53 protein-coding genes and 2 pseudogenes (1 of these 55 running past the window's edge) are annotated in these 57,671 nt (G+C 38.4%); 35 read left to right on the top strand and 20 right to left on the bottom strand.

Annotated elements, in window-relative coordinates; all coding sequences use genetic code 11:
* From QME58_02940 to ychF, 6 genes are all read left to right on the top strand, one after another.
* Positions 1–1,289, top strand: partial view of a response regulator gene (locus QME58_02940; protein ID MDI6802788.1) — the 3' portion only. 121 nt of this gene lie to the left of the window's left edge; the window shows 1,289 of its 1,410 coding nt (coding positions 122–1,410); its start codon lies beyond the left edge, outside the window; its stop codon occupies positions 1,287–1,289.
* Positions 1,290–1,399: 110 nt separating this feature from the next.
* On the top strand, positions 1,400–2,395 hold the full coding sequence (gene gap / locus QME58_02935) for a type I glyceraldehyde-3-phosphate dehydrogenase (protein ID MDI6802787.1): 996 nt from the start codon (positions 1,400–1,402) through the stop codon (positions 2,393–2,395).
* 94 nt (positions 2,396–2,489) lie between these two features.
* Positions 2,490–3,683, top strand: a complete 1,194-nt coding sequence (locus QME58_02930) for a phosphoglycerate kinase (protein MDI6802786.1) — start codon at positions 2,490–2,492, stop codon at positions 3,681–3,683.
* A gap of 393 nt (positions 3,684–4,076) precedes the next feature.
* Positions 4,077–4,775: a rhomboid family intramembrane serine protease gene (locus QME58_02925; protein MDI6802785.1), complete on the top strand. Its 699-nt coding sequence runs from the start codon at positions 4,077–4,079 to the stop codon at positions 4,773–4,775.
* A 48-nt stretch (positions 4,776–4,823) separates the two neighbouring features.
* Positions 4,824–5,927 carry a flavodoxin-dependent (E)-4-hydroxy-3-methylbut-2-enyl-diphosphate synthase gene (gene ispG, locus QME58_02920; protein MDI6802784.1) on the top strand — a complete coding sequence of 368 codons (1,104 nt, stop codon included), beginning with the start codon at positions 4,824–4,826 and terminating at the stop codon, positions 5,925–5,927.
* A 96-nt stretch (positions 5,928–6,023) separates the two neighbouring features.
* Entirely contained in the window at positions 6,024–7,118 is a 1,095-nt protein-coding gene (gene ychF, locus QME58_02915; GenBank protein ID MDI6802783.1) for a redox-regulated ATPase YchF, read from the top strand.
* 93 nt (positions 7,119–7,211) lie between these two features.
* Here ychF and QME58_02910 read toward each other — a convergent pair whose 3' ends face one another.
* Positions 7,212–7,532, bottom strand: a complete 321-nt coding sequence (locus tag QME58_02910; GenBank protein ID MDI6802782.1) for a metal-sulfur cluster assembly factor — start codon at positions 7,530–7,532, stop codon at positions 7,212–7,214.
* A gap of 169 nt (positions 7,533–7,701) precedes the next feature.
* On the opposite strand from QME58_02910, the gene QME58_02905 reads away from it, so the two are divergent.
* Positions 7,702–8,928 (top strand): IS1634 family transposase, encoded by a 1,227-nt coding sequence (locus QME58_02905; GenBank protein MDI6802781.1) that lies wholly within the window; start codon positions 7,702–7,704, stop codon positions 8,926–8,928.
* A 278-nt stretch (positions 8,929–9,206) separates the two neighbouring features.
* On the opposite strand, the gene QME58_02900 is transcribed toward QME58_02905, so the two are convergent.
* The 9 genes from QME58_02900 to QME58_02860 all read right to left on the bottom strand — a co-directional run bounded on the left by QME58_02900 (position 9,207) and on the right by QME58_02860 (position 17,173).
* On the bottom strand, positions 9,207–9,527 hold the full coding sequence (locus tag QME58_02900; protein MDI6802780.1) for a metal-sulfur cluster assembly factor: 321 nt from the start codon (positions 9,525–9,527) through the stop codon (positions 9,207–9,209).
* A gap of 82 nt (positions 9,528–9,609) precedes the next feature.
* Positions 9,610–10,638, bottom strand: coding sequence for an FAD:protein FMN transferase (locus QME58_02895; protein ID MDI6802779.1), 1,029 nt, complete (start codon positions 10,636–10,638; stop codon positions 9,610–9,612).
* The gene (locus QME58_02890) at positions 10,617–11,114 is read right to left on the bottom strand and encodes a hypothetical protein (GenBank protein ID MDI6802778.1); all 498 of its coding nucleotides are present in this window, start codon (positions 11,112–11,114) and stop codon (positions 10,617–10,619) included. The genes QME58_02895 and QME58_02890 overlap by 22 nt, the downstream gene beginning before the upstream one ends.
* A 3-nt stretch (positions 11,115–11,117) precedes the next feature.
* Entirely contained in the window at positions 11,118–11,663 is a 546-nt protein-coding gene (locus QME58_02885; GenBank protein MDI6802777.1) for an FMN-binding protein, read from the bottom strand.
* Complete coding sequence (locus tag QME58_02880) at positions 11,664–12,854, bottom strand: hypothetical protein (GenBank protein ID MDI6802776.1); 1,191 nt, start codon at positions 12,852–12,854, stop codon at positions 11,664–11,666.
* Between the two features lie 257 nt (positions 12,855–13,111).
* Positions 13,112–14,986 carry a ferrous iron transport protein B gene (feoB, locus tag QME58_02875; protein ID MDI6802775.1) on the bottom strand — a complete coding sequence of 625 codons (1,875 nt, stop codon included), beginning with the start codon at positions 14,984–14,986 and terminating at the stop codon, positions 13,112–13,114.
* Between the two features lies 1 nt (position 14,987).
* A complete protein-coding gene (locus QME58_02870; protein MDI6802774.1) occupies positions 14,988–15,224 on the bottom strand; it encodes a FeoA family protein in 237 nt (78 codons plus the stop codon).
* Positions 15,225–15,235: 11 nt separating this feature from the next.
* Positions 15,236–15,667, bottom strand: coding sequence for a transcriptional repressor (locus QME58_02865; GenBank protein ID MDI6802773.1), 432 nt, complete (start codon positions 15,665–15,667; stop codon positions 15,236–15,238).
* Positions 15,668–15,862: 195 nt separating this feature from the next.
* The gene (locus QME58_02860; protein ID MDI6802772.1) at positions 15,863–17,173 is read right to left on the bottom strand and encodes an MFS transporter; all 1,311 of its coding nucleotides are present in this window, start codon (positions 17,171–17,173) and stop codon (positions 15,863–15,865) included.
* 318 nt (positions 17,174–17,491) lie between these two features.
* Between QME58_02860 and lpdA the strand changes: the two genes are divergently transcribed.
* The 10 genes and pseudogenes from lpdA (at position 17,492) to QME58_02810 (ending at position 27,703) form a co-directional block, all read left to right on the top strand.
* The gene (lpdA, locus tag QME58_02855) at positions 17,492–18,886 is read left to right on the top strand and encodes a dihydrolipoyl dehydrogenase (protein ID MDI6802771.1); all 1,395 of its coding nucleotides are present in this window, start codon (positions 17,492–17,494) and stop codon (positions 18,884–18,886) included.
* A gap of 126 nt (positions 18,887–19,012) precedes the next feature.
* Positions 19,013–19,738, top strand: coding sequence for a lipoyl(octanoyl) transferase LipB (gene lipB, locus QME58_02850; protein ID MDI6802770.1), 726 nt, complete (start codon positions 19,013–19,015; stop codon positions 19,736–19,738).
* A pseudogene (locus QME58_02845) lies at positions 19,739–21,812 on the top strand (dehydrogenase E1 component subunit alpha/beta).
* Between the two features lie 134 nt (positions 21,813–21,946).
* A complete protein-coding gene (locus tag QME58_02840) occupies positions 21,947–23,278 on the top strand; it encodes a dihydrolipoamide acetyltransferase family protein (protein ID MDI6802769.1) in 1,332 nt (443 codons plus the stop codon).
* A gap of 40 nt (positions 23,279–23,318) precedes the next feature.
* Positions 23,319–23,669, top strand: coding sequence for a four helix bundle protein (locus QME58_02835; protein ID MDI6802768.1), 351 nt, complete (start codon positions 23,319–23,321; stop codon positions 23,667–23,669).
* Positions 23,670–23,744: 75 nt separating this feature from the next.
* Positions 23,745–24,614: a lipoyl synthase gene (gene lipA / locus QME58_02830; protein ID MDI6802767.1), complete on the top strand. Its 870-nt coding sequence runs from the start codon at positions 23,745–23,747 to the stop codon at positions 24,612–24,614.
* A gap of 376 nt (positions 24,615–24,990) precedes the next feature.
* Positions 24,991–25,155, top strand: coding sequence for a hypothetical protein (locus tag QME58_02825; GenBank protein MDI6802766.1), 165 nt, complete (start codon positions 24,991–24,993; stop codon positions 25,153–25,155).
* A gap of 209 nt (positions 25,156–25,364) precedes the next feature.
* The gene (locus tag QME58_02820) at positions 25,365–25,655 is read left to right on the top strand and encodes a hypothetical protein (protein ID MDI6802765.1); all 291 of its coding nucleotides are present in this window, start codon (positions 25,365–25,367) and stop codon (positions 25,653–25,655) included.
* The gene (locus QME58_02815; protein MDI6802764.1) at positions 25,621–27,279 is read left to right on the top strand and encodes a hypothetical protein; all 1,659 of its coding nucleotides are present in this window, start codon (positions 25,621–25,623) and stop codon (positions 27,277–27,279) included. The genes QME58_02820 and QME58_02815 overlap by 35 nt, the downstream gene beginning before the upstream one ends.
* Before the next feature lie 184 nt (positions 27,280–27,463).
* Positions 27,464–27,703: a hypothetical protein gene (locus QME58_02810; GenBank protein MDI6802763.1), complete on the top strand. Its 240-nt coding sequence runs from the start codon at positions 27,464–27,466 to the stop codon at positions 27,701–27,703.
* Between the two features lie 5 nt (positions 27,704–27,708).
* Here QME58_02810 and QME58_02805 read toward each other — a convergent pair whose 3' ends face one another.
* Positions 27,709–30,843 (bottom strand): N-6 DNA methylase, encoded by a 3,135-nt coding sequence (locus QME58_02805; protein ID MDI6802762.1) that lies wholly within the window; start codon positions 30,841–30,843, stop codon positions 27,709–27,711.
* 207 nt (positions 30,844–31,050) lie between these two features.
* Here QME58_02805 and rplM point away from each other — a divergent pair, with 207 nt between their 5' ends.
* From rplM to QME58_02760, 9 genes and pseudogenes are all read left to right on the top strand, one after another.
* The gene (gene rplM, locus QME58_02800) at positions 31,051–31,449 is read left to right on the top strand and encodes a 50S ribosomal protein L13 (GenBank protein ID MDI6802761.1); all 399 of its coding nucleotides are present in this window, start codon (positions 31,051–31,053) and stop codon (positions 31,447–31,449) included.
* Positions 31,450–31,459: 10 nt separating this feature from the next.
* Positions 31,460–31,846 (top strand): 30S ribosomal protein S9, encoded by a 387-nt coding sequence (gene rpsI, locus QME58_02795; GenBank protein MDI6802760.1) that lies wholly within the window; start codon positions 31,460–31,462, stop codon positions 31,844–31,846.
* A 120-nt stretch (positions 31,847–31,966) separates the two neighbouring features.
* Positions 31,967–32,701 (top strand): 30S ribosomal protein S2, encoded by a 735-nt coding sequence (gene rpsB, locus QME58_02790; GenBank protein ID MDI6802759.1) that lies wholly within the window; start codon positions 31,967–31,969, stop codon positions 32,699–32,701.
* A 6-nt stretch (positions 32,702–32,707) separates the two neighbouring features.
* On the top strand, positions 32,708–33,553 hold the full coding sequence (tsf, locus tag QME58_02785) for a translation elongation factor Ts (GenBank protein ID MDI6802758.1): 846 nt from the start codon (positions 32,708–32,710) through the stop codon (positions 33,551–33,553).
* Between the two features lie 72 nt (positions 33,554–33,625).
* The gene (gene pyrH, locus QME58_02780) at positions 33,626–34,351 is read left to right on the top strand and encodes a UMP kinase (GenBank protein MDI6802757.1); all 726 of its coding nucleotides are present in this window, start codon (positions 33,626–33,628) and stop codon (positions 34,349–34,351) included.
* Between the two features lie 29 nt (positions 34,352–34,380).
* On the top strand, positions 34,381–34,938 hold the full coding sequence (frr, locus tag QME58_02775; protein MDI6802756.1) for a ribosome recycling factor: 558 nt from the start codon (positions 34,381–34,383) through the stop codon (positions 34,936–34,938).
* Between the two features lie 118 nt (positions 34,939–35,056).
* Positions 35,057–35,239 (top strand): annotated as a pseudogene (locus QME58_02770) (PspC domain-containing protein).
* A gap of 306 nt (positions 35,240–35,545) precedes the next feature.
* Positions 35,546–35,731, top strand: coding sequence for a PspC domain-containing protein (locus QME58_02765; GenBank protein ID MDI6802755.1), 186 nt, complete (start codon positions 35,546–35,548; stop codon positions 35,729–35,731).
* Positions 35,732–35,742: 11 nt separating this feature from the next.
* Positions 35,743–36,258, top strand: coding sequence for a hypothetical protein (locus QME58_02760; GenBank protein MDI6802754.1), 516 nt, complete (start codon positions 35,743–35,745; stop codon positions 36,256–36,258).
* A 10-nt stretch (positions 36,259–36,268) separates the two neighbouring features.
* On the opposite strand, the gene polA is transcribed toward QME58_02760, so the two are convergent.
* The 8 genes from polA to QME58_02720 form a co-directional block, all read right to left on the bottom strand.
* Positions 36,269–39,151 (bottom strand): DNA polymerase I, encoded by a 2,883-nt coding sequence (polA, locus tag QME58_02755; GenBank protein ID MDI6802753.1) that lies wholly within the window; start codon positions 39,149–39,151, stop codon positions 36,269–36,271.
* Positions 39,152–39,328: 177 nt separating this feature from the next.
* Positions 39,329–42,646, bottom strand: a complete 3,318-nt coding sequence (locus QME58_02750) for a phospholipase D-like domain-containing protein (GenBank protein MDI6802752.1) — start codon at positions 42,644–42,646, stop codon at positions 39,329–39,331.
* Between the two features lie 32 nt (positions 42,647–42,678).
* Positions 42,679–43,506: a hypothetical protein gene (locus QME58_02745; protein ID MDI6802751.1), complete on the bottom strand. Its 828-nt coding sequence runs from the start codon at positions 43,504–43,506 to the stop codon at positions 42,679–42,681.
* Positions 43,503–44,552, bottom strand: a complete 1,050-nt coding sequence (locus QME58_02740; protein MDI6802750.1) for a type IV toxin-antitoxin system AbiEi family antitoxin — start codon at positions 44,550–44,552, stop codon at positions 43,503–43,505. The genes QME58_02745 and QME58_02740 overlap by 4 nt, the downstream gene beginning before the upstream one ends.
* 321 nt (positions 44,553–44,873) lie before the next feature.
* Positions 44,874–45,626, bottom strand: coding sequence for a TaqI-like C-terminal specificity domain-containing protein (locus tag QME58_02735; GenBank protein MDI6802749.1), 753 nt, complete (start codon positions 45,624–45,626; stop codon positions 44,874–44,876).
* Positions 45,627–45,741: 115 nt separating this feature from the next.
* Entirely contained in the window at positions 45,742–47,982 is a 2,241-nt protein-coding gene (locus QME58_02730) for a hypothetical protein (protein MDI6802748.1), read from the bottom strand.
* 480 nt (positions 47,983–48,462) lie between these two features.
* Complete coding sequence (locus QME58_02725) at positions 48,463–48,696, bottom strand: type II toxin-antitoxin system HicA family toxin (protein MDI6802747.1); 234 nt, start codon at positions 48,694–48,696, stop codon at positions 48,463–48,465.
* A complete protein-coding gene (locus QME58_02720; protein ID MDI6802746.1) occupies positions 48,693–48,932 on the bottom strand; it encodes a hypothetical protein in 240 nt (79 codons plus the stop codon). Before QME58_02720 ends, QME58_02725 begins: the two co-directional genes overlap by 4 nt.
* 335 nt (positions 48,933–49,267) lie before the next feature.
* On the opposite strand from QME58_02720, the gene QME58_02715 reads away from it, so the two are divergent.
* A complete protein-coding gene (locus tag QME58_02715) occupies positions 49,268–50,632 on the top strand; it encodes a TrpB-like pyridoxal phosphate-dependent enzyme (GenBank protein MDI6802745.1) in 1,365 nt (454 codons plus the stop codon).
* Positions 50,633–50,907: 275 nt separating this feature from the next.
* On the opposite strand, the gene QME58_02710 is transcribed toward QME58_02715, so the two are convergent.
* Positions 50,908–51,126, bottom strand: a complete 219-nt coding sequence (locus QME58_02710; GenBank protein MDI6802744.1) for a hypothetical protein — start codon at positions 51,124–51,126, stop codon at positions 50,908–50,910.
* 28 nt (positions 51,127–51,154) lie between these two features.
* Here QME58_02710 and QME58_02705 point away from each other — a divergent pair, with 28 nt between their 5' ends.
* From QME58_02705 to QME58_02670, 8 genes are all read left to right on the top strand, one after another.
* Positions 51,155–51,349, top strand: a complete 195-nt coding sequence (locus QME58_02705) for a hypothetical protein (GenBank protein MDI6802743.1) — start codon at positions 51,155–51,157, stop codon at positions 51,347–51,349.
* A gap of 298 nt (positions 51,350–51,647) precedes the next feature.
* The gene (locus QME58_02700) at positions 51,648–52,910 is read left to right on the top strand and encodes an alginate export family protein (GenBank protein ID MDI6802742.1); all 1,263 of its coding nucleotides are present in this window, start codon (positions 51,648–51,650) and stop codon (positions 52,908–52,910) included.
* A gap of 24 nt (positions 52,911–52,934) precedes the next feature.
* Entirely contained in the window at positions 52,935–54,248 is a 1,314-nt protein-coding gene (locus QME58_02695) for an ammonia-forming cytochrome c nitrite reductase subunit c552 (GenBank protein ID MDI6802741.1), read from the top strand.
* On the top strand, positions 54,245–54,691 hold the full coding sequence (nrfH, locus tag QME58_02690) for a cytochrome c nitrite reductase small subunit (GenBank protein MDI6802740.1): 447 nt from the start codon (positions 54,245–54,247) through the stop codon (positions 54,689–54,691). Before QME58_02695 ends, nrfH begins: the two co-directional genes overlap by 4 nt.
* A 6-nt stretch (positions 54,692–54,697) precedes the next feature.
* Complete coding sequence (locus tag QME58_02685) at positions 54,698–55,132, top strand: Rrf2 family transcriptional regulator (GenBank protein MDI6802739.1); 435 nt, start codon at positions 54,698–54,700, stop codon at positions 55,130–55,132.
* A gap of 64 nt (positions 55,133–55,196) precedes the next feature.
* A complete protein-coding gene (locus QME58_02680) occupies positions 55,197–56,372 on the top strand; it encodes a 4Fe-4S binding protein (GenBank protein MDI6802738.1) in 1,176 nt (391 codons plus the stop codon).
* A 34-nt stretch (positions 56,373–56,406) separates the two neighbouring features.
* On the top strand, positions 56,407–57,174 hold the full coding sequence (locus tag QME58_02675) for a 4Fe-4S binding protein (protein MDI6802737.1): 768 nt from the start codon (positions 56,407–56,409) through the stop codon (positions 57,172–57,174).
* 27 nt (positions 57,175–57,201) lie between these two features.
* The coding region (locus QME58_02670; GenBank protein MDI6802736.1) for a class I SAM-dependent methyltransferase at positions 57,202–57,671 on the top strand (470 nt) is incomplete at its 3' end.

Raw genomic sequence — 57,671 nt, 5'->3', positions numbered from 1 at the left:
GTTTAGCAGAAGCAAAAGAATGGGGACCCATGAATCCATACCTGAAAGCCTTTGAAGAAAGAATACAGTTTTTAGAAGATAACCCTCACCTTCTTAAAAAAAGTAGGGTTGAAGGAAGCCAAAGTGTAACAACCGAAAAACCTGCTCAAACGGTTGAACAGATAAACAATATCCTTATTCCATCTGAACAAACTATTCGAAATGAGATAGAAAACGAGTTTAAAGAAAAATATACACAGGAACTTCACAATGCTGAAAGAAATGCTGCGCAAACACTAAAACAATTCGAGAAAAACAGAAATGCTTTTCTACAATTACTCGAGCGGGAATTCGAAGCAATGTATCAAACCCAAATCACAGAGGAGAGAAAACGAATTCAAGCTGATGCTGAAGCGATGATAGCTGCAGAAAAGAAAAATTTCCAACAAAAATATGATGCTTTGGTAGCTGAAAATAACAGAGCAATAAAAGAAATAAGAGAAGAACTCCATAGTAAAATGGAAAAAACTTTTCTCCGTAGGTTGGAACAAATATCGAAGGAGTACGACGACAAGCTTGAGATATTGGGAATAAAAGTACCGGATACGAGAGAAGGAAGAATTGCACTGTATCGCGAAAAGATGCACGCGAATTACACTAACGGACAACCTTCGGTTGAAGGTGCTAAGATATTGATGCGGTTGAAAGAGCTTCTTGAACTTACTTTTGATGAACATTTCAGTCTTGAGTCCGATGTACAGCTCGAGTTGTACATCGCTCAGGTCCAAAAGGGAATTCTTGCAGGTGAAATCACTTTAAAAAATAAAAAAAAGTTAGACGACATTAGAAAACAATTTCATATAACCGACGAACAAAAATCACAAATCGAGTCTTTCATTAAATCAAGTTTTAAGAAAAAGAAAAGTAAAGGGAGTATTCTTGTGGTTGACGATGATGATATCTTGCTGCAAATACTTGAAGACACATTAAGGGGAAACGGATTCGATGTTACTACGGCTCTTGATATTGAGAGTGCATTTGAAAAGCTGAAGACTAGTGCATTTGACCTGATACTATGTGATATAATGTTTCCGCAGGGGGATTTGGATGGTTTCAAGTTCTTTTCCTCGGTACAGGAAATTCCATACCTGAGAAAGACTCCTTTTATTTTCATGAGTGCTTTGCAAGATGAATTAGTTATGCGTTCAGGTTTCCAACTTGGTGTAGATGATTATATAACGAAACCATTCGACCTTGATATTCTGGTTGCTATTATTAATGGGAAGATAAAACGCTATCACTCTTTTTAATATTTACCTATAATCCCTTATTTGCCTTTCTACCCATTTATTCATAAATTTGATGTGAATTTAACAAAAATTAAACTGAAATGATTTATAATTAAAACTATTTGGAGAATATAATGGCTATAAAAATTGGAATTAACGGCTTCGGAAGAATCGGCAGATTAGTTTTTCGCCGCGGTTTGGAAGTTGAAGGGATCGAATTCGTAGGCATCAACGACATAACAGATGCAAAAACTCTTGCACATCTTTTGAAATATGATTCTGTTCACGGAAAATTTAACGGAACAGTATCGCATACTGATAATTCGATAATCGTAAATGGGAAAAGTTATCCTGTGATGGCAGAGAAAGACCCCGCAGCATTACCGTGGGCAAAATTAGGAGCCGAGATAGTAATAGAAGGAACGGGTGTGTTCACAAAACGCGAAAAAATTGAATTGCATATAAAAGCAGGAGCAAAAAAAGTAGTTCTCACAGCCCCCGCTAAAGATGAAATTGACGCAACCATAGTAATGGGTGTGAACGAAAATGTTCTGACAGGAAAAGAAGTTATCCTCTCGAATGCTTCTTGCACAACAAACTGTCTTGCACCGATGGTAAAAGTTCTGCACGATAATTTCAAAGTCAAAAAAGGTATGATGACGACTATTCACGCATACACGAACGACCAGCGTGTATTAGATTTACCGCATAAAGATTTGCGACGTGCCCGGGCTGCAGCATTAAATATCATCCCAACAACTACAGGTGCTGCAAAAGCTGTAGGAAAAGTTATACCTGATTTGAAAGGAAAACTTGATGGCTTTGCTTTACGCGTTCCAGTCCCGGATGGTTCGGTAACTGACTTCGTTGCAGAATTAGAAACAGAAGCAACAAAAGAACAGATTAACGAAGCTATGAAGAAAGCATCTGAAACTTATCTCAAAGGGATTTTAGAATACTGCACCGACGAAATTGTTTCGAGCGACATTATTGGCAACGAATATTCCTGTATCTTCGATTCGTTATCAACTATGGTAATCGGAAATATGGTTAAAGTAGTCGGCTGGTACGATAATGAGTGGGGCTACTCCTGTCGTGTGCTTGATTTGATAAAGAAGATTGCTTAAATCATTATTTTAATAAAGTTTCCAACGGCTCGCGGTGAAAATATCTTGTGAGCCGTTTTATTTAAAAATTAAAATTCTTTATGAGGAAATGATCATGAATAAAATGACGATTGATGATATACAAGTAAAATCGAAACGAGTTTTGGTACGTGTTGATTTCAACGTCCCAATGGAAAACGGAGTGGTTACTGATGATACAAGAATTGTAGAATCTCTCCCGACTATCAAGAAAATTTTGGCCGACGGCGGTAGAGCAATTTTGATGAGTCACTTGGGACGACCAAAGGGGAAACCCAAACCGGAATTTTCACTTGCACCGGTTGCAAAACGTACATCTGAGCTTTTAGGTCTGGCTGTCAGGTTTGCTTCTGATTGTATTGGTGAACCGGCAAAAACCGCTGTTGTAAGTTTGAAGGACGGTGAATGCTTGTTGTTGGAGAACCTCCGCTACCATAATGAAGAAGAAGCGAACGACGAAAATTTTGCAAAAGAGTTAGCTTCAATAGGTGATGTTTATGTGAACGATGCGTTCGGTAGTGCACATCGTGCTCACGCTTCGACTGAAGGAGTAACTCGTTATATCAAACCTGCAGTTGCGGGTTACCTGATGAAAAAAGAGCTTGATTATTTAGGAAAATCTCTTGAAAATCCTGTCCGTCCTTTCACGGCTATTTTAGGAGGCGCAAAAGTTTCAGGAAAAATTGATGTGATTCACAATCTGTTGAATAAAGTTGATACATTGATTGTCGGCGGTGGAATGGCTTACACTTTTTACAAAGCAAAAGGTTTGGAGATTGGCGATTCGCTTCTTGAACAAGATAAAATTGATTTAGCCAAATCGTTGTTGGAAGAAGTTTCAAAACGCAATATTAAATTTTTACTTCCTGTCGATTGTGTGATTGCTGATAAATTTGATAACGCTGCTCAAAAGAAAGTTGTAAAAGTCGAGAACATCGAACCCAGATGGCAAGGACTTGATATAGGCCCTGAAACTGTAAAACTTTTTACAGATGTTATCGCTGCATCCAAAACAATTGTTTGGAACGGACCGATGGGTGTTTTTGAGATGCAAAATTTTGCAGTAGGAACTAACGCTGTTGCACAGGCGCTGGCAAATGCAACAAAAACCGGTGCCATTACGATTATCGGTGGTGGCGACTCAGCGGCTGCGATTGCGAAAGCAGGACTTGAGAAAGCTGTTAGCCACGTTTCTACAGGCGGTGGCGCCTCTCTCGAATTTTTAGAAGGTAAAGTTTTACCAGGTGTTGTGGCACTTTCTAACTGTTAAAAGAGACTGCTGAAACATAGTAAATAGAACACAGATTCAACGGATCAACACGGATAATAATCCGTGAATATCCGTCAAATTCGCGTTTTTCCCTGTTCTATATATAATTATTCACTACTTGCAGATATAATTTTTCAAAAGTCTTTACTAACTATTAACCATCAACCGTTAACAATTAACTTGTCTTACAACCAAACATATAACTATCAACGACCCTCGCTTTTTGGCGGCTTCCGATTTTTCCCCCCAGTAATCAAAGCGTTATTGCTTATTAATATAAGCATATTTTTATTTTCTGGTTTCTTCGGGTTATTCAGGATTGGCGATTATTCTTTAGCTTACTTTATTGACTCAACCTTTGCTCTATATCCGATATTCTCAAACATCCCAGAAATGCCAACACTCCAATTTTGGCAATTATTCACATACATGTTTATGCATGCCAGTTTTATGCACTTATTATTTAATATGTTTGCACTCTGGATGTTTGGAATGGAATTGGAAAATAATTGGGGCTCAAAAAAATTCCTTCTCTTTTATCTTGCTTGTGGTATCGGTGCCGGCATCTCAAATCTGTTGTTGGGTCCTTTATTCGGGCAGGGCGGTCCTACTGTTGGTGCATCGGGTGCCGTTTATGGAATCTTGCTTGCTTTCGGAATAATTTTCCCTAATCGACCAATTTTTCTCTATTTCTTCCTCCCAATAAAAGCAAAATATTTTGTGACGATATTCATGGCAATTGAGTTATATGCCGGAATAACCGGAACACAAGACGGCATCGCACACTTCGCTCATTTAGGTGGCGCTGCTGTTGGTTTCATTCTCATTATAATAGATTCTAAAAGATATCAACTAATAAACTTCTGGGAAAAGTTCATCAGTATTTATCAAAAGCCGGGAAGATATACAACCGCTACAAAAAAAAGTCCAGATATAATCAGCGATGCGAAATATTTTGATATTGAAGAAAACCAGGATGCACTACAACAACGGGTTGATGAAATTCTCGATAAGATAAGTAAAGAAGGTTATCAAAATCTTTCTGAAAAAGAAAAACAAATCCTCTTTGAAGCGAGTAAGAAATTGAAGTAAATCAAAATTCATAATTCATAATTCATATTTCATAAATCATAAATATCCATGTCCTCTTCGGAACTAAATAGTCATCCTACATACAAAGTTGGTATTCGCAGACAAACCCGGCAAGTCAATGTTGGTGGTGTGCTTATTGGCGGTGATGCACCAATCTCTGTGCAAACAATGACTAAAACCAAAACCGGCGATGTTGATGCTACGGTAAAGCAGATAATTGAAGCAACAGAAGCTGGCTGCGATATCGTACGTGTTACAGTTAATGATAAAGAGGCAGCCGAAGCAATGCCGAAGATTGTGATGAAGTCGCCAATACCTGTTGTCGCGGATATTCATTTCAATCATGTATTTGCTTTGCAAGCAATTGAAGCGGGAGTTGCAAAAGTTAGAATCAATCCCGGAAATATTGGTTCGAAGAATAGGATTCGACAAGTTTTGGAAGCTGCAGCCGGAAAAGGAATTCCGATACGTATCGGAGTAAACTCAGGTTCGCTTGAAGAAGATATACTCGAAAAACACGGTTTCCCGACTGCCGAAGCTTTGTATGAGAGTGCCATGAGGCATGTGGGAATATGTGATGAGTTCAATTTCAAAGATGTAGTAATCTCTGTAAAATCGACTGATGTAAAATTAATGATAGAAGCTTACAGATTGATTGCGTCAAAGACCGACCTACCGCTTCATCTTGGTGTAACCGAAGCCGGAACCACCAAAATTGGCACAATTAAATCTGCCGTAGGAATCGGAACTTTGTTAGCTGAAGGGGTTGGCGATACCATTCGGGTATCACTCACTGATGATCCCGTCAAAGAGATTGAAGTTGGTAAGGAGATTCTCCGCTCGTTAAGTTTGGCATCTCGGAATGTTGAGCTGATTGCTTGTCCCACTTGTGGACGTTTGGAAGTTGATTTATTCAGTATAGTTAAACAGCTTGAAGAAAAGTTAGCGGGCGAAAAAAAACCCATCAAAATTGCTGTGTTAGGTTGCGTCGTTAACGGACCGGGAGAAGCAAGCGAAGCCGACATCGGGATTGCGGCAGGAAAAGGTGTTGCAATTTTGTATCGAAAAGGGGAGATGATTAAAAAGATTAAAGAAGACGAAATTGTCAGTACAATTTTAGAAGAAGTACAAAACTTCCAACCCGGGAAATAATTTTTCTGAAAATAACAGCGATGGATAGGTTTTGATTTTCAAATACAATAATTATCCATTAGAAGAAAATACTAAATTTAAAATTTAAAATTTATTATGGGCTTTAATTGTGGAATAGTAGGCTTACCCAATGTTGGTAAATCTACCATCTTTAATGCAATTACTTCAGCAAATTCGGCAGTTGGAAATTTTCCATTCACTACGAAGGAACCGCACTCAGGTGTTGTTACTGTCCCCGATGAACGATTAACGATCCTTGCGAAAATCTTTAAACCACCTAATATTATTCCAACCACGATTGAGTTTGTAGATATCGCGGGTTTAGTTAAAGGAGCAAATAAGGGTGAAGGTTTGGGGAACCAATTTCTGGCTCATATTCGCGAAGTCGATGCGATTGCACATGTTGTTCGGTGTTTCGAAGGTGAGAATGTTGTTCACACTTACGGAAGTGTCGATCCAAAAAGAGATATTGAAATTGTTGAAACAGAGCTGATACTTAAAGACATCGAAACAATCCAAAAAAACTTATCTGAACTGGAAAGACAATCAAAATCCGGTGATAAGAAGATAAGACACGGAATTGAGGTTTGTCAGAAGTTAAAAAATCATCTAGCTGGAGGCAAACTTGCCAGAATGCTAAATTTAGATGATGAAGAAAAAGAGCTTGCTTGTCATCTTCATCTGTTAACGGCAAAACCGGTTATGTTTATTGCAAATGTTGATGAAGATGGATTAACAAAAGGTAATGACTTTCTAAAAATTGTAGAACAGTTGGCAGTTCATCGCGGATCTAAAGTAATGGTCGTTGACGGAGAAATGGAGGCTGAAATCGCTGATATAAATTATGATGAACGGGAAAAATTTTTGAAAGATTTAGGTATCTCTGAATCAAGTTTGGATAAAGTAATCAAGGAAGGATATTGGTTGTTGGATCTAATTACTTTCTACACACACAACGAAAAAGAGCTGCGTGCGTGGACAGTCAAGAAGGGAACAAAAGCGCCAAAAGCAGCCGGTAAAATTCATACAGATTTTGAAAAAGGTTTTATTAAAGCTGAAGTAATAAAGTTGAAAGAATTAATTGCGGTTGGGTCTGATGCGGTATTAAGAGAGAAAGGGCTACTACACATTCACGGCAAGGATTATTCAATTGAGGACGGGGATGTTGTATTTTTCAGAGTCAATGTATAAAAAAGGGGAAGCCCGACGAATTGTTAAGGGATAGCCGGATAGCGATAGCGTATCCCCACCCAAAAAATGGGATCCATCGGGCTTGTTTTTAAATTAAGGCATTCCTAAAATTTTCTTAGCATCTTCCGACATTAAGCTGGGATTCCATAACGGTTCCCAAACAATCCTCACATTGGCGTCTTTGATGCCGGGCATTTGCAATATCCGGTTGCGGATGTTTTGAGATATCCATGTGTGTGCAGGACATCCAGGCGCTGTTAACGTCATCTTCACCCCAACCCAATCATCAATTATTTTCACATCGTAAATCAACCCTAAGTCAACTACGTTTACAGGAATTTCCGGATCGTAGCACTCTCTGAGTGCTTCGTAAACTTCTTCTTCTGTAACGATTGATGCTTTATCTTCGCCCATAATTTTTTTTAAAAAATGTTGATACAATTATAAAATAAATTTAGATAATAGTCAAGAGATTTTTCCTGACTTCCGCACATTTTTAACAGAAACGAAAAATCTTTAGAAATTTTACCAGAAACCGTATATTTTTCTTGAATTTGGGTGTCCCAGTGTGTAATATTGTAATATGTTTGTACGGAAAAAGAAAAATAAAAGCGGTAAAATCAGTATTCAAATCATTGACAAAAGTTCAGGTAAATACAAAGTTATCAAAACTATCGGCAACTCTGATGATAGCACTATAGTTGACGAGCTTTATCAACAAGCCAAGCAAGAGATAAAAACACTTCACGGACAACAGCAATTCAATTTTGAAATCAATAAAGAAAAAGAATTAGTAGATATATTTTTCAATTCGGTAGAAGAATTCAAATTAATAGGTCCCGAACTATTATTGGGTAAAATATTTGATCAAATTGGATTAAATAAATTACAAGATGAGTTGTTCCGACATTTGGTGATCACCCGTTTAGTATACCCTGTAAGCAAACTAAAAACAGTTGATTATCTTTATAAGTACAAAGGAATCAGTATTAATATTGATAAAGTGTATCGTTACTTAGATAAGCTACAACAGCAACAAATGAAGCTTGTGCAAGGTGGCGCAACTATTGTCTTCTATGATGTTACCACATTATATTTTGAAGCAGAAGAGGAAGACGAACTGCGTAAGATGGGATTTAGCAAAGATGGTAAACATCAACAACCTCAAATCGTACTTGGTTTGTTGGTAAATGTTACTGGGTTCCCTCTGGGGTATGAAATTTTTGAAGGGAATAAATTTGAGGGGCATACGATGCTTTCTGTTGTTGAAACATTCAAGAAAAAATATAAGATAGAACAATTAGTCGTAGTAGCTGATGCGGGATTGATGTTAAACCAAAACATAAAAGAACTAATTGAAAAGAAATATGAATTTATTGTTGGAGCGCGAATAAAGAGCGAATCTGAATCACTAAAAACACAATTACTATCGTTAAGATTAAACGATGGTCAAAGCGCTATTTTACAGAAGCAAGAGGGACAAAAAATGATCATCAGTTATTCTGCACAAAGAGCGAAAAAAGATGAGTATAACAGAAAACGTGGATTAAAGAAACTTGAAAAATCACTATCAGCAGAAAAACTCACAAAAAAACATATAACCCATAAAGGGTACAACAAATACTTAAAATTAGACGGAGAAGTAATAGCACAATACAAACAGCTATGGCAGGTTGAAAAAACATTCCGCATATCCAAAACAGATTTACGCATACGTCCGGTCTTCCATTACTTAAAACGCAGAATAGAAGCACACGTTTGTATCATTTGCAGCATGTGTTGTTTACAAAGAACTGGAACGACAACTTAAAAATAAAACCTCAGAGTTAAGTCCCGAAAAAGCAATCGACATTTTAAGGACTATTTATGCTCTTACCATCACCACGCCTTATTCAAAATCAAGCTACACAAGACTTTTGATAAAAAATGAAGAGCAAGTTCAACTGTTAAAATTATTCGAAATTAATTTTGGGTGGCCCAGTGCGTAAGATGGGAAAAAGGGGAAGCCCGACGAATTGTTAAGAGATAGCTGGGAGGCGGTAGCGTATCCCCACCCATAAAAATGGGATCCATCGGGCTTGATTTAATTTAAGGCATTCCTAAAATTTTCTTATCATCTTCCGACATTAAGCTGGGGTTCCATAAAGGTTCCCAAACAATCCTGACATCGGCGTCTTTAATTCCAGGCATTTGCAATATCCGGTTGCGGATGTTTTGAGAAATCCATGTGTGGGCAGGACATCCCGGTGCAGTCAACGTCATTTTAATACCAACCCAATCATCTATTATTTTCACATCGTAGATCAAGCCTAAGTCAACTACGTTCACTGGTATTTCCGGATCGTAGCACTCTCTGAGTGCTTCGTAAACTTCTTCTTCTGTAATGATTGATGCTTTATCTTCGCTCATAATTATTTTTAAAAAATGTTGATGCAATTATAAAATAAATTTAGATAATAGTCAAGAGATTTTTTTTTGGTATTGCGAAATGTTAATAATTCTTTACGATATTACAATCCCTCAAAACCGCAATGTATTTCAGATTTTCGTTCAACTTAAAAAAAGAATTGGCTTTTTCAATATCAAAAACAAAAAGTCCTGTAGTAAGAGCATCGGCTTCAATAGTTTTTGGGGCAGTTATAGAAAAATTTAAAAAATTTTCATCAAGCATACCTTTTTTAGGATTTAATATGTGACCAACCCTTCTACTATCTATTTTTACGAAGTTACTGTAGTTGCCCGATGTTGCAAGAGCTTCATCTTTTAGATTAATAGTAGTAACTATATCGTTTTGTTTAGTTGGGTCAATGACACCAATTTTCCAGGCTGCTTCTTCCGGAGGAGAACCGATTGCGAAAATATCGCCGCTGTGGTTGATGAATGCTGACTCGATACCGTAAGATTTTAAAATAGAAACCGCTCTATCCATTGCATAACCCACTGCTACGCCGCCGAAATCAATTTTAGTTTTGGAATTGTTTAGGAATACAGATGATTCATTTTCATTAATCACAATGTTTTCCATTCCAACAGCGGAAAGGACTTCATTCAACTTTTTATCTGAAGGTATCTCATTTATCTCATCATCGCTTCTAAAGCCGTAAAGTTGCATCAACGGTTCAACAGTTATATCAAAATTTCCATCTGTTCGTTGTGAAATATCTTGTGCATACTTTATTAACTCGATAATTCGTGAATCAACCTTAACAGCTTCACTGTTAGCGAAATTATTAATGAGCGAAACTTGACTTGAATCATCAAACACACTCATCAATTTATCGATGGTTTTCATTTCGTTGAAAGCTTCGTTGATTGCAAGGTTACACAAAACTTTATCGTCGCAGTGTGCTTCCACTGTTACAATGCTACCCATTGTGAATGTTGACCGTAAAACCTTCGATGGCTGTTTTATTGCGGAAAATATTTTAGAAGGAAGGATTAATTTTCCCGCTATAAGAATCCCGCTTAACTTCAGAAAATCCCGTCTGTTAAAAATATTTATTTTCTTTTTGGAATCCATAATTCAATGAGTATTAAAATAACCATTGCTGCGTATGATAAACCCATCAAAATTCCAGATATCAATACAAGCCAAGAGAACAATTGTGATGTTTCCCACAAAAGCCATATTCCGGAAAATGTAATTGCTATGCTCATAAAAGGTTCGAGTATTAAAAATGTTTTAAGCTGATTTGATGCAATCGAGCTGAAATAAAAAATAAATCCGATTACGAAAAATATTACCGAAAGCGAAGTTATATGGTTATGTAAAAATATGTACATCTCGTTTTTACTTCGAGAATATTTGATAACTTCCGCTTGCGAGTCTTCGTTCGTGCCTTTGTATTCTTCAGTAATGCCGCTTGGTGTGAGCGCTGTTTTATGTTCAACTAAAAGCAAACCGATACTGTAGCCAAAGGTTAGAAGAATCAGGAAGGCTGTGATCAGAATCTTCAGATTAAAATCTGATTGTCGTAAAGAAAAATTGTTAAGCATTGTTTATTGGTTCAGTGATGGTCTAATAATTTCAAAAATTCTTATAACGTTTTTCACACCCCCAGTAACGGAGCGCGAAGAAATTGTAGCTCCGCTTATACTTTTAATATCCCTTCCAATATCAATCTTGCTTTTTGCATTCATGCCGCGGAATTGCCGGCGGAAACTTTCGTTTTGAACTTCACCGCCGTGCGATTCTCGGTAAACGAGTATATTCACATCAACAACATCTCCTAAGGTATCAATCACAGTCAGATACGTTATCGGCTGCGATTTGCCTTTCACGTTATCCAATATTCCATATCCCAATCTCTGTCCTGAACTTGTGCATATAAACAAAGATATAGAATCAATATTAGTTTTGGAATTCTGAGCCAGTTGTATTTTTAATTTTTCTTCTTCAGAAAATCTAAATACGCGTGATACGACTTCAACTGAATCGCCGAAATAAGTTTTTAGGGATGCAGCGGCTTTATCGGTAAGATTGGCTTGGGGATAAACTACTTCCCAAACCAAGAACGCTAAAAAAATTTGGAATAAAAATTTCATTTAAAAGAAATAATAACCTATTCCAAAATTAAATTGTTTGATATTATTGCCGAAGCCATCCTTCTCGTTTCCGAACATTTGCAAATCGGCTTTTACTACGGCGTTATAAACGGGTTTATAGCTAAACCCAAAAGTAATTTCGGTGCGGTTGTATCTACTATCTGCAACGAAACCGGAAGGCATTTCTGCTTGTGTGTTGTATTTTTCCAAACGAGCGAATGCCCAGAGTTCTTCGGATGTTTCGATTAAACACGGTAAGAAATTGTATGCGCCCTCAATCAAAATTCCGTTCATCAGACTTGCTACATTATTTTGTGCAGATGTTTTTTGTATTGTAGGAATTGTTAAAGTATCGCCGCTGATATTTACAATTTTTTGATTGACTGTTTTTTCTGTTATTGTCGGGTATGCACGGTTTATTTTATCTGCATCTGCGAGGTTCACTAACGCATACTCGGCTTTAAACTCAAAATTATTTCGTTTGTATTGTAAATGTGTTACGCCTAAACTTACAAAACCGTTTGCATCTATTTTGCCGGAACGTTTGTCGTTTGCCGGAACCGAGTTGCCAAAGAAAACTCCGCCGCCGATTTTTAATTCTGGCATCGGAGTGTAATTTATGCTGCCGATGAAAGATGGATTTTCAGAAAAACTTTCGATTGCTTTTTGTCTTCCACCCCGTAACCCGTCTTTTGCTGTAAAGCCATCTGCTCGGAGACCCGATGTAATTTGTGCGGTGTAATCTATTTCGTCGGTAATGCGACCGAAAATTCCGATTCCGTTTTCCCACCAAGTCGTCGGGATTATGCTTTTCTCGAAATTTGGGCGTTCAGTACCAAAAAACATAGGCGGCTCGTGGTATTGATTGATGATGCCAAGCGGTTGCAGCAGCACACCCGCACGAAATCCCAATGCTTTCGAGTGGCGGTATTCTAAATATGCTTGCTCTAACTCTACTTCCTTACCGGCGTGTTCAATTTCAAGTTCCGACATAAACGACCACTTCTCGTTGAAATTATGTCCCACGTAAATAATAAAGCGATGAAAGTCGGCTTCCTTCTTCAAACTTCCTTCGGGAACATTTATGTGAAGTTCACCATAACCACCAATGTTCGTAGTTGGTTCTTGTGTGAATGCCGCAAAACTAAGTAACAGTACTAATGTAAAAACGGTTGATAAAAATTTAATCATTTGTTTATTCCTTTTATTTTTGAATTTATTGAAGTCCAACCTAAGGTGGTGGGGCTGACGGGTATACTTATTTCCTCACATACGATAATGAACATTGAGATTTATATTGGCAGGCTGAACAACCAACTTCAAGTTTCTGCAATTCAGTTGTACAGCGGGGGCATTTTTCTGCAAACGGGTTTTCGATAACGAACTTACAAGTTGGGCAACTGCGGGTTTCAGATTTTAATTTTTCGCTTAATGATTGTTTCATATCGTTATACAATTATTTGAGCAACGATACCGCCTATTGTGAACGAGCCAATCCAAGTTCCAATCCAGATTATCGTAGCTGTCTTCCAGCCGCGCTCTTTATACATTATTAAAATCGAAGTAATACATGGAACAAAGAGTGTAATTGTAACTAATGCGACAACTGTTTGCATTGGATTCATTGCAATATCATACAATCCTGCCGCTCCAAAGTCGCGGCGGACAAGTCCCATCACAAAAGCCGTTGTCGCTTCGGGTGGAAGTTTTAGCCAATGTTCTGTTAAAGGTGAGAGTGCTTTTTGCCAAACTTGCAACAAGCCGGTTGCTTCCATTGTACCAATAACCGCGGCGCCGAAAAAGAACCAAGGCGTGGCTTCCTTCATAAACGAAAAAGTTCTCACAGTTGTTTTTTGTAAAACATTGTTCATTCTTGGAATACGTATAGGCGGCAGGTCGATTAATAAAGGAGTTGATTCACCTTTCAATATTTTGTTCAATATCGTTCCAATAGCGATGAACACCAAAACAATTACAAAGACATAAATCAATAGAGCTTTGAATCCGGCTCCCATCAAAAGTGCTGTGATTACCGCAAGTTGAGCCGAGCAGGGAATTGCAAATTGCAGAATTGCTGTTGCGATAGTTTTCTCACGTTCGCTCGCGAGTAAACGAGTAGTGATTGTAGCGGCTGAAACGCACCCAAATCCTAATATCATCGGAATAATTGCCCGTCCATTCAATCCTAAAAAATTCATACTTCTGTCAACCATCGTGGCAAGTCGCGGCAAATATCCGGTGTCTTCCAAAAACGAAAGTGTTATATAAAATGCAAAGACCAATGGAAACAAGAGAAACAATAAGTAAGTAACAGTCATCGTAAGAACTCCGAACTCGCCAATCAAGACCGTTCCCAAGAAGGAGGTTGGGGTGATGAAATCAGAAACAGCAGAGCGAATCCATGTTTCCCAGAGTTCTTTTCCGAAGTATGATTCGGTAAAGCCGACTAAATCTTGCGCAACAAGTTTTCCGATGAAAAGATATGCTATATATAAAACACCGAGAAGAATTGGAATTCCGGTTAGAGTGTTGAGCGACCAGCGGCCGATTAACGAAGTGATATGTTTTCTGACCGATGCATCTTCGATTACCTGGTTTACAATGCTGTTCACACGATTGCGTCTATCGATGTATAATTGTTCGCGTTGGGCTAAAGGTTTTATTCCGTGTTTGTCAGCTGTGTATTCATCGCCTTCCATAACAAGCAGCGCTTCGGCTTGTGAGCCGACAGAGTTCAGCATATTATGCAGCTTCAAGTGCAGGTCTTTGTTTTGTTCTCCCTGCCGTGCTTTTTCGATGAGTTGTTCAAGTTCTTTTAAACCTTCTTTTTTAATCGCTGTAGCTGTAACGATAGGGACGCCTAACAATTTTCCGAGTTGTGCAGTGTCAATCTTTATGTGGTGCTTTTTGATTTCATCCATGAAATTGATTACTACCACGATTCGTTTGCCCATATCAATCAACTGTTGAGTCAGGAACAAATCACGCTCGATGTGCACGCCATCCACAATGTTGATTATTATATCGGCTTCTAATATTATTTCACGGGCAACCCGTTCTTCGTCATTGAACGAGGACACACCGTAAATGCCGGGGGTGTCGTAAACTTCATAGTTTAGATATTTACCTTTTGTGATTTCTACGGTAGTTCCGGGAAAATTCGACACATCAACATAAATTCCACTGAGATAGTTGAAGACCACCGACTTGCCAACATTTGGATTACCGACAAGAACTAATTTCGGATTTAGCCCATTCGATATAACCGGTGATTTTTCGATGTGAGTATGATGTTCGATATGGTTAATTTCGTTCGCTGGCATATTAATTTATGATTACAATTATTTTGTGGGAAAGTTTTGAACCGAGAGCAATTTCCTGACGTTTCTTTTGTATTACTATTGTACCACCGGGTAGGTGTTCCAAGCATTTTACTAAGTCGCCTTCAACAATTCCAAAACGTATTAATTGAGTTCTAGCTAAACCATCGGGGAGTGTGATAATCCTGACTATGTTACCTTTTTTTACTTTTGAGAGAGGGATATGGTTTTTTGGAGTCATTGTTAATTTTCCTATTGGCACTTATTACAAATTCCAAAAATTTGATGTGTTGAATTTTGGACGTGGAATTTATTTTGTTTTGCTATTTTCAATTCATAATCGGATAATGTATCGGCAACAAACTCGATTATATTTCCGCATTCTAAACAAATCAGGTGGTGGTGTCCGGGCTTATCTATCGCTCGTTCGTAGTATGAATGCCCGGCTCCTAAACGATATTTGGTAAGAATTCCTGCCGAAACGAATAGGTCGAGTGTATTGTAGATTGTTGCTAATACAAATCCCTCTTTCTTTTTCTTTAAAAGCCCATATAGCTCTTCAGCGGTAAAATGGCGGTCGAGTTTCATTACTTCGTTCAAAATACGCTCGCGTTCAGGTGTGGAACGGAGTTTCTTTTCCTTTATGTATTTCTTCAGTATGTCGAAAGTTGAATTATCACTCATTTTCTTATTTAGAATTATTCTAAATAAAGATAAGGGATTTTTAGGAAGAAGTCAAATGTGGAGATGGATTATTGGATTAATGCCTGTCCGCCTTTAGCGTTCAGGTGGGGAGTGATTGAGCAGTGAGTTATAAAAAAATCCCCCTCATTTTTCAACGAAGGGGATTTTAGAACTTAGTAATTCTAATTTCGAGTTTTAATGGCTATGTCCTAATTTGCCGGCAACGAATTTATTATAAAATAACAGTCCGATTATAGTTGCAACACCGATTAAACTAAATAGTATCCAAAGTGTTTGCGGGTCTTTTAAATTATCTACAAAATGAACATACATATTTGCACCTAAAATTCCACCGATAGATGATCCAATCACACCATATAGAAACGCATATCCTAAATAGGTCGCTTTTTTATCCGGCGGTGCAATCAATCCAACATAACTTATAAATTTAGGATGTGCAGTCATTTCACCTATTGAAAATATTGTAATACCGGCAATAAAAACCCATATATCAGCCGAGATTGCAAGTATAGCCATTCCGATAGTTCCCATCGTTATACCCACAATCATAGTGGGCAGCGCCCTTGTGTTTTTAACAATATTGGAAACCACCATCTGCAGGAAGATAATAGTGCCGGCATTTATCACAGTAACGTGTTCAACGTCGAAACGCCAGTTCAAATTAATTCCGATTGCCGCAAAAGTTGAATTAACAAAATTATTTAATGCTGTAGCATCAACATAATCTTTTACATACCACAAAACGGAATCGAACATTTGAAAATACAAAATCCAGAAACCGGAATAGATAACAATCAATCCTATGAACTTTACGTCGGTTAGGACCATTACCATACCTTTGAGCACTTCAGGAAGAGTTTTGGTGCTTGCAGGTTTAGGTGGTTCTTTGTACATGAAGATAGTGGGAATCAACATCGAAGCCGTGCCGATAGCTGAAGCGACCATAACGTATTCCCAACCGAAAGCGTTTTTAATGTATGGAACAAGGATGAGTGGGAATAAAAATGCCCCAAAGTTTATCGACCAATAGAAAATTCCGAATCCGAGTGTGCTGTTTTGTTCGGTAGTAGTGCGAGCAATCGTTCCGGATATCATCGGTTTAAAAGCGCCCGCTCCGATTCCCATAATCACTAAACTTGCAAAGACAAGTGCATAATCACTTGACTGACTAACAAGGAAGTATCCTAATCCTAAAAATGAAAATGCAAATATAAGTGTTCTGCGGTAACCAAACCTATCCCCAATCGCTCCGGCAAGGATCGGTAATATATAGAGCAGCGGTTGGATTGTGCTTTTTATAACACCGACACTCTCTTTGCTGAATAATAATTGATCGGTCATGTAAACAGAGAGGATGCTCATCATTCCGTAATAAGAGCCGCGTTCAAAAAATTCCATCACTATCACCACCCAATAGACTTTTGGAAAAGTTTTAAGTGTTTGTAAAAATGTTTGTTTTTGTTTATCAGTAGCAGCTTCTGCCATAATAAATTTCCTTATGATTGTTTTGGATTAATTAATAATTGCTACAATATAAAAGAAATATGGAGAGATGCAAAAAGAAGTAGTAGTTTTTTTTGAGTTAGTTCTCTATCTGTGAAAATCCGTTTAATCTGTGTCATCAGTGTTCTATATTTGTTATCCGACATTCGTAATTCTGATTTCGTCTTCCATCTCACTTCTCACTTCTTACTTCTTACTTCTCGCCATATTAAAACCACTCTTTGCTTTTAAAACCCCCGTTTCATATATTTTCTAAAGCTTGGAACCATTCCTTTCTAAAAAACATCATAATGAGAAAATATGGAAAATAAACAATACGATATTGCAATAATCGGCGGAGGACCTGGTGGTTACGTTGCCGCTATCCGGGCAGCACAATTAGGTTTTAAAACTGCTGTTATAGAAAAAGATAAATTAGGCGGCGTCTGCCTAAATTGGGGGTGTATCCCCACAAAAGCACTCTTGAAAAATGCCGAAATCTATAACCATTTCAAACACGCTGCTGAATTTGGGATAACTTATGAAAATCTTCAATTCGACTTCAAAAAAATAATTAAACGCAGCCGCGACGTGGCGCTACGCAACTCGAAAGGAGTCGAGTATCTTTTTAAGAAGCATAAAATTGATTTGATTTCAGGACATGGTAAAATTGTCGGCAAAGGAAATATTGAAGTCACCAAAGACGGCAAACCGGTAGAAACCATCGAATCAAAACACATCATAATTGCGACGGGTGCTCGACCGCGTTCAATTCCGGGCGTTGAGATTGACCGTATGAAAATTATATCCAGTTCCGAAGCGATGATTTTGCAAGAACCGCCTAAGTCGATGCTTATTATCGGCGCTGGGGCGATCGGAGTTGAGTTTGCATATTTTTATAATACTTTCGGGACTAAAGTAACTCTCGTTGAAATGATGCCGAGTATCCTTCCTATCGAAGATAAGGAAATTACAAAACTTTTAGAAAGCAACTTGAAGAAAGCAAGAATAGAAATTTTAACCGACACTAAAGTAGAAAAAGTTATTGTGGGCGATAACGTTAAACTCACCATTTCAACAAGAGATGCGTCGAAAGAAATCGCAGGCGATGTTGCCTTGATGGCTATCGGTGTGCGAGGCAATGTTGAGAATGTCGGCTTGGATGAAATCGGAGTTAAATACGAAAAGAGCTTTATCAAAGTAAATGAATACTACAAAACAAACGTCGATGGTATTTACGCAATCGGCGATATAATCGGTCCGCCGCTCCTTGCCCACGTTGCTTCGACAGAAGGAATAATATGCGTTGAAGCGATTGCCGGAAAAAATCCACCAGTTGTAGATTACGAAAATATACCCGGCTGCACATATTGCCAACCGCAAGTTGCAAGTATCGGTTTGACTGAAGAAAAAGCCATCGAGCAAGGTTTTGAATTAAAAATCGGTCGTTTCCCTTTTGCCGCGAGTGGTAAAGCACGTGCAATCGGAGAAACCGACGGATTGGTCAAGTTATTCTTCGATGCGAAGTACGGCGGACTTTTAGGTGCACATATTTTAGGAAACGATGCGACTGAGATGATTGCAGAACTTGGAGTTGCAAAAACTTTAGGAACTACTGCACACGAGTTAATAAAAACTGTACATGCCCATCCAACTTTATCGGAAGCTGTGATGGAAGCAGCCGCGAATGCTTATGACGAGGCGATACATATATAAGAAGTGAGATTTTAGAAGTAAAAAATAAAAAGTAGGAAGTAGAAAGTAGGTAGTAAAAAATCTTGGTGTTTCTTAGTGCCCTCAGTGACTGAGTGGTGAAAAAGATTTGATTTTATTTTAACATTGATGAAACAACTTATATCAACATATCTTGGTTGCACGGAATATAAAGAAATCTGGGATTTGCAGAAACAGCTTTTTGATCTTCGCACTGAAAATAGAATTCCCGATATTCTTTTGTTAAACGAACACAATCACGTATATACAATCGGTAAAAGCGGAAACGGCAACCACCTTTTAGCGACTGAAGAAGAATTACTGGCAACAGGCGCTGAAGTATTTTACACTGATCGCGGCGGCGATATTACTTATCACGGACCCGGTCAGTTAGTCGGTTATCCGATATTAGATTTGAACAATTATTATTTAGATACACACAAATACTTACGCGATATCGAAGAAACTTTAATTTTAACTCTAAAAGATTTTCAACTTCAGGGAACGCGCTCCGAGGGTATGACAGGCGTTTGGGTTGGCAATAATAAAATTGCTGCCATTGGAATAAAAATCAGCCGCTGGATTACGATGCACGGATTTGCTTTTAATGTGAATACAGATTTATCTTATTTTGACCGAATCATTCCATGCGGTATATTTCATAAAGGTGTTACTTCGCTTCAGCAAGTTTTAGGTCATAGTGTGGATATCGAAGAAGTTAATGAATCAATTATATCGAACCTTGAAAAAGTTTTTGGTGTTGAGACATCGACACTCGAGAAAGAAGATTTTATTAAACTAATAACAGAACAAATCCGTCATCCGTTAGCTAACGGGGACAGAAAAGGAATATAAATGTCACCAAAAAAAAATATCGACACTTTAAGAACAGAAGAAGCTCCCGCATATAAAACCGATGCTTTCCGTAATTTAACTAAAGATGAATTAGTCGAAATTTACAGATTAATGGTTTTATCTAGGAAATTAGATGAAAAGCAGCTAACATTTTTAAAACAAGGGAAGCAGTTTTTTCACATCGGCGCACCCGGGCACGAAGCTGCACAAATCGGAATTGCAAAAGCAATGAAGCCGGGTTACGATTGGGCTTATCCGTATTACCGGGATATCGCATTCAATTTGGGATTTGGAGAAACGCCGAAAGGGATTCTTCTTGAAGCGCTTCATCGCGCAGAAGCAGGCGGCTCGGGCGGTCGTGCGATGCCCTGCCATTGGGGAAATCAAAAATTGAGAATACCTTCGCAGTCGAGTTGCACAGGCACTCAATTTTTACAAGCCGTAGGTACTGCGATGGGCGCTGTGAAAGAAAAGACTGATGAAGTTGTTTATACTTCGTCGGGAGAAGGCACAACGAGCGAAGGCGAATTTTGGGAAGCGCTCAACTGGTCAACCCGCGAAAAATTTCCGGTGATTTTCCATATTCAAAATAACAAATACGCAATATCAGTCCCGCTCGCCGAGCAAATGGCAACGGGTTCTATATACACACTCACCGAAGGGTTTCAAAGGATTGAATAGATATTTTGTAGATGGAACCGATTTCTTCGAAGTTTACGCCGCAGCAATCGATGCTGTTGCGAAAGCAAGACGGGGCGAAGGACCAGCGCTTATCGAGTCGGATGTGGTTCGACTTTTCCCCCACTCATCATCAGATGACCAACGGAAATACCGTTCGGCTGAGGAACTCGAAAAAGATAAAGTTCGCGACCCGATTCCAAAATTTGAAGTTCATCTCATCGAAAAAGGAATTCTAACAATTGAACAAATTCAGGATATCAAGGATGCTGTTATAAAAGAAATAAACGACCTTGCCGATTGGACTGAAGCTCAAGAACAAGCCGATGGATCGACGGCTGGGCTTTATGTTTACTCATCAGACGAGGTTATAACTAAAGAGAAGTTTGTTGAAAAAGAATTTAGCGGAACGAACGTAGTGATGGTAGATGCAATCAACCACGCACTTGCCGAAGAGTTGGAGCGAAATCCAAAAATGGTAATTTACGGCGAAGATGTTGCCGGTGATAAAGGAGGGGTGTTTACGGTTACTAAAGGACTCACAGCGAAGTTTGGCAGAGACCGTGTGTTCAATTCGCCTTTAGCCGAAGCAAGCATCGTCGGAACTGCATTCGGTTTAGCGTTGCGAGGGTGGAAACCGGTTGTTGAAATTCAATTTGGTGATTATATCTGGCCCGCATTTATGCAAATTCGTGATGAGCTATCGATGATAAGATATCGCTCGAATAATACGTGGGCAGCTCCAGTCGTTATTCGTGTTGCTGTTGGCGGTTACATACACGGCGGACTTTACCACAGTCAATCCATCGAAAGTTTCTTTACTCACAGTCCTGGTTTGCGTGTTGTATTTCCATCAAACGCCGCAGATGCAAAAGGGTTGTTGAAAACTGCCTGTCGCTACGATGACCCTGTAATATTTCTTGAGCACAAAGGAATGTACCGTCAAAGTTTTGCAGCCACACCCGAGCCCGATGCAGATTATTTAGTTCCATTCGGATTAGCAAAAGTAAAACGAACAGGCGACGACATTACAATCGTTACATACGGAATGATGGTTCAGCGCTCCCTGGAAGCTGCCCGCAAATTGGAAGAACACGGAGTTGATGTAGAAGTTATAGATTTAAGAACTCTGAATCCTTTAGATAAGGATGCAATATTAAAGTCGGTGAAGAAAACCGGAAAAGTTTTAATTGTTCATGAAGATACGCTGTTCAGCGGATTTGGCGGAGAGCTTGCCGCTATTATCTCTAACGAAGCTTTTGAATATTTAGACGGTCCGATAATGCGTGTGGGAGCGAAAGATTCTCCGGTGCCTTACGCTCCGACTCTCGAATATGCAATGCTGCCGCAAACTCAAGATATTATTAATGCACTTGAGAAGTTAGCTGCATATTAAATAAACTCGAAATACAATCCGTTTGCTATTAGTCAACTGACTAACTGAACGGACTAATTTCAAAACAAATTAAAAATACTAAATCTGTAATCTGAAATCTAAAATCTAAAATCTAAAATCAAACGAGGTTTATCATGGCAAAGATAGAAGTAATAATGCCGCAGTTAGGCGAAAGTTTAACCGAAGGCACAATAGTTAAATGGCATAAAAAAATAGGCGACCCAATAAAGAGGGATGAAACACTTTTAGAAATCAGCACAGATAAAGTTGATTCCGAAATACCATCGCCAGTGAGCGGAGTTGTAACGAAAATATTATTTAACGAGACTGATACGATTGCAATAAAAACCGTGATTGCAGAAATAGAAACCGAAGCCGGTGCTGAGGTTACTGCTGAAGCAAAACCGCATCCGTTAGCTAACGGACCTACAGTAGATAAAGCAGAACCTGTAATGAAGATTGAACCTAAACAGATTGAAAAAGCCGAAAAGCCAGCCGCCGGTAGATTTTACTCGCCACTTGTTTTGAACATCGCTCGTGAAGAAGGAATTTCGATGGCTGAATTGGAGAACATTCCGGGAACAGGTATCGGAGGGCGCGTAAGTAAGAAGGACATTATGAGTTATTTCCAAACTCGTAAAGCTGTACAAGTAGTTAAGGAAGAAATTTCCAAACCAACCGCACCACGCGTTGAAACAACTCTGAAAGTTGTTGATGCAGGTGATTTGGTTGCAAAATATCCATCGCCTAAATATGAAATCTTGCAGATGAGCAACGTTATTCAAAAAATGGCTCACCACATGGTAAACAGCGTTGCCACCTCGCCGCACGTTCAAGCTATTTCTGAATGCGATATGTCGAACATTGTTAAATACCGGGATGCTAATGCGGCGGAATTCGAAAAGGCAGAGGGCTACAAACTAACTTACACTCCTTTTATTGCCGCTGCAGTTATAAAGGCGCTGAAAGATTTTCCGTTAGTTAATAGTTCTGTGGAAGGTGATAAAATAATAGTGAAGAAATTTGTCAACTTAGGTATGGCTGTAGCTTCCGAGCAAGGACTCATTGTGCCGGTTATAAAAAATGCAGATGAGAAGAATTTTATAGGTTTGGCTCGTGCGATTAACGATCTTGCAGTACGTACACGCAGTAAGAGATTAGTTCCTGCAGATATTGAAAGCGCATCTTTTACATTTACAAACTATGGTGTGTTTGGAAATATTATCGGCATTCCGATAATCAACCAGCCGAACGTTGCGATACTTGGAATCGGTGCTATTAAAAAGCAGCCGGTAGTAATTTCCGCCGGAGGCGGATCCGCCTATGGCGGAAACGATGCAATTGCAATTCGTTCAATCTCCTATCTCACTTTGTCTTTCGACCATAGGATTGTTGATGGCGCTCTTGGCGGAATGTTTGTCGAAAGAGTGGTCAAATACCTAGAAGAGTTTGAGTATAAACCCTAAAATCTAAAAACGAAATCCTAAACAATATAAAAGGTTCCAAATTTCAAACGATAGAAAATATGATTTAGAAGAACGAACTGAGAAATTTGCGAAACAAGTTGGAGAGTTTACAGAAAAAGTGTCAAAAACTTTACCAAACTTAGAATACTGTAAACAGGTAGTCCGATCGTCTGGCTCTGTGGGTTCAAACTATATTGAGGCGAATGAAGCTTTAAGTAAAAAAGATTTTATTATGCGGATAAAGATTTGTAGGAAAGAAGCAAAGGAAACAGGATATTGGTTAAGATTGATTAAGTGTAAAGAAGAATTACAAAAAGAAAAAGATTCCTTTATCCAAGAAGCTACTGAACTGATGAAAATATTTGGTTCAATCATAACTAAGTCTGGTTGATAATGAGATAATTTGAACATTTGTTTTTTGGATTTGTTTAGGATTTAGATATTAGAATTTAGTGATTTACAGGCTATGAACAAAGATAAAACAATAGAAACAATTCACAAACCTCGTCCCGATTGGTTAAAAGTCCGTATGCCTGTTGGTGAAACTTTCAGCAACATCAGGACGATAATAGATAAGCACAAACTTCACACAGTTTGCGGCGAAGCTCACTGTCCGAATATGGGCGAGTGCTGGAATAGCGGCACGGCGACATTTATGATACTCGGAGATATCTGCACGCGAAGCTGTGGTTTCTGTGCAGTAAAAACCGGAATGCCGACAGAACTCGACGCCGATGAGCCGCGACGTGTTGCTGAAGCTGTAAAGTTGATGAATGTTAAATATGCTGTTGTAACATCGGTGAACCGAGATGAACTATACGACGGCGGTGCATCCATCTTTGCAGAGACCATCCGAAAAATTCGTGAGGTTAATACTGCCTGTAAAGTAGAAGTATTGATTCCTGATTTTAAAGGGGATGAATTCGCGCTTAACATTCTGCTGGATGCTTTTCCCGATATTCTAAACCATAATGCTGAAACCATACCGCGCCTGTATCCGACGGTGCGCCCGCAGGCAAAGTTCAAACGCTCCCTCCAGTTATTGCATCGAGCAAAGAAGAGAGGATTTACAACGAAGTCGGGATTGATGTTAGGACTCGGCGAGAACTTAGATGAGGTAATTGACGTGATGAACGATTTACGGAAAGTTCATTGCGATATACTGACTATCGGACAATATCTGCAGCCAACAAAAGAGCATTTACCAGTTGATCGTTTCGTCCATCCGGATGAATTCAGGATGCTAAACGATAAAGGTTTGGAGATGGGTTTTAAACATGTAGAGGCGGGGCCGTTGGTCAGGAGCTCATATAGGGCGGAGAGAGTGTTTAAATAAACGATTTACAAGGATGTTAACAACTGTATGAAATTAAAGATTATTAAATTTAGGTAGAAGGTTTAGGATATTCTAATGCCATTGAATAACAAAGGCAAATCATATTTGAGAGAAACCATATGCGAAAATATAAAGATTTATAAGAATAATAATGGCGCTAATTTAAGGTCACCTTATGGAAGAGGTGCTTCATTTGATTTTTGCCAATACTTTTTTAACGAAAATATAATACTGGCTTTTTTAATTTGCTTTGACAATATTAGCTGGTAACGATGTCTTGGTGCACCCCAGTTGAAAACTTGACTTTTAATCATTTAATTTATATTTTAACAATGAATTTTAATTAATTTATAAAAATAAATTACAGAGGTGTGATATGGCAACATATGATTTTAGTAATAAAGGAATTAGCATATTTTATAAGGATATTTTAGAAAATCAATCATTAAAAGATGATGTTATAAAACAACTTCGCGAAAGCTTAGTTAGTTTTATAGAAAATAATTTCAGGTTATCTGATCAACAAAGACAATTAATATAGAGATTTACCTGCATCTGTCACAAAAAGCATCGGTAACAATATTGCCCATGCTCTAGAGTATGATATTCCCATTTATGTGGATATTGGAAATTTTGCGAATGAGAACCCTGGTATATATAGGGATGCTTGTGTTAGAAGTGAGGCTAGAATTGAATGGGGACATATTCCGAGTTGTATAGAATATCCAAGAATAACAGTAAGATGTTACCTTGCAGCTTGAAAGTAAACAATATAGTATTAATGCTATAAATTATATTAAGAATAATTTTGATTTGAGTGAAGAGCAAATTAAATTATTATTTGATATACCAGATAGGTTTTGGAAAAAATTTCTCCAGGCTGTTGAGGCTGCTAGTAATCGATATTACATGATAAATATAAAATTTGATGGTTTGCTTGTTGGTAAACCAAAACCAACTATAATTTTTACTAACGAATATAAGATAAGGCGTTCAGATAAAAGTTATGAACATAAGATCATTATTGATATTTCAATCTAATATTAAATATTTTTTCATTATCTTCACCTTAATTTTTAATTGTTGTTACTATATTAACGAGCAACCGTATACAAGGCTAAATCAACTAAAGTGGGAATTACCGTATGGTTTCGAAGAACGTTCGATTAATCTAAATAGTTATATTGGTGAAAATCAAAATATTTTTTTAAGTATTACCGTTGTAGATTCAAATGGAAGAGGAATAAAAAATGCGAGAATAATTTTAAAGACGGATTGTTTTTTAAAAGTTTTTAGTACAGATTTCAATGGTAATACAATTTTCTCTGGAGATGTTAGATTTTATGAAACCAATCCGTATCTAGCAGCCGAAAATCCTTTGTATCAAATTCGTATCGAAGTAAAAGATAAAATCACACTAGATTACTACCCAATGGTGCGAAATTATGCATTTAATTTCGGCAGGTCTCTTAAAAGAGATTTAATTGATAGATTCAATTTAATTGATTTTTCACCTATTGCTGGATTACCTTTTTTAGTTTATCTTACAGACCTTTCTGACAAGAAAATAGCGCAAAGTGTCGATCTTTTGTGGGCTACTAATTGTGGAGAGTATTCTTTAAGAACGGATAATAATGGAGAATTGCTAATATATTTTAACGCTAATTTTATTAATTCTGAACCATATATTGATAGAAAAGGTGAATATATTCTAAGAACTTCAGCAAAATTGACGTTAACATTTGATTCTTATCCAGTTGAAGCAACCACTATTAATGTTATCAATATCGAAAATCTTTTGTGTCATAAAATTAAGAATGAGATTATTTTTTTCCCGGATGGGTACAAAAATTTTGCATTAGAAATAGCAGATTATTTACCAAGAATGAGAGAAATTATTAAATCCATCACAGGAACTGAACCTAAACAATTTGCGATTGTACTTAGTCAAAAAAAGAAACCTTTGGTAATTTCTGATTACCTTTTGCCAGAAAATCTCAAAAATTATTTGGTTTGGCCTTATTCAATTATTGATGATTATCCTTTTGATTATTATTATGTAACAGTACATGAATGGGCTGAAAATACCATTGCTGAAAATATTTATTTTGGTGATACTAAGGTAAGATGGGTACAGGATGGACTTGCCGAGTACATAGCATTTAAATTTATTGAAAATCTAACTTTTGAAGAAAAGAAAAAAATAGATTTGATCGATGACCTAAAGCGGGTAAAGGAAAATTTTGAAAAACACATAAATACACAATTTCCAAATAAGAATATAATTACATTTGATCTTGCTTCATGGGAGTTAGCGAGTGAACGCCCGTTATTACCTATCGACCCAATTGCTTATAAGTTGGCTTTATATTTCTGGTTAAAAATTGAGGAGGACTTCGGTACTGAAGTAATAAAGAATTTTTTAAGAGAAATACGACAAATTGATAGACCAAAAGGAATAGATATGATAAATATATTGGCGAAAATTACAAAACAAGATAATAATGTAATGCGTTCGAAACTAAGAACATTTCTTACAAGCGATGTAGTAAGAAAAATTTTCGGGAATTATGATATTGGTAAAAATCTTTTGGATTACTATCCTGAATCAGAACGTTATATGCTTCAAAGAATGTTTGCGGACCAATCCCGTTGCCTCATGTAAAAATCTACTCCAAAGCGAGCGAGATAGCCTCGTCTAAAATCAAAGCAATATTATTTAATGCGTTGGCTGTCGTGAGCAACTTCAAGACATTCAAACCCGTCATCGTCCGCAAGCAAAATATGAACGGTCACTCGAACTTCTCAAACGTGCGAAGAAACGAGGTTTCACTACGAAGTCGGGTTTAATGGTCGGCTTGGGCGAAACGATAGAGGAAGTAATTTCAGTGATGAACGATTTACGGAAAGTTCATTGCGATATACTGACTATCGGACAATACCTGCAGCCGACGAAAGAACATTTACCTGTAACTCGTTTTGTTCATCCAAACGAATTCAAAGAAATTAAAGAAAGAGGCATTAACTTGGGCTTCAAACACATCGAATCAGGTCATCCTACCGTGCTGAAAAGCAAATGTTGTAAATAAATAGGTTAATGGTTGAGGGTATTTTTCTCAACTTCTTTAAACAACTCATCCAATCCCCCTTGAAGTTTTATCGTCTGTGCCAAAGCGGTAACAACTTTGCAATAATGGCTCACTTCTTCGGATGAAAGGACTCTTCCTTTTCTATCCTTCAGCCACTTCTCAGCAACCTGATAACCGCCGATATGATACTCCCATACCTCTTTTGCAACACCGGCAAAGTATTGCGACGGATTAAAATATACTCGCTTCTTCTTATCATCGTAGGTTACTTTCTCAACTCTGTTATCTCCTTCGCCCTCACAGTGAGTAATTGGTTTACCGAGCTTCTTTGATTTTAGAAGATGGAGCGCAACAAGTTCTTCTCCTTTTTCTGCGAACGACTTAAATACTTTGTAATTTGATGTAAACGGTACTCTTGGGAAATCTGTCTTCAAAAACTCTGCGTATTTTTGGCGGTAAGCATTCGAGTACAACACGCCGTAGATGTAATAAAAAATATCTTCCGGACTTAGCTTTCGCTTGTATGCTAATTGTAGTGTTTCAAAAATCTTAGGAGCGATATTGGGAACTCTTTTCCCAGTTCCGTAAGGTACTTCTGGTTCGAATAACATCATGGTCATTCCGCTGCCGGACTTGCTTTTCTTTCGTTCTGGATAAAGGTAAAGTGGAAATAATGATTCACCCCCTCTATTATCAGAACGTATCACTCCGTCGGAAATCAAGGAATCAGAAACAAAAAAGTAATTACATGGCAGACCAGGCAACATTTGTCTCCGGGTAATCAATCCAACATTCTTTTCCAGCATATGCTGCATAACTTCTTTTCTGGAACGGTCAACGAGAGCATCATGATAAAATATCTCACGTATATCAAACGGTCTGTAAAGCAATCTGGTGAAATGATCTTTCCAATCTTCATCTTTAGACAACACTTTTCTTGCATCACGTAATTTCCATGCGCCTGTATCTTTTAAGTCATATGTTTTTTCTACAAAGATATCTTCTAACGAAGATTCCCTGAATTGGGCAATTCTCCTTTCGAGTTCTCTGCGATCAAAATCAATCACAAAGCTATCTCTCGCAGTAACTATTCCAACACTATTTACGGGGAAGATTTCCGGTATGCTCGGATACGATTGATATTTGATTAAACGTTTCTCATCTCTCGGCACAAACAAGTATAAGGGTGAACTTGGTTGTAATTGCTTCCACTTTACCGTCTTGAGGTTAACAGTGGTTAACTTCTTATATTTTTGTTCTCTTAGTCCCCATAAATCTGCGTGGAATATTTTCTTCTCACCTTTGTACTTTTTCTTCTTTACAAACAATCCAATAGCAACACCTTGCTGTATGTCGAAAACGTTCTCGTCTTTCGAGCCGTCGGGAGCTTTTTCTTTCTTCAACGAGTTACCGTGCAAATCGAGAAGATAAATCTCATCAAACGAGTTCATCAAAGATTGCCGCATACCACGGAACGTTGGATTATCGAGATAACTGTGGTTTGTAATAAAACCGAGTATGCCTTCACCTATCTGATCAATCTTCCACTGTGCAAATCGTATGAACTTTACGTAATCATCCTGTAACCATTTTGGATTTTTCTCACCGAGCGGTTCACCGTTCACTTTCTTGTAGGTTTCTATGAGTTCAGAAATCCACTCGCCTTTGTTAACGGAGTGCCCGGAGTAGGGAGGATTGCCAAGCACAACGAGAATTGGCTGTTTCTTCTTTACCTCTCCTGCAAGATGTGATTCTTCCGAGAGTGATGACATTCCCGGCAGCGAAGTCTGTGTAAGCTCTTCCATCTCCAACGTGTTCGTCAAATAAAATTGAAATCGCTCATCACCGCTCAGCTTGTGCCCCAATTCTTCGAGCAGGTAACCCATCTTTAAATGCCCGGCAGCGTACGGAGCCATCATCAGCTCGAAGGCGTAGAAATGTTTCAGGATGTGGTCTTCAATAAACTGCCGTCGAGAGCCATCGCCGTACTTCGAAACATATTCTTCAACTGCAAGCTTCGCTGCTTCCGCAAGGAATGTCAATGTTCCGCCGGCAGGGTCAAGTACTGTTACGCTTGGAGTAGCAAATCCATCTTCGCGCCCGAATTTTTCTTTAAGGATTATATTGAGCGAACGGACGATGTACGAAACGACCGGCTCAGGTGTATAATATACTCCTCTTCGTTCACGTTCTTGCGGATTGTACTCAGCAAGGAACGTTTCATAGAAATGAAAAATCGGATCGCTTCCTTTGCCTTCATCGTAATACTGGTGTAGAATTTTCTTCACATCAACAGCAGCAAGAACTTCAGCGATATCATCGACTGTGGCTTGCAATTGCTCTGGTGGATCGAACGAAATGAAATGAAATATCTCCCGCAGAATGCCGATTGTCTTTGGAATCAAATCGTATGCGGTCTTTCGGTCGAATGCACCGTTTGCTCTCGTTCGTGCAGCAAACAATCCATACGTAATCGTTTGCGCATAAAGGTCTGCAAATTGTTCCGGTTTAAGATTTGCAATAAGATGTTTTTGAAACGCCTCGTAAAATCCGAGAATCTTCTTCGCTCCAGGTGTCGATGCTTCACGTAGCTCTGCTGTTATTACCTGATCGCGGAGAAAACGTGTACGGCTCGCAAGCTCCCGTGCAAGCGTTTCGGCAGTGAAATCTTCTGGGATCGAAAATTGGAAAAACTTTTCTAACAACGCAAAGAATTCTATTGTATGCTCGGCTGGTGGTATAATTTTTCCTTTTGCCGCAATGAACGGTCGTGCCAGTAAGACTGACGTCAATAATTTGCCACGTCGGTAAAGGCGGAATTCATAGAAATTCGTGAGTATGAGATTTGGAAAAGTTTCGATATAGCGCTGCAACTGTTCCGATTCTTCGATATCATCCAGATTTGCGTGGGGCGGTTTGGCTTCAATATATCCTACTTGGGAATGCTTACCATCCCAAATACGAAAATCGGGATTACCAGCTTCTGTTTTTTTGGGTAGAACAGTAACCTCGATTCTCTTTTTAAGTTTTGTTTGTGAGTATTCCTTTAGAAATGATTCCAGGATTGAGTAGTAAGACTCTTCTCTTGCATCACCTCTTTTAGTTTTCGTAGCTATTTCTTTAAGGTAAGTCTCGATCATAGTTAAAACAATTATTAATGCAATGCCAATTTATGTAATAATAAAATCATTATCAAGTAATATTGTTTTTCAAATTTGTTGACTATTACAGAAATATTTGGTAAATTTGATAGCTTTTAAATCAATAATGCTTAAATCAGCACATAATATGGAGATTTTATAGTGGCACTAAATGAAAAATTAACACATTTCTTTACAAGTGAAGAAATGAACAAAAAATGGTTCCTTGTGGATGCAGACGGAAAAACATTAGGACGCTTGGCAAGTAAGGTTGCCCATATCTTACGTGGGAAACACCGCCCTACTTTTACACCCAATTCAGATGTTGGCGATTTTGTAATTGTGGTGAATGCCGATAAAATTAAATTAACTGGTCGGCGACCGGAATTAAAAAAGTATTTTCATTATACCGGATATCCGGGCGGAGCAATCTTTGAGGATTTCAAAGATATGATGAAAACCAAACCCGAAAAAGTAATTTATCATGCTGTAAAAGGAATGATTCCCCATAACAGGTTAGGTAAAAGGGTAGCATCAAAACTAAAAGTGTATGTAGGACCTAATCATCCCCATTCAGCACAAACCCCAGAAAAATTGGATATATAAGGAATTATAGATGCAAAACATCATAACAGTAGGAAGAAGAAAAAACGCAGTTGCACGGGTTGTACTAAAATCGGGCACAGGCGAATTTTTAGTAAACAACAAACCCATGGAAAAATTTTTTCCAGTCGATACTCATCGTCGCGATATTTTATTGCCATTCGAAGTAACTGAGAGCGGCGGGAAATACGATATCCGAGCAACGGTACAAGGTGGCGGTGTGAGTGGACAAGCGGGCGCTTTAAAACTAAGCGTAGCTCGTGCGTTACTCGAGTTGAATGAAGAAAACAGGATACCGCTCAGGACTGCCGGACTGCTTTCTCGTGATCCCCGTATGGTGGAACGTAAAAAGTATGGACAGAAAAAAGCACGCAAGCGCTTCCAGTTCTCGAAACGTTAATTTTTTAAATCAAGCATACCGTCGGATTTTTTAGACTGTGTCCCGCCCGATATGAGCGGAATCTCTGAAAAAGTTGAAGCCGGTAGAAGTATAACAAAAATAAAAAGGAGTAATAATTTTATGCCTCGTGTAGAATTAACTGACCTGCTTAATGCAGGAGCCCATTTCGGGCATTTGACCCACCGATGGAATCCCAAAATGAAACCTTTCATTTTTATGGAACGGAACGGGATTCATATAATCGATTTGAAAAAATCACAACAATTAATAGATCAGGCAGGTAATGCACTCGCAAAATTAGTTTCCGAAGGGAAACGTGTTTTGTTTGTCGGAACAAAAAAACAAGCCAAAACTGTGATTCGTGAAGAAGCCGACAGATGCGGTCAGTTTCATGCTTCAGAAAGATGGCTCGGCGGAATGTTGACTAATTTTACTACCATCCGCAAAAGCGTAAAACGCCTCAATAATATTGAAAAAATGGAAACAGACGGTACGTTCGATAAAATTACTAAGAAAGAAATTTTATTCATCGACCGCGAAAAAGAGAAATTACAAAAAGTTCTTTCTGGTGTTGCAAATATGTCACGCTTACCGGGAGCTCTTTTTGTTGTTGATATTAAAAAAGAAGCCATCGCAATTGCTGAAGCGAAACGTTTACGCATTCCGGTTTTTGCTATGGTTGATACCAACGTCGATCCAACTCTGATTGATTATCCGATTCCAGCAAATGACGATGCAATTAAATCGGTTCAATTAATTACAAAAGTTATGGCTGATGCTGTTAATGAGGGGAAAGAAATGATATCTGCACAGTCTGAAGGCGCCGATACAAACGCAACAGGAAAAGAAGGATAAACGATAATGGCAATAACTAGTGAACTTGTTAAATTATTAAGAGATAAAACCGGAGCCGGAATGATGGATTGTAAAAAGGCTCTCGAAGAAACAACCGGCGATTTAGATAAAGCTATTGAATATCTCAGAAAAAAAGGTGCGGCTACAGCACAAAAGCGCGCCGACAAAGCTGCCAAAGAAGGAACAATTGTTACACGCGTTAATGGAAAAAACGATTTCGGAATTATTGTAGAGATAAATTGTGAAACCGATTTTGTTGCACGAGGGAATGATTTTGTTACCTTCTCAGAATTGGCTGCAAATATCATCTCATCTAAAAAGCCTGTTTCTCTTGAACAACTTCTAGATGTAACCGACGATTCAGGAAAAGCTATTTCCCAGCATTTAAACGATATGATGGCTAAAATTGGTGAACGTATCGAAATTCGTCGTTACAAAATGCATCAAACAGAAAACGGTTTTATTGCATCTTATACGCACATGGGAAATAAAATCGGAGTTCTTATTGAATTGTCAAGTACCCCCGGCAATGCACTCCAAATTGGACGCGATATTGCAATGCAAATTGCCGCGATGAACCCGTTGTATATTTCGCGTGATCAGGTATCGCACGATGTTATTCAACGTGAACTCGAGATTTACCGCACGCAAGCCCGCAACGAAGGGAAACCCGATCAGATAATTGAACGGATTGCCAACGGTAAGTTAGAAAAATATTATCAGGATGTTTGCTTGTCCGAACAGGTATTTATTAAAGACTCAAGCAAAACTATTAAAGATGTTCTGACAGAAAGTAGTTCCGGTTTGACGATAAAGTCTTTCGAAAGATTTCAACTTGGTGAAGAAAAATAATAAACTTAAAAATCCGCTAACAAGCGGATTTTTTTTAACTTTTAATTATATATACAATCAAGGAAAGAAATAATGAAATACAAACGCATTCTTTTAAAGTTGAGCGGCGAATCGTTGATGGGAAAAAAAGAATTTGGAATTGATGCCGAGGTTTTGCAAAAGTATGCAGAAGAAATTAAAAGTGTTAGAGATTTAGATGTCGAAATAGGAATAGTCATCGGTGGTGGTAATATTTATCGCGGTGTCGGAAATTCATCGGATGGTATCGATAAAGTAACAGGCGATCAGATGGGGATGTTAGCTACTATTATAAATTCGTTAGCACTACAAAGTGCCCTCGAACATATAGGAATTTATACACGATTATTAAGCGCCATTAAGATGGAGCAAATCGCCGAATCCTTCATCCGCAGGCGGGCAATCAGGCATCTTGAAAAGGGAAGAGTTGTGATTTTTGGCGCCGGGACAGGAAACCCGTATTTCACAACCGATACTGCCGCAGCTTTAAGAGCAATCGAAATACAAGCCGATGTAATATTGAAAGGCACGCGCGTTCAAGGTGTTTATGATTCTGACCCTGAATTAAATCCGAACGCTATTAAATTTCAAAATATTTCATATTTAGATATTTTAAATAAAGACTTGAAAGTTATGGATTTAACAGCGATAACACTATGTCGGGAAAATAAACTTCCAATAATTGTTTTTGATATGAACACACCGGGAAATTTAAAAAAACTTTTAATGGGTGAAAATATTGGTACTCTGGTTCAGAATGTTAAAATTGAATCTATATAAAATATTGTCGAACAAATTTTGGAGTAAAAATGGTTAAAGATATTTTACGGGAAACCGAAAACAAAATGAAAAAAGCCGTAGAAGTTGTAAGGCAGGAATTTATAAAAATCCGCACCGGTAAAGCTACTACAACTCTGCTCGACGGGATCAAAATAGATTATTTTGGTTCTTTAATGCCTCTTAATCAAGTTGGCACTGTTGGTACTCCGGATATCCGAATGATAACTGTAACTCCGTGGGACAAAGGGATGATTGGTCCTATCGAGAAAGCAATTCTCGCTGCAAATATCGGATTGAATCCTGCAAACGATGGAACTGTAATTCGCTTGCCTGTTCCACCGTTAAACGAAGAACGCCGTAAAGAGCTTGTAAAATTAATCAAAAAATTTGCTGAAGATGGAAAAATTTCCCTCCGAAACGTCCGGCGTGATGCGATTGAACATCTGAAAAAATCTGAGAAAGAAGAACATTTTTCTGAAGATGAAAGAAAAAGGGGAGAAGATGATGTCCAAAAACTCATCGATAAACATATTAAAGAAATTGACTCACTCGTTACACACAAAGAAAAAGAAATTATGGAAGTTTAAATTAAACTCTATATGCTAATTATCAAGCCATAGCTTAGTTCTTAAGTTGTGGCTTTTTATTTGAAACAATAAAACTAATGCTGCGTAAGTTTTATAAATTAATTATCAAGGACTGATTATGGAAAATGGTACAAAAGGAGTAAAGCGTTTGCATCGGTCGATGCAAAACCGTTGGATTGCCGGTGTTTGCGGTGGTATAGGAGAATATTTAGATGTTGACCCGCTGATAATTCGTTTACTTTTATTAATTTTATTGTTTCTTGGTGGGTCGGGAATAATTATTTATATAGTAGCGTGGATAATGATGCCTTTAAACCCCTGCCATACAGGAGTGCCAGTCAAAAAAAGCTCCGCTCAAGTTTGGGGGATTATTCTTATCTTTATCGGAGCTTTGTTATTGCTTTCAAATATGGAGTTGCTACCATTATTCCACTGGTTTGAATTTTGGGATATATTTGATTGGAAAATAATTGTTCCATTGATAATAATTGTTATCGGCGTAATGTTAGTTATGAATTATTTCAGAACTCCGGAAAAACCTTTAACTCAACCTTCAACTGAACCTGTAATTGAGTCGCAGCAAGAAACACCCCGTCCTGCTTCAAAAATTCTTCGACGTTCAATAGAAAATAAAAAGATTGCGGGCGTTTGTGGCGGATTAGCTGAATACCTTGATATCGATCCTACAATCGTTCGACTCATATTTGTGTTATTAACTCTAAGCTCATTTGGATTAGGTATTTTATTGTATATTGTTCTTGCAATCGCAATGCCTCATGGAAAAAATAAATAAGGAAAATAAAAATGGGTCATCAAAATAAATATCCTTGGAATGGAATAATTCTAATCTTTTTGGGTGTTGCTTTACTCATTCATCAAACCGGTTTAATTAATATCCGATTCTATCAAATTATTTGGATTGCACTTGCTTTATGGGGATTTATTATAACTATACGGGGTTTCGCAACTAACAGCAACGGTAAAGTATTTTGGGGAACTGCGCTGTTTTTAACCGGAATTTCTTTTATTATTCATTCATTTAACTTAATCGAAATGCCCCATCGTATATTTTTACCCGCGGTATTTATAATATTCGGTTTCGCTTTTCTAATGATGTTTGTAAATAATTTCAGGGAATATAGTTCCTTTATTTTATCAATCATCTTTTTTGTAATCGGCGGTTTATTAATTCTTGCTGAAATCGGATATTTGAACCGGTGGGATGTTTTGTATTACATAAAAAATTATTGGCCCATAATATTGATAATATTAGGTGCGGGATTAATTCTTAAACGCAAACAGAAACGATTAGATGTTTAAGAAAAGTATATTAGTGTGCTTCGAACCAGTTCTTCCCGAATCCCACTTCAATTTCTAATGGGACATTCAGCGGGAGTGCATTTTTCATTTCTTCCACAATCAATATTTTAGCATTTTCCACAAAACTATTTTTCACTTCGAAAACAAGCTCATCGTGAACTTGTAGTAACATTCTGATTTTTTGGTTTGATATTTTGCGATGGATTCTAATCATTGCTAACTTAATCATATCCGCCGCAGTTCCCTGAATAGGCATATTGATTGCCTGCCGCTCAGCGTTGTTTCTGATATTTTGATTGCGGCTTTTTATGTCGGGAAGATAACGACGCCTGCCCAATAAGGTTTCAACATAACCATCGCGTTTAGCTTTATTAATAGTTTCTTCCATATAAAGTTTTACATTCGGGAAACGTTTGTGATATTTTGCAATAATAGCACGTGCTTCCTCTTTCGGAATATCCAACCTGTTTGCTAATCCAAAATATCCGAGTCCGTACATAATTCCGAAATTCACCTCTTTTGCTTTTCGCCGCATCTCTTGTTTAGTTTCTTTCGGTAACAATTTAAAATCGTTTAATTCATAGCCAAATATTTTTGCAGCCGTCGATGCGTGGATATCTTCTCCCGCATTGAAAGCTTCAGTTAATCCGGGATCGTTCGAGATATGTGCCATTATTCGTAACTCTATCTGCGAGTAGTCTGCCGATAAAATTGTCCACTTATCGTCTTGCGGGATGAATGCTTTGCGAATTTCGCGCCCTAGCTCGCTGCGTATAGGAATATTTTGCAGATTCGGATTGCTGCTCGATAAGCGCCCTGTGGTAGTGATTGTTTGATTGAATGATGTGTGTAGGCGTCCCGATTTCTGATTTATCAATTCCGGCAGAGCATCCACATAAGTTGATTTAATTTTCGATACTGTTCGGTATTCCAACAATTTATCGACTATCGGATGTTGATGTTTAAGACTTTCCAAAACACCGACGTCTGTTGAAAAACCGGTTTTAGTTTTTCGACCTGTAGGAAGTTTTAAATCTTCGAACAAAATTATTCCGAGTTGCTGCGTGGAATTAATATTAAACTTCTTTCCTGCGAGATGATAAATATCTTCTATGGTTTTTTCTAATATTCCCTCAAGTTCTTTTGAAAGTAATTTCAGAAATGGAGTATCTAATTTTACCCCCGCGAATTCCATTTCGGTAAGAACTTCAATTAATGGGAATTCGATATCGTTCGAAATTTTTAATAAGTTATCATCTTGAAGTTTCTTGTTTAAGATTTCATAAAGTCTAAATGTAATATCTGCATCTTCTGCCGAGTATTCAGCAATTTTCTCGACGTCGATCTGCCTGATATCTTTTTCTTTTCCGACTAATTCTTCGAACGTAATGGTTTTATAGTTCAAATGTTCTAACGCCATAGAATCTAAATTGTGTCGCCCATCGGGGCGAAGAATGTAGTTTGCGATCATTGTATCAAAACAAGTTCCTGCAGTTTCAAGTCCATTCTGTTTGAGTACAATCAGATCATACTTAATATTCTGCCCGCATTTAGAAATTGATTCATTTGAAAAAATAGGAGAAAGTAAATTTAGGATTTTGGAAAAATCAAAACCGATAAGATCGGATTTCGGATTTCGGATTTGGGATTTCGGATTTGTTCTCGGATGATCATCGAAAAGAGATTTTTGAAAAACAGTGTTATTTAAGATGACATTGTCCTTCTCAATATTGTCGCTTTTTATTGGGATGTAGTACGCTTCGCTTGGTTTCATAGAAAACGATAAGCCGACTAACTCTGCTATCAAAGGATTTGTGCTTGTGGTTTCTGTATCGAATACAAAATATTTTGAAGCTTTTAACTTTTGTACTAAATCTTTTAGTTCCTTATCTGTTGTGATAATATGATATTGATGTTGGTCTGTTGTAATATCTGTGATAGCTTTTGTAATTTCCTCTTCCGTTGGTAATGTTCGTAAGGTTTCCGATTTTATTGATGTAAGTTTACGGATGAGGTATTTAAACTCTAATTCGGTAAAAAGCTCTGTAAGTTTAGCGATATTTTTTTTTTGAGCCTTGAGGTTATGAATATCCACAGCAATGGGGACATTCGTATCAATGGTAACAAGTGTTTTGGATAGGAGGGCTATTTCTTTATTCTCTCTTAATTTCTGTTGAAGTGCCGGCTTTGAAATCTTGTCTATGTTCTCCAAAATATTTTCAATCGTACCATATTCACGAACAAGCGGGATTGCAGTCATCTCGCCAATACCCGGCACGCCAGGGACGTTATCCGATTTATCACCCGTCAGTCCTAATACTTCCACAACTTTATCGGGAGTAACACCGAACTTTTCTTCCACGTGTTCAAAATCGATTATTTCCCACTCGTCGCCGCTCTTGCCAGGTCTATAAATTTTTGTCAGTGGAGAGATTAACTGCATAAAGTCTTTATCACTTGTTACTAAATAGGTTTCAATGCTTTCCTTCTCGGCTTTGTGTGCGAGTGTTCCCATAATATCGTCAGCTTCGTAACCTGCCATTTCAAGTATCGGAACGTTGAAAGCTTCTACAACTTCTCGTAGTCGTGCAAATTGTGAAGCCATATCTTCGGGCATTTTTTGCCGGGTGGCTTTATATGGCTCGTACATTTTATGGCGGAACGTTGGCTCCGGTCTATCAAACACGACCGCGATGTGGTCGGGTTTTTCCTCGTCTAATATTTTCATCAAAGCGTTTACAAAACCGTAAACTGCACTAGTATGTTCGCCTTTTGATGTTATCAGAGGTCGTGAGATGAAAGAATAGTAAGCACGGTAAGCGAGGGCGCTACCGTCTAATAGAAATAATCGTTCACGTGTTTTCGGCCTGATATTGTTGTTATTTTTAAACATTTTAATTTTACATAAAATAAGGAATGTAATCAAGACAAGCAAGAAGTTGTTTTGACTCATCAAAAATCTAAGGGAAAGATAATCGTTGCCTCATATAAAGATCTATAAGAAAAATATTCATTGCCGTTTTTGATACCAGTGTTTATTCTTGTAGGGTTGTTGTTCTTTAGCGGGTATTCAACTACACAATCCCTCACTGCAAACAATCCTCGGTATATCTTCGCTTGGATTAGAACTTTGCTCAATCAATTCAATCCTTTGTTGAACCTTATGCTGGTGATATATTCTTGTGAGAGATTTTAGTAATGGTTTTCCAATTATTCCATTTCTACGTAGAAGATTTAATTCCCTCTGTACAGCAACTGTTTGTGATTTCCTGAAGGCTTTGTCGAGAATATTTATCTGAGCTTTCGTTTCTTCATCATCGGATAGTTGGAACATTACCCGTAATTCTCTGATTACATATCTCTGAGCATGAGTGAGTGAAGATAACTGTTCACGTTCAGTAGCGCGTTGTTTCACTTCTTCATCAAAGGCTTTCTTGACTCGCATTACTGTCTTGTTGTGGTTCTTCGAAAGCGGTTTACCCGGTTCACGATCACCAGATTTAAGAAGACCAAGAATTTTGGGAATATCTCGAGAGATAATATTTCCAGTTGAATCAGTCAAGAAAAGCTGCTTATAGGAACCCGACTTACAAAATACAAAAGTACCATCCGCCTTGGAGGTTTTGGAAGCACGGACACCATCTCTTAGTTGCTCAATACGCTCAAACTCAGTAAAATTCTCTTTACGAAGTTGCCTCATAATTTCTTCAGCTTCATTCAAGTCGATTGATACTTCTCCTTCCTCCTCAAATAGATTGAGTTGATCAGTTTTCTTTTCGTAAATAGCATACATAGCTTCTTCATTTAATAGCTCCGTCTTATCGAGTATTTGTGCATCTTCACCGATAGTGTCATGGATTTCCTGAATACGATTATGTAGCGTTGCATGCAAGCCGAGCGTTCGTTCAAGCTCGGTCTCCGGCAGGAAGTTGTAACCCCATACGACTTCGCTTTCAGAACCGATACGATCAATACGGCCAAATCTTTGAATGAGCCGGACTGGATTCCAGTGTAAATCATAATTTATCATCTTATCGCAATCCTGAAGGTTAAGCCCTTCTGATAGAACATCAGTCGCAACGAGCAATCTGATTTCCATTTCACCTTTTGAGAATTTATAATCGGGATTTGCTTTGGGTGCAAATCTACCTACAACTTTCGCTTTACTTTTATCGCCGCTGTATATAACTTCAATATCTTTTTCTTTCGAACCTGGATTAAGGTTCTCAAATAAATAACGTGCAGTGTCTGCGAATTGTGTAAAGATGATGAGCTTTCCTTTCGATAAAGCGTCCTTGCGTAACCATTTTAATAACGTCTGTAGTTTTGCATCTTTTTCCGGTGTTATATCTTTTACGTGATCGAGCATTTCCTGTAGAAATCCCAGATCATGCTTAACGTCTCGTATTAGTTTATCTTTATTAAAATCCTCAATCTTATATTTCTCGCTGGCTGCCGTCAGAGCATCGTATAGATCGGCTTCTTCGTAATTGTCAGACTCATACAATATCGCCTGTGCCTCATCGCCTGCAGGGACAATACCTTTGTCCAATGATTTCAAAAAAGCTTCGTGAATCCGAATCATTCGTTTTAGCGTTTCCCTGAAAGCATAAACGCTCGATTCGAATCGTTTGAAAAGCAGGGTTCGCATTAATCCGAAAAGATTTGCACCTGCGCGATGTAGGTCAATGTAAGGTTGTTTCTTCTGTTTTTCAGACACTACATAATCCCACAAAGAGTAACGAGCATAGATTAATTCCTTTGAAGTATTAATTTTTCGTTGGCTCTTTGGTCTTCCAAGATAACCTCGCAGACGTTGATACAATCCGTTGTAAGTTTTTTCGATGCTATATTCTATAGTTTCAAGCTCACGCTTCGGGAAGAATTGATGTCTTCCGCCAACCATTACATAAGCGCGGCGTTTACCTGAGCGATATTCTTCAAAACGATTAGGATCAATTGGTTGGTGAGTTTGACTATCGAAGCCGTACCATTTAAGTATATGATTTCGTGTGCGGCGGATGAGAATATGCACCAGTAAATCTTGTAGCCGTTTTTCACCCTTTTCTATCAAACCGAAATACTTTTTTAAATCTTGAGGATCGATAGGAAGATCGGTTTTATCATCAGGATGGAAAAGCTTTATCTGATTGTAAACATCGGTTACAGCTTTGTTTCGCGGTGTGGCAGTGAGAAATACACAGCGTTTCCTGCCAGCACTGAGATAAGCTTGAAGAATTTCGTACTTTTGAGTTGTATGATGGCGGAAGTTGTGGCTTTCGTCGATTAGTATAAAATCTCTGTCACGATATTTTACATCATCGAGGAGAATATTCCTACCTTGTTCCTCCGATTCTCTAAGCATTCCCATTGACAAGACACGAGCATTAAGTTGGTAGGTTTCATTGTATCCTTCCCACATTTCTACAAGAGTCGCCGGACAAATGATGAGCGGGCGAATGTGGTCGGTTCGCTCAAAATGTTTTACGATTGCTGCACCAATAAAACTCTTACCAAGACCAACTACGTCGGACACAAAGCAACCTGAATATTCTCTGATAAGTTGAACCGCCTGTTTTACCGCTACTCGCTGGAAATCTGCAAGCTTTGTAGTAATTTCATCATCCCAAAGTATATCTGCGGCTTCACCTTCTTCAAGTCGGTCTCGCACCAATTCATAGAGTGTTTTCATGTAAATATCATACGGACGAACGGGAGCTAAAGCCCACGATGCTTTGAGTTCGTTCATAAGTGCTTCATCGAAATCTTTCGATTCATTCCACAGGTCATCAAACCATCGCGATAAATCGGTATGATTATCTTTGCCATGTACGACCACGTTTAATTCTGTGTTGTGCGAAATACCAGAGAGCGTTAGATTTGACGAGCCGACTATTGCTATACCTTTCTCATACCGACCGTCCTGCTTGTAATCGAAGATATATGCCTTAGCATGAAGCCGTCCCCGCGTAAAGACTTTGACCTTAAGTTTCTTTTGTTTAATAAGCGAGGCAACAGTTGCAACCAATTCTTCCTGCTCATCTGTTTGGTCCATAAGTGATACAGCGTCTTTGATGTTCTCTGCTGTTACATTCATATTTCTCTTCTCATCGGCGCGTTTGAGGAACTTAACATGTTTCTCAGCTTCTTCAACAAGCTCAAGCCGTTTGTATCCTTCCGAGAGCTGCTCAAGTGTTTGATAGTTTGTTGTGTTGCCAATGAGTAAGCGAATTTCACCAACCTCGTTAAGTTGTTTTCTCAGAGGTTCAAAACCGGAGAGAAAGAAATATCCCACAGCAAACTTTGCCCGCTCGCTGGACGGCAGGATACGGAGAATGTGCTCAATGAGTTTCTCGCTACGGTTATCTATAATGTCGTGTTGTGGCATTGGTTTTTTGCAATATTTATTTTACCGATTTCTCATTCTTTTGAATAAGGTTGTATTTTTAGATCATCGAGAAACTCATTAACCATCTCAAATGAACGTCTGATTATCCGAGTTCGTTCTTCTCCGGTTTCTATGCCGAGAAAATCTGCTACCGCTATGGGACCAAGCGATCCTATGGAAATAAACTTACTTCTGATTTTCGAAAGACCTTCAATAACAAGTTTATTATTGGTAAGAGGACGAAATTCGTCCGCAAGGCTAATTAATCCGGCTTGAAAATTCGTTAAGCAAAAATATATATCGTATGCATCTTTCTCTTTTAGCCTATCATAGAGAGCCATTCCTTTCATCACAAGAAAAGGTAATATTCCGCTGACTCGTAATTCTACTGTGTTTTCAGCACCGTTTGGCATTTTACCGGTTACGGTTAAACGCACTGGGTGTTCAAATGCTAAATCAGACCCGCGTGCTTTTCTTGCTTTAATATCCTGAATAGTCTGTGTTCGATGACTTTTAGCTGTTCCACCGTACTCTGCCGTTAAAAAATCTATCTCAACTTTTATCGGTTCACCTTCATCCATTTTTACCTCTCGATAAAAAATGAATGGCTGACTGTCATCCGGTTTGTAATTATGATGATCGAGTATCTTTCGAATCGTGCTATAAACATTCTCAGATATCGTATCCTTATCGAGTGCGATATCGACATCCAGACTACCGATATGTTTATTGCCGAAGTGTATGTAAGGCACCCAGCCGCCGATGAGTATCATTTTCTCTCGATACTCTCCCAATATCTGCATTAGCTCGATAAGCACACGATGGGCAGCTTCAGTTTCCCTTGAGTGATAACCCTTCATATCCCCAATTCCTTGTTCAGTTTGACTTGTTTCAAAAATTCGGCTGCTTCCTCACCCCGACCTTTATACTTTTTTAGATCGAGATAAAGTTGTATGTTCGATACAACTAAATTCTCTCCAATCTTTTGTGTTTTATAAAACACACTTTTGTCGTAAGGCACTAATAACATAATATTGGCTCCCGATGAAACGGATTTTAATTCCCATGTCTTGACTAATCGATCTATATCTTTTTCAACATAGAGGAACGCTTTTTCCATACGTACATGCGGAGCAACTTGTGCAGCACCAGAAAATAATGCTAAGGCACACTTTATATTATTGTTGGAACAATTTTCCTGTACTGACCATTCGATGGTTGCAGCATTTGAGTTAGAATAAAATTCATAGATGCGATTTCTTTTATACGAATATCTTTCGGTCCAGGCATTTAAAAGTCGCTCTGGCGCTACCAACTTTAGCAAACGGTTTTCTTCGATCAGAAATCCTTCCTCTTTAAGTTGATCTTTTATTTTAAATGCAAGTCCCAAACTTACGTTCGCCTCCTTTGCTAATTCTTGTACCTGCCAAAGTTTTGTAACATTCGAAAGGAGAACCCGACTGATTCTGCTCGACTTGGGAGAAAAAAGCGACAGCTTAAATTCGGAGGGAGACGGATTTGCATTTCCCTTGATTTCCAAATAGACAGTTCCAAAATTTAGAAAACAATTTCCCGCTAAATCGAAGCATCCCACACCGGCCTCCCGGCATAACTCTCGTCCCATATCACTGATAAAAGGTGCTGCTACTACACCATAAGGCGACCCTGTGTTATTTTGCGGAATAATTTTACGTAAGGATTCTATCGCCATACGGATACTAAGCGGTGTTCCTTTTTGCTTTATGTCCACAATAAGATAGAAAGGTTTCCCATTAACATTACCAATCACATCGAAGTCGGCTACCCTATTACCGTATTCGGGCTTATCGTTTGTACCAATGATTGTTAATCCTGAAACACGTTTCAAGATTTCCTTCATTTTCTCTTGATATTTCTGTTCATTCATAATATTTCAGATATTTTTTCACTATATACGAGTTATCATGTTTTTATGAAAACCAATATATAATGAAAAACTATGAAAATCAAGTCTATTTTCACTCTATTGGTATTTTCACTATTCCATAAAACTATTTATTAGGTGAAATATGTGATATTTTATATGTATGAGCGGTTTTGCCTGAATTTTCTTCATTTTTTACCTAATTAAGAGGATCTGCTCATAGTATCTCACTGCAAACTTCGCCCGCTCACTCGGTGGTAAAATGCGGAGTATATGTTCAACGAGTTTTTCGTTGCGGTTGTCTATGATGTCGTGTTGTGGCACTTAACCTTGTCCTTTCACTATTAAGAAATCTTCATCCGATAACCCATACGTTCGGTTTACCTTATGATCCATCTGCAATTCAAGTTCCTTAACTTTTGCTTGTTTCTTGGGGTCTGATTCGTAATCTTGATTTTCAGTCAAAGACAAGATGGTACTAACAATTTCTGTAATCTCATCTTGAATAACGCATTCAGGAATCGGAATATTGTCTATCTCATATCCGTTAACGTTACTGTTTGTGCTGAATAACTTGAAATACCAGTTTATCAACTTAGAGTTTAGCACACCTAATATGAACTCATATGAATAATCCTTACTACGCAGCAAAATATAGTTTGCAGAATTCCCTAAGAATGCTTCGCTATCAAGAATGGTCATCTTTAGTCTAGTATGTTCATTCACTCCCGTAATGCCCTGCATTACAATTCTTTTCTCTCGAAAATGCTTGGACTTAGGACCCCCGTTATCCCTTATGTATCTCTTTTGTTCAAGGTATTCAACTTCGCCTTGTTTCATTTTTTCGAGAATTCTATATCTCTGTATGGCGGCACCTTTTATCAATAGCGCATTACCAGTTTTTGAAGGACGTATATATTTTTTGTGGAATGTCAGGTTTATCTCGCCCTCATAACATCTTCCGATATCCTTCAATCGTAGCTTTGCATTATTGATGACTTTGCGTACTACTCGCATTCCATTGTCAGTCATCAAAGGTATGGAACAATTCTCGGCGTCAATTTCTTGAATGGTCACCCAATCCAGGTGGACCGTCCGGATATTTTGCTCAAATACTCGTGAATAGTGTGTTCGTACTGGAAAGCTATTTAATCGGTAGATATTTTTTATCATTACTATGCATGTTGACATCTTAGCGGCTTCGAACAAACGCTTGTTCGGATCGTCTCTTTCTGGGAATGCATCCACAAAAATTATGCATTTCTTGCTCAAAACAAATTTCCGTATGTTCATGCTTGAGGAGTCGCACATGAAGGCATAAGGTATATTGCCGTGTCTTTTCAGCTTCAGTCAATTTTCCTTTTTCAACAGCGAGGACTTTGTCTTTTGTGTTCTTAGCAAGAAGAATAAGTTTTTCTAATTCTTTTATTTCTTTTTGCAATGTTTCTTTGTCTTCTTGTTCAGCTTTTCTCAGTTCTTTGTAACCGAAAAGTCCTTTGCCATACTTCGCTTCATGCTCTGATGAGACTATATCTTGTCGAAGTTTTAAATATACTGAAGCTAAGTCGCATTGCTTTGCAAGTATTCCTAACTCTGCTTTACGCTTCTTTTGTATATCCGATTCATAGAAATAAGCGTGTTTATCATTCTGAATACTGTCAATGAGTTGCTTGAGCTTTTCGCCTCGTTCGGTCGTTTGAGAAATATTCATATTCACAGGATAGCCGAACAGTTTATCAATCAAACTGTTCCCTTGTCGTATCCGGTAGCTGAGGTTGGGCAGAGGAGGAATATCTATTCCTTGATAATCCACAACAAGAGAAAGCCACAAACGCAACTCGCAAATCCGTACGGCTTGTTCTTGAATATCCACACCGTACAGGCAGTACTCGATAATTTTGCGCTTTAACTCATAATCGTAATTTCGCTCTTGTATTTTCCCCAATCCCATAAGCAACATATCGAGTAGCTTAATAATTGCCACCATCTCATGCAGCATACCAACAACGAATGCACCTGAGCCAACTGCCGGGTCGCAGACACGACAATTGAAAATAAGGTTTTTCATTCGTTCTGCTTCGTCATGTGTGAAAGAAGATTTTAGCCAAGAGATTTCTTCTGTAGTTAATAGAGAAGCTGGATTGAGAGCGAAAAGTTTTTCAATCTTTTCCCGTATTTGCTTTTTTTCAGCGTCCATACCCAGTCCTTTACCGTCATTCCGAACGCTCTCCTGAGCGGCAGCGAAGGATTGATTCGGAATCTGAGCGGAGGTATCGGTGCTTAGACCCTGAACCAAGTTCAGGGTGACGTAAGGTGTTAGATTCTCAATGAGATATTCTTTCAATGACTGTTGGCACATGAAGTGGACGATGACACGCGGGGTGTAATAGCTTCCTGTTGCCTTACGTAAGTCAGTCGTTGGGTCTTTTTCTAATTGGAGAATCAAGTTTTCAAAAACTTTCCCAAGCATCTCAGGATCAATGGCAACCTCCATATCCATCGCTGTATCTTCACGCACTGTGAAATTATAATGCTCGAATAAGTCTTTGAAAAGTTTGCCGAATAAACCGTTACTAATTTTTAGTACATCTTCCCACGGCTCAGACTCGAATAGTCCACCGTTTAGGAACGGGATACTGCCAAGCTGTTTAAACTCGAGATCGGTATTTGCCAATTTCTTGAAAATGAGTAGAAGAACTTCGGAATAGTATGTATGCTTTTCTTGCTGAGCCTTATAACCTTTTCTATATCGCTGGTAGAGATAGCTTGTGTTACCGTCCAACCAGCCCTTTTTCTGTATAAAATATAGAAACATCAACCTGTTAAGAAGCAACTGCGAAAATTCAGCCGACTTTGCTTTGTATCTTGGATTCAGTTCTTCAATTTCTTCCCTCAAGAGGTGAAACATCTGAACAAAGGAATTAAAGAATTCTTTTGTAACAACCTCGACATCGAATGCCGTATCATGTTTTTGCTGGAGATCCAACGATGAGAGCTTATCATTATGTACATCAAGCATGGCAATTCGCTGTGCTGCTGTATGCAATCGTTCATCAGGCCCAATTACTATGCGGCGGAAGAGTTTTCTTCTCGTTTCTTCTTCATCATACTTTACATTTATGAAATGCCACGCATTTTTGTTAGCGTCGGAAAAGAGAAAAAGCGAATAAGGATGGTCTTTCAACAGGTTGTCGATAATGGGACGCTCGACTCCGAGAATAAGCTGGTCAACTTCACAATGGAAGATTTTGAAATCCTCGTGCCCTGCAAGTATTTGAAGTGTGTTTATTCTTCCGTCGAGAGAAGAAGGAAATCGTTTTAGTGATACCGTCTGTGCAGTGTACTCATAGTTGAGTAAGCTAAACAATTTTGCAGCGTCATCATGAGTTTTGAATGCGCTCAATTGTGAATGGACATCAGATTGTAATGGCATAAGCTCCGTTTTTTGTTCCAGAGCTTCGGTGTGTCTCGTAGAGCGAAGTGGCACTTCGCTCTACATTGGATCGGCTTCTTTTAGTCAGGGAATATCCACAACAAAAAAGGGTGCGACATTCATCTCACCCTTCCAGTCGGGATACGACTCCCTAAGCAAAAGATGAAACGAAGCGCACCCCTTTCGGGGCGCACCTTCGCTTCTGTGTCTTTGCTTTTTGTAATTGTCGTATTTTACTGGAAGACAGCAGCCGAAGCTACGCTAATATTTTAGTTGTTAGTTATTGGTTATTAGTTAATTATTCCTTGTAAATTTATTTATTCTTCGGCTGGTTTACGAGCTGAATCAGCAGCCGAAGTTGATCCCGGCATCCTGAGCCAAGTCGAAGGATGACGGGATCAATCCCGCTGATTCCGCATAGCGGAAGAAGCGGGGCTACGCTATTTTTAGTTAATGGTTATGGGTTGTTGGTTCTATTTTTTAATCATAAAAAGCTTTGATGAATTCGTTACGCTCGATTCCTGATTGAGTCAGGACTGTTCTTAGTGTACTGCTTTTAATCGTCCGATGATTCGGTAAAACTAACGGAGTAACTGATCCATCTTTATTTTTCCGCTCTAATATTATATGGTTTTCTTTCCGTACAATAAAGAAGCCTAACTTGCCAAAAGCTTTAAGAACATCTCGCTGTGAAGCATCAACGGGAAATTTCATAATGCTACGCTTGTCTCTGCTATGTACGCTTCGAGTGTTGGGGCATCGGTTTCTAAATGTTCAAAAAACTTTTTCTTTCCATAATGTTTAACAAAAAATCGGATAGCACCTTCGGTATCCTTAAGGGCTTCTGCATATGTATCCCCTTGTCCTACAATTGCGCCGCGAGTAAAGCCGATCGGATACCCGATGTATCCGTCCTCATGACGTTCGATGACGATTTTAATATTTTTCATAGGTTGTATCCAAGATTATCGTTTTCAACAGTAAAACTCGTTTTATATTCTAACTCTCCTTATTATAGTTAAATCTTAAAATAATATCAAATATTTGACATTCATCAATAATTTTTCTATTTTCTAAACGTGAAATCAAATTTATAAATATTAAATCTATCTTCTTGGTGGTGGACAGTGTTTTGTCCGCCCTCCTGAAGCATTTAATTTTTTAATTAACCAAGCCGTGGATGGTGGCATGCCGTTCATGGCTTTCGTGTTTTTATAACCTCGTTTACCGTGAACAGCTTCCGTCGCGGCTCATTTATTTACACACCAAAACATATGAGGTTATCATGAACACACAAAAAATCTTCAATCTTAGTCAAAATCTATTACCGCGCTATTACTACAACATAGCAGCAGATCTTAAAACCCCGTTACAGCCGCCTCTGCATCCGGGCACCTTGCAGCCGATTAAACCTTCCGACCTTCAGGCAATTTTCCCTGATGAGCTCATAAAGCAGGAAATCAGCTCTGAAAAGTTTATCGAAATTCCCGACGAGGTACTGGATGTCTACAAACTAAGCCGACCTACACCGTTGGTTAGAGCGTCGGCTTTAGAAAAAATTTTAGATACACCCGCCAAAATCTATTATAAATATGAAGGAGTGAACCCGGCTGGAAGTCATAAAACTAATACTTCAATTCCGCAGGCGTACTACAATAAAAAAGCGGGAATCAAAAAACTTGTTACTGAAACCGGCGCCGGTCAGTGGGGAAGTGCTCTGTCGTTCGCATGCAGTCATTTTGGGCTTGAGTGCGACGTGTTTATGGTAAAAGTAAGCTACTTCCAGAAACCGTACAGAAAAAGCTTTATGCAGCTTTTTGGTGCCAAAGTTTTTCCGAGTCCTTCTGAGCTTACTGCATCGGGAAGAAAAATTTTAGAAGAGAATCCAGATTCCCCCGGCTCGCTCGGTATAGCAATTAGTGAAGCGGTGGAAATAGCGGCTCAAAGAGACGATACGAATTACGGCTTAGGCAGTGTGTTAAACCACGTTTTACTACATCAAACGATAATAGGTGAAGAAGCGCAGTTGCAGTTTCAAGCGGCTGGAGATTATCCGGACGTTGTCGTCGGTTGTGTCGGCGGTGGAAGTAATTTTGCCGGAATCAGCTTTTCATTCTTGCGAGATAAATTAAACGGCAGCCAACCGAATTTGGAAGTGATAGCTGTGGAGCCGGAATCGTGTCCTTCATTAACTCGCGGAAAGTATACATACGATTTTGGTGATACAGCGGGTTTGACACCGTTAATCAAAATGTGCACACTGGGACATAAATTTATTCCTCAAAAAATACACGCCGGCGGTTTGCGTTATCACGGAATGGCGCCACTTGTATCAAAGCTTTATAAGGATGGATATATGACAGCAGTTGCACATAATCAGATAGACGTGTTTGCGGCGGCACAAATATTTGCAAAGGCAGAAGGAATAATTCCAGCTCCAGAAAGCGCCCATGCTGTTAAAGAAGTATTGGTGCAAGCCGAGAAATGTAAACAATCCGGTGAAAGAAAAACGATATTGTTTAATCTTTCAGGACACGGTTTTTTGGATTTAGGCGCGTACGATGCCTACTTAAATAACGAGTTGACTTCTAATCATTTTTCGAGTGAAGAACTTACACGCAGTTTAGCAGGAATTTCAGAAATCGCATAGTCTCACAAAAAAATATACCACTGTGCGTCTAAAAGAGAAATGCGCAGTAGTGATTTTCTCTTTTTATCCTTAGGGGCTGACTAAAATGTTCTCCCGATACATCCCGTTCTGAGCAAGTCAGAACGGGATACTCGAGAACCTGCATACCCTGTCGGTTTTCAAGTGTCCCGTTCGTTACTATTTATATTCGAACGGGATGTAACGAGAAAACAAACTTATCGGTCAGCCCCTTATTAATTTTATAAACAATTTTTCAGAAGTCTCTATAAAAAAATCTAATCTTTTTCTTTTTCCTCTTCATCCGGTGATGGATCCTGTTGACCTTTGTGTCGTTTATCCATCATGTTTTCTGATTTCACTTTTTTGAAACCGGCAGGAACTTCGAACTCACTCTTGGCTATCGACCTCTTTTCGATTTTAGTGACCATCGCTGTCATCCCGCTTATTGTCGTCTGTATCGGAAAACCGTCCACTTTCTTCATGGCTTCCGCCATCTGAGATCCTTTCATCGACATCTTGTCAATGAACTTAAAAAAATTTCAGTTAAAAGGTAGAACTACAACAAAACCAGGCACGCTGCTAAAACACCATATCCTTGTTAGAACATTCTCTCACACCTCTACAGATACTGCCACGAACATAAAATCACTTTCACTCGAAGTCGTGATTACAAAAAAAATGATAACTGTTTTGTTGAGCTGTCGCGAAAAATGTTAAAAATAAACTTAAATATCTTTATCATACTTTAAATCCTGCTCAACTAAAACGCGACCTAATTAAACTCCGGAATCGTCTGTTTTCTATTGATGAACATTCTGTTTATCTTTCTACTAGTTCTCTAACAGAACATATTCGTCAAGATATTTAAATGAGGCAATAGTGAAATGAGCGATGCTAAAAAAAATATTTACTATTGGTTTCAATTTGACAATCGCTCATACTTTTTGTATATTCAGACAAATTACTCTTATTAATATAGTCTGTTTTAATCTATCAACAATAAAAGGAAAGTGCTATGAAAATTTTAACAATAATTCTTGTAGTATTAGTAGTTATTTCTTCTTCTAAATCTCAGGAAATTAAATGGGATGGGGAACTACGGGTTCGGAGCGAACTTGATGGAAGAGATTTTAAAAATGCTACTCCTCCAAATTATTTTAGCTTATTTCGCGCACGACTTGGTGCAAATATCCAACCAATCGAAAATGTAAAAGTGTATCTTCAAATACAAGATGCACGAATCTTCGGTGAAGAAAAAGATGCAACGGGCAGTTATAATACTATAAGCAACACACGCAATCTCGATCTTCATCAGGGGTATTTGCAATTAGATAAATTTTTGTATGATGAGTTGACTTTTAAATTAGGTCGGCAGCGTTTGTCATACGGAAGTGAGCGAATGATGGGTGCTGTTATGTGGAATAACATCGGGCGGATTTATGACGGTGGGTTGCTTCGTTACGAAATTCCCGAACACCGTTTCGATTTGATTGTGATGAATACTGCCGAAACAAATATCGCTCCTTCTGCTGCCACCCCGGTAGATGTAAAGTTTGTAAGAGATGCCGGACAATTATTCAGCGGACTTTATTATTCTTCAAAATACTTCACTGGTCATCAGGTTGATTTGTTTACAGTTCATCAACTTGATAGAAACGTATCTGTATCCGGTTTTAACGATTTATCACGTTTCACGAGTGGGATATATGCAAAAGGTTCTATCACTAATGAATTATTTTATGAAGGCGACCTCGCAATTCAAAACGGTTGGAAAAAAGGGAAAGATATATCGGCTTATCTGTTCGCTCTAACTGCGGGTTATAATTTTACTGATATGCCAATTTCTTCTGCAGCTATTTCATTCGAAAGATTATCTGGCACACCGGCGGGCGATGCAAAGTACAAAACTTTCGAACCACCTTACGCAACCGGACATAAATTCTACGGCTTCATGGATTACTTCACAAACATACCAAAGCATACCGACGAGCGGGGGCTGCAAGATATCTATGCCCGATTTATATTCCATCCTTATGAATCGGTAACTGCTAACATCACCTTACATAATTTTACATTGGCAGAAAAATTAAATCCACCTACAGTGGATGAAACAGAATTAGGTCAAGAGCTTGATATAGTTTTTACGTGGAAGTACAACAAATACGTAGGTTTCGAATGGGGTGGTGGGTTATTTACGCCCGGCAAAATTATGCGTTCAAAGTTTGATGGTAACGATGTAGCACTTTGGGGATATTTAACAACTTCATTTTCATTTTAATAATTTTAATGAGAGAGATAAAATATGGAAATTAAAAAAAGATATTTTGCAATATTGGCTGTGAGCATAATTCTCACAATTGCTGTAGTCGGTTTATTGATAAATATATTTGAGCATAAACAAGAAGGACGGATTACTTACTTACAACTCAAAGAAATTCCTGAAGGTGAACCAGACCCGGCAGTTTGGAGAGATAATTTCCCACGAGAATACGACTCATACATAAAAACAATGAGCACAAGTGAGTTGGAAGATTACAGTAAATATGGTCGTTATGGTGGTTCGGAATCATTTCAAAAATTAGATAAACATCCTGATTATATGCGACTTTTTGCCGGTTACCCATTTGGTATCGATTACAAAGAAGAGCGAGGACACATGAATGCTCTACAGGACATGCTCGCTTCGCAACGATTGGGAGATAAGAAACCGGGAACGTGTATGAGCTGTAAGAGTCCGCAAGTACCGAAGTTAATTGATTCGATTGGGGCGGAAGCTTTTTATAAAATACCTGTAAAAGATTTGGCAGAGAAGCACGGATTCAAACATTCCGTTTCGTGTGCCGATTGCCACGATGCTAATACGATGGATTTAAAAATTACCCGCATCGCATTTAAGGAAGCGATGGAGCGTCGGGGAATCGATTTGTCGAAAGCTGACCGTCAGCAGATGCGAACTTATGTATGCGCTCAGTGCCACGTTGAATATTACTTTAAAGGACCGGGTAAATATTTAACATTCCCTTGGGATAAAGGATTAAACATCGACAGTATCGATTCATATTATTCCGAGGTTGCTTTCACCGATTGGAATCATGCTGAAACTAATTCTCCGATGATAAAAATTCAGCATCCGGAATTTGAGTTTTGGTCGACTGGTTTACATGCAAGGTCGAACGTTGCTTGTGCCGATTGCCACATGCCCTACAAACGCGAAGGTGCAATAAAGATCACAGACCATTGGATAAGAACTCCGTTGGAAAATATTTCCAACACTTGCTTGAATTGCCACCGTCAAAGTGAAACAGAGATGAAAAGCCGTGTGTTGGAGATACAGGACAAAACATATCAATCGATGCAGAAGTCAGAAAAAGCAATTCTCGCTGCGATGGATGTTTTAAAGATGGCTATACAATCAGGTGTGAGCGATAAGGAATTAGAAGAAGCGCGACTGTTGCATCGGAAAGCTCAGATGCGTTGGGATTTCATCAGCGCTGAAAATAGTATGGGTTTCCACAGCCCGCAGGAGTCAGCCCGAATTTTAGCTGATGCACGCGACTTTGCACGTCAGGCAGAATTATCGGCATTTAAAACTTTAACAAAAGTTACCCGTAAATGAGTAATCTGAAAAAATATTTTCTACCTTTGATGTTTACTGCTATCGGAATATTTTTAGGCGTCGGTATTTATACTTTTATCTATGCAAAAGGTTATTCGTATATGTCGGACGATCCGAAATCATGCGTCAATTGTCACGTTATGCGGGAAAATTATTCTTCATGGAACTCAGCAAGTCATAGAGATATCGCATGCAATGGATGCCATACTCCTGATAACATCATAAGGAAATATTTAGTAAAAGCAGAAAACGGTTTTAATCATTCGTGGGCATTTACATTCGGTCCACCGGAAGTGATACAAATTAAATCCAGAAGCACTAATGTAGTAGAAGATAATTGTATCCGTTGTCATAAAGAAACGTTATCGGCAGTTTTTGTACAAACACATAAAAACAGACAAAGGTGTTTTACCTGCCATCAAAGTGTAGGACATAGTTTTTAAGAATAAATGAGTTTAATATTTAGTCGACAAAGTGAGTATGCCATTCAGGCGTTAATTTATTTAGCGAAAAAAACCTCTGGGCAATGGACTTCTATAAAAGAGATTGCAGAGCAACTGAACATACCCCAACACTTTCTTGGGAAAATTATGCAATCGTTATCAATGAAAAGGATGTTGAATTCACAAAAAGGTCTTTTCGGTGGATTCGAGTTGGCAAAATCTTCCGAAGAAATTTTCCTTTTCGATATCGTTGAAGCTATAGATGGAGATGGGTATAGAACAAGTTGCGTCCTCGGTTTCCCGAATTGTTCAGGCAATTCTCCGTGTCCGGTTCACGACGATTGGAAAGAGTTGAGAGATAATATCGTTGAAATGATAAAAAAGAAAAATTTGTTGGAACTTGCAAATGAAATAACGAAACCAGGTTATAAGTCGCTTTAAAATTTTTTATGTGTAAATAAGATAAAATTATCTGATTTGTTAAACGAAAACTATCTATAAATATATGTCGTACAAAGAAAACATTATTGAGAAAGAATCATTCTTACAAAGCGAAAGGGGAATCAAAAAAATACCAGCTGAACTGAGAAAGCCCAAGCTGAATTTCGACCTCGAACCAAATATTTTTAAACGATTTACTTGGCGGTTAAAGGAAGATTCTCAATTTTTCAGAAACGTTGTGCAAATTACTTTCGCTCTCTTGGTAATCTGGATTGGCTTCGAGTTTTATTTGTTTATAAAATGGGGGGAATCTGGTGGCTCATTTCCATACTTTGGCCGCCCTCCGGGTGTGGAAGGATTTCTGCCAATTAGCGCACTAATTAGTTTGAAGTACTGGTTTCAAACTGGTATCATTAACGAAATCCATCCGGCGGGTTTGATAATATTTGTAGCGGTCGTCGCAACCGGGTTACTGTTCAAAAAAAGTTTTTGCAGTTGGCTTTGCCCAGTCGGCTATATCAGCGAAGGATTATGGATGCTCGGGAAAAAAGTATTTGGTAAGAATATTTCGATAAATAAATTCCTCGATTATCCATTACGTTCATTGAAGTATTTATTACTCGCTTTTTTTGTGTGGGCTATTTTTTGGACGATGGATACAGAAGCTTTAAAAGCTTTTATTTTTAGCCCTTATAACAAAGTTGCCGATATCAAGATGTACTACTTTTTTGCAAACATTTCTCAATTTGCACTTTGGACAATCATAATATTAGCTCTCCTCTCGGTTGTAATCAAAAATTTCTGGTGCCGCTATCTATGTCCTTACGGTGGTTTGTTAGGTGTTTTAAGTTGGTTAAGTCCTATAAAAATTAAGCGCGTTGAATCTAACTGTGTTAACTGCGACTTATGTACGAAAGCTTGCCCTAATAGCATTAAAGTTCATAAAGTAAAAACTGTGTGGAGCGATGAATGCACAAGCTGTCTTGAGTGTGTACAAGCTTGCCCGGTAAAAAATACTCTTGAACTAAAAACTCATTTTGTTAATAAGCGGGTTTCAAATTGGGTATTTGCATCACTGATTATCGGAATATTTATAGGAATAACAGGGCTTGCTATGTTAACGGGAAATTGGCAGAATAAAATTTCCAAAGAAGAGTATCTTAAAAGATTTAAGGAATTAGATAGTCCGCTGTACCAACACAATGGCGGACAGGTTCCAGACTATGGACCAAATGATTAAATTCAATCTACCAACAACTAACTGCAAATTAAATATGATAAAAAGAAAAATTATAAAAATAGATGAATCGCTATGCGACGGTTGCGCACTTTGTATCCCCTCTTGTCCCGAAGGGGCACTTCAAATAATAGACGGTAAAGCAAAGCTTGTAGAAGAAAGTTTCTGCGATGGACTCGGCGCTTGCCTCGGCGATTGTCCACAAAATGCTTTAACCGTTCTAGAAGAGTATGTTGAAGAATATGACGAACCAAGTGTGATTGAACATATCAGAAAACACGCTCCCGATAAACTGCAAACGCACATCCAACATTTAGCCAATCACAAGCACGAATTAGTATCGACAAATTTGGAGGTTGTGGGAGGCGGCTGCCCCTCATCGCGTATGATTCAGTGGGAACAACCAGCTGTGCAAAAGCTAAAAACAAATTTTGATTCACAGCTTCGTCAGTGGCCTGTTCAGTTACATTTGGTTCCACCAACAGCGCCTTATTTCCGCAACGCCGATTTTGTGCTCGTAGCCGATTGTGTCCCGTTCGCTTATTCAAATTTCCACTCCGATTTTATGACAGGAAATTCGATAGCGATAGCTTGTCCAAAATTAGACGACACGTCTCCCTATGTTCAGAAATTAGCGCACATATTCAAGAATTCTAATCTGCGGAGTGTGAAAGTTGTTGTAATGGAAGTACCGTGTTGTTCGGGGTTAGCTGCACTTGCAAACGAAGCTGCCCGTATGGCAGGAATGGATACACCGATAGAAATCGTTACAGTAGGAATACAAGGAAATTTAATAGCAAAGTGAATTCTGTAAAAATAAAATATATTCGGTATGGATTCTGATGAGATTAAAAATTTTTATGATGAGTTAGCTGATGACTATGACTTGATGACCCAGTTTGAGAAGCGGTTTGAGAAGGAAGAACCGGCTTTCAAAATGCTCGTAGAGCGTTATCAGTTAAAAAAAGTTCTTGATGCAGGCTGTGGGACAGGATTTCATTCAATATTATTGGCAAAACTTGGTTGTGATGTTACTTCAGTAGACGTTTCACCAAAAATGTTAAAAATATTAACTGAGAATGCTAAAATTTATACAGTCTATCTTAAGACGGTCCTATCCAGTTATCATAATCTGACGAAAAATGTTGATTCTAATTTCGATGCCGTCTTTTGTTTGGGTAATTCATTGCCTCACTTGTTAACACATCAAAATATTGATATTGCTTTAAAAAACTTTTATCTTATACTGGCTCATCGTGGAAGTGAGTGGGTAAAAATGATAGATAGAAACAGCGTAACATA

Source organism: Bacteroidota bacterium (assembly GCA_030017895.1).
In the GTDB taxonomy this organism is placed as follows: domain Bacteria; phylum Bacteroidota; class Ignavibacteria; order UBA10030; family BY39; genus JASEGV01.
This window is presented reverse-complemented; position numbering and strand designations above follow the sequence as displayed.

Excerpts from the sequence above, each read along its gene's own strand:
- lpdA (MDI6802771.1), top strand. The coding sequence starts at position 17,492 with ATGGAAAATAAACAATACGATATTGCAATAATCGGCGGAGGACCTGGT.
- QME58_02725 (MDI6802747.1), bottom strand. The coding sequence starts at position 48,696 with ATGAAATTTCCCGTTGATGCTTCACAGCGAGATGTTCTTAAAGCTTTT.
- polA (MDI6802753.1), bottom strand. The coding sequence starts at position 39,151 with ATGTTTAAAAATAACAACAATATCAGGCCGAAAACACGTGAACGATTA.
- lipB (MDI6802770.1), top strand. The coding sequence starts at position 19,013 with ATGAAACAACTTATATCAACATATCTTGGTTGCACGGAATATAAAGAA.
- QME58_02870 (MDI6802774.1), bottom strand. The coding sequence starts at position 15,224 with ATGACTCCAAAAAACCATATCCCTCTCTCAAAAGTAAAAAAAGGTAAC.
- QME58_02840 (MDI6802769.1), top strand. The coding sequence starts at position 21,947 with ATGGCAAAGATAGAAGTAATAATGCCGCAGTTAGGCGAAAGTTTAACC.
- QME58_02860 (MDI6802772.1), bottom strand. The coding sequence starts at position 17,173 with ATGGCAGAAGCTGCTACTGATAAACAAAAACAAACATTTTTACAAACA.
- QME58_02715 (MDI6802745.1), top strand. The coding sequence starts at position 49,268 with ATGAACACACAAAAAATCTTCAATCTTAGTCAAAATCTATTACCGCGC.
- feoB (MDI6802775.1), bottom strand. The coding sequence starts at position 14,986 with ATGCCAGCGAACGAAATTAACCATATCGAACATCATACTCACATCGAA.
- tsf (MDI6802758.1), top strand. The coding sequence starts at position 32,708 with ATGGCAATAACTAGTGAACTTGTTAAATTATTAAGAGATAAAACCGGA.
- QME58_02710 (MDI6802744.1), bottom strand. The coding sequence starts at position 51,126 with ATGGCGGAAGCCATGAAGAAAGTGGACGGTTTTCCGATACAGACGACA.
- pyrH (MDI6802757.1), top strand. The coding sequence starts at position 33,626 with ATGAAATACAAACGCATTCTTTTAAAGTTGAGCGGCGAATCGTTGATG.
- ychF (MDI6802783.1), top strand. The coding sequence starts at position 6,024 with ATGGGCTTTAATTGTGGAATAGTAGGCTTACCCAATGTTGGTAAATCT.
- QME58_02760 (MDI6802754.1), top strand. The coding sequence starts at position 35,743 with ATGGGTCATCAAAATAAATATCCTTGGAATGGAATAATTCTAATCTTT.
- lipA (MDI6802767.1), top strand. The coding sequence starts at position 23,745 with ATGAACAAAGATAAAACAATAGAAACAATTCACAAACCTCGTCCCGAT.
- nrfH (MDI6802740.1), top strand. The coding sequence starts at position 54,245 with ATGAGTAATCTGAAAAAATATTTTCTACCTTTGATGTTTACTGCTATC.
- QME58_02925 (MDI6802785.1), top strand. The coding sequence starts at position 4,077 with ATGCCAACACTCCAATTTTGGCAATTATTCACATACATGTTTATGCAT.
- QME58_02815 (MDI6802764.1), top strand. The coding sequence starts at position 25,621 with ATGAACATAAGATCATTATTGATATTTCAATCTAATATTAAATATTTT.
- frr (MDI6802756.1), top strand. The coding sequence starts at position 34,381 with ATGGTTAAAGATATTTTACGGGAAACCGAAAACAAAATGAAAAAAGCC.
- QME58_02740 (MDI6802750.1), bottom strand. The coding sequence starts at position 44,552 with ATGAATGAACAGAAATATCAAGAGAAAATGAAGGAAATCTTGAAACGT.
- QME58_02825 (MDI6802766.1), top strand. The coding sequence starts at position 24,991 with ATGGCAACATATGATTTTAGTAATAAAGGAATTAGCATATTTTATAAG.
- ispG (MDI6802784.1), top strand. The coding sequence starts at position 4,824 with ATGTCCTCTTCGGAACTAAATAGTCATCCTACATACAAAGTTGGTATT.
- QME58_02890 (MDI6802778.1), bottom strand. The coding sequence starts at position 11,114 with ATGCTTAACAATTTTTCTTTACGACAATCAGATTTTAATCTGAAGATT.
- QME58_02680 (MDI6802738.1), top strand. The coding sequence starts at position 55,197 with ATGTCGTACAAAGAAAACATTATTGAGAAAGAATCATTCTTACAAAGC.
- rpsB (MDI6802759.1), top strand. The coding sequence starts at position 31,967 with ATGCCTCGTGTAGAATTAACTGACCTGCTTAATGCAGGAGCCCATTTC.
- QME58_02805 (MDI6802762.1), bottom strand. The coding sequence starts at position 30,843 with ATGATCGAGACTTACCTTAAAGAAATAGCTACGAAAACTAAAAGAGGT.
- QME58_02865 (MDI6802773.1), bottom strand. The coding sequence starts at position 15,667 with ATGAGTGATAATTCAACTTTCGACATACTGAAGAAATACATAAAGGAA.
- QME58_02880 (MDI6802776.1), bottom strand. The coding sequence starts at position 12,854 with ATGATTAAATTTTTATCAACCGTTTTTACATTAGTACTGTTACTTAGT.
- QME58_02705 (MDI6802743.1), top strand. The coding sequence starts at position 51,155 with ATGAACTTAAAAAAATTTCAGTTAAAAGGTAGAACTACAACAAAACCA.
- QME58_02895 (MDI6802779.1), bottom strand. The coding sequence starts at position 10,638 with ATGGATTCCAAAAAGAAAATAAATATTTTTAACAGACGGGATTTTCTG.
- QME58_02700 (MDI6802742.1), top strand. The coding sequence starts at position 51,648 with ATGAAAATTTTAACAATAATTCTTGTAGTATTAGTAGTTATTTCTTCT.
- rplM (MDI6802761.1), top strand. The coding sequence starts at position 31,051 with ATGAACAAAAAATGGTTCCTTGTGGATGCAGACGGAAAAACATTAGGA.
- QME58_02750 (MDI6802752.1), bottom strand. The coding sequence starts at position 42,646 with ATGCCACAACACGACATTATAGATAACCGTAGCGAGAAACTCATTGAG.
- rpsI (MDI6802760.1), top strand. The coding sequence starts at position 31,460 with ATGCAAAACATCATAACAGTAGGAAGAAGAAAAAACGCAGTTGCACGG.
- QME58_02730 (MDI6802748.1), bottom strand. The coding sequence starts at position 47,982 with ATGCCATTACAATCTGATGTCCATTCACAATTGAGCGCATTCAAAACT.
- QME58_02905 (MDI6802781.1), top strand. The coding sequence starts at position 7,702 with ATGTTTGTACGGAAAAAGAAAAATAAAAGCGGTAAAATCAGTATTCAA.
- QME58_02720 (MDI6802746.1), bottom strand. The coding sequence starts at position 48,932 with ATGAAAAATATTAAAATCGTCATCGAACGTCATGAGGACGGATACATC.
- QME58_02745 (MDI6802751.1), bottom strand. The coding sequence starts at position 43,506 with ATGAAGGGTTATCACTCAAGGGAAACTGAAGCTGCCCATCGTGTGCTT.
- QME58_02810 (MDI6802763.1), top strand. The coding sequence starts at position 27,464 with ATGGTCGGCTTGGGCGAAACGATAGAGGAAGTAATTTCAGTGATGAAC.
- QME58_02685 (MDI6802739.1), top strand. The coding sequence starts at position 54,698 with ATGAGTTTAATATTTAGTCGACAAAGTGAGTATGCCATTCAGGCGTTA.
- QME58_02675 (MDI6802737.1), top strand. The coding sequence starts at position 56,407 with ATGATAAAAAGAAAAATTATAAAAATAGATGAATCGCTATGCGACGGT.
- QME58_02910 (MDI6802782.1), bottom strand. The coding sequence starts at position 7,532 with ATGGGCGAAGATAAAGCATCAATCGTTACAGAAGAAGAAGTTTACGAA.
- QME58_02885 (MDI6802777.1), bottom strand. The coding sequence starts at position 11,663 with ATGAAATTTTTATTCCAAATTTTTTTAGCGTTCTTGGTTTGGGAAGTA.
- QME58_02930 (MDI6802786.1), top strand. The coding sequence starts at position 2,490 with ATGAATAAAATGACGATTGATGATATACAAGTAAAATCGAAACGAGTT.
- QME58_02695 (MDI6802741.1), top strand. The coding sequence starts at position 52,935 with ATGGAAATTAAAAAAAGATATTTTGCAATATTGGCTGTGAGCATAATT.
- QME58_02900 (MDI6802780.1), bottom strand. The coding sequence starts at position 9,527 with ATGAGCGAAGATAAAGCATCAATCATTACAGAAGAAGAAGTTTACGAA.